This window comes from Streptomyces liangshanensis (genome assembly GCF_011694815.1).
Lineage (GTDB): Bacteria > Actinomycetota > Actinomycetes > Streptomycetales > Streptomycetaceae > Streptomyces > Streptomyces liangshanensis.
Window position 1 is genome coordinate 1,197,949 of record NZ_CP050177.1, and the last position, 56,744, is coordinate 1,254,692.

The window sequence follows — 56,744 nt, forward strand, 5'->3', positions numbered from 1 at the left end:
TTCGTCCAGGCCGACCGTCTCCAGCCGTACGCCCCGGCGCGCGCACTCGGCGGAGAAGGCGGGGGCGGAGGTGAACGCCCGGTCGAGCACCCGTTCGTTGGGGGCGACGAACACGTCGAGCAGGCCGGCCTCGACGTCGACCCACAGCCCGTGGTGGTCGGTGCGCAGCCCGTAGAGGAGGAGTTGGCGGGTGACGACGTACCCCTGGTCGGCCGCCCAGCGCGCGCACATCGCCTGCTGGCCGCGGGTGTCCACGAGGAAGGGGGTGCGGTCGAGTTCCTCCAGGGGGGTCAGGCTGGCGATCACGCCGACCCGTACCGCGCCCGTACCGGCTGTCCCGCCTGTACCGGCTGTGCCGCCCGTAGCCGCTGTCCCGCCCGTCCCGACTGCCCTGTCCGCCTCGGCCATGTCGTGTCCCCACCCCTTGTCCGGACGGCAGACCTTACCGCGCCCGCCCCGCCCGAGGGAGGCGTGAACCGGGCACGGGGGCGCGCGATCCGCGCCACCGGGGGCGCGCGGGGAGGGCACCCGGGAGGGGCCGGCGCCGGGTTCGCGGGCCCGTCCCGGGGTACCCCCCGTACGCTGAGTGCGGAGATCGTGCCCGGGGCGGGCTCACCGGCGCCCGGGCGGACGGAGTTGAGGTCGGGTTGGGAACTGTCATCACCTGGTGGGGTCACGCCACCTGCACGGTCGAGGACTCCGGGGTACGGGTGCTGACGGACCCCCTCTTCGTCCGCAGGCTCGCCCACCTGCGCCGCCGGCTGGGCGCCGTCCCCACCCCCGAGGCCGCGATCGCGGACGCCGTGCTCGTCTCGCACCTGCACTCCGACCACCTCCACCCCCGGTCGCTGGCCAAGCTGGCGCCCGGGACCCGGCTGATCGTGCCGCGCGGCGCCGAGCGGTCCGTCCCGGCGCTCCGGCGGCTCGACGCCCGCCGGAACCGCGCCGGGCTACGGATCACGGAGGTCGGTGTCGGCGACGAGGTGGAGATCGGGGCGCTGCGGGTCAGGGCCGTGCCCGCGCGCCACGACGGGCGGCGGCTGCCGGTCGGGCCGCAGCGCTCGCCCGCCCTCGGCTATGTGATCAGCGGTGAGTCGCGGACGTACTTCGCCGGGGACACCGGCCTCTTCGACACGATGGCGGACACGGTGGGCCCGGTGGACGTGGCGCTGCTGCCGGTCGGCGGCTGGGGCCCGCACCTGGGTCCCGAGCACCTGGACGCCGCGCGGGCGGCCGAGGCGCTGGCGGAGCTGTCGCCCGCCGCCGCCGTACCGGTGCACTACGGCACGTACTGGCCGATCGGGCTGGACGGGGTGCGGCCCCACGAGTTCTTCTCGCCGGGCGAGGACTTCGTACGCCACGCGGCGCGGCTCGCTCCCAAGGTCGCCGTGCACCTGCTGCGGCACGGCGAGAGCGTCCGGCCGGAGGCGCGCCGGTGATAGATCAGCTCATGAGCCAGCTGCCCACGGAGTCGACCCAGCAGGCCGTCGGCTACCCGTCGGTGTTCCTGCTGGTGACGCTGGGCGCCCTGGTGCCGGTGGTGCCGACGGGCGCCGTGGTGAGTTCGGCGGCGGTGGTGGCGTTCCACCAGACGGCGCCGCTCTCGATGCTCTACGTCTTCCTGGTGGCGTCGTTCGGCGCGTTCCTCGGTGACATGGCCCTGTACTGGCTGGGCCGGCGCGGCGTCGGGTCGAAGAACGGCTCGCGCTGGCTGGCGAAGATAAAGGACCACGCCCCGCCGGACCGGCTGGAGCAGGCGCAGGAGAAGTTGCGGGAGCACGGGGTGACGGTGCTCGTGCTGTCCCGGCTGGTGCCGGCCGGGCGGATCCCGGTCATGCTGGCGTGCCTGCTCGCGGAGTGGCCCTCGCGGCGGTTCGCGCGGGGGGACGTGCCGGCCTGCCTGGCCTGGGCGGCGACGTACCAGCTGATCGGCATCCTCGGCGGTTCGCTCTTCGCCGAGCCGTGGCAGGGGGTGCTGGCGGCGGTGGTCCTCACGGTGGTGGTGGCCGCGGCTCCGGCGCTGTGGCACCGGGTACGGGGAGCGGGCGGCGGCCGGGGCGCGCCGGACGGCGGCGCTCCGGGACACGGCACGCCCGGCTCCGGGGGTCAGGAGACGTGACGGCCTCAGGGGGTCCGGAGGCCTGACGGCCTCAGGGGGTCAGGAGACGTGAGGCGCCGACCGGGAGGTCCCAGAGCTGGGAGCGCGGCCGGCCGGTGTTCTCCCAGGCGGCCCTGACCCGGGTGAGGGGTTCGAGGACCGGTTCGGCGGAGAGGACGAACGTCGCCCAGTGCATCGGTGCCATGTTCCGGGCGCCGAGGTCCTGGCAGGCCCGGACGGCCTCCTCCGGGTCGGTGTGCACGTCGCGCAGCCACCAGCGCGGGGCGTAGGCCCCGATGGGGAGCAGCGCGAGGTCGATGCCGGGATGGCGGCGGCCGATCTCGCCGAACCAGTGGCCGTACCCGGTGTCCCCCGCGAAGTACACCCGCTGCCCGTGGCCGTCGCTGAGCACCCAGCCGCCCCACAGCGTCCGGCAGGTGTCGGTGAGGGTCCGCCGGGACCAGTGGTGGGCCGGTACGAAGTCGAAGCGCACGGACCTGCCGTCGGCGCCCGGCAGTTCGGCGGCCTCCCACCAGTCCAGCTCGGTGACCCGGCTGAACCCGCGCCGCCGGCACCAGGCGGCGAGGCCGGCGGGGACGAAGAGCGGGGTGGTGCGGGGCAGCCGCTTGAGGGTGGGGGCGTCCAGGTGGTCGTAGTGGTTGTGGCTGATGACCACGGCGTCGACCGGGGGCAGATCGTCCCAGCGCACGCCGACGGGGGTGATCCTGGCCGGGGTGCCGAGGATGCGGCGGGACCAGACGGGGTCGGTGAGGACGGTGAGGCCGCCGATGCGCACCACCCAGCTGGCGTGGCCCGCCCAGGTGACGGCGACGGTGGCGGTGTCGACGGACGGCAGCGGGCCGGGGGCGAACGGCAGCAGGGGGACGTCCCGCAGGCCGTCCGCGCCGGGGCGCGCCGCCCCCTCCCGGGCGAGCCGGGTCACGGCCCGTACGCCGGGGAGGGGTGCGGTCAGCCGGCCCGCGAAGGACTTGGGCCACCTGCGGAGTTCACCGAGCGGGCGCGGCGGTCCGGCGGCGCGTGACGAGGGGCCGCGGTGGCTCTGTCCGTCCCGTTTCGTCTCTTCCGTCACTGGGGCTCCGTTCCACACGGTCGTCTCGGCGCGGTTGTCCTGAGCGGTGCTCTTCGGTGGTCGTCCTGGCGGGGTCGCGGTGGTGCGTGGTCGTCCTGGCGGTCGTCGTCGGGCGTGGTCGTCGTCGGGCGGGGTCGTCGTCGGGCGTGGTCGTCCTGGCGGGGGCAGCGGCGCGGGGCGTGCGCGGGCGGTCAGGGCGGGGCGGCCCGGGCCGGTCCTCCGAGGGCGGCGCCGAGACGGTCGAGTGCCCGCGCGACGTGGGGCAGCGCGAGGGGGTCCGGCGCGGCGAGGGATGCGGTGCGCTGCTCCGGGGTCGCCCCGAGCAGGGGGCCCGTCGACAGGCGGACGCGCAGGGTGTCCGGTGCCTCGCCGAACCGGTGGCCGCCGGGGACGGGCGTGCCCAGCCGGCGGCTCAGGTGGTCCTCCAGCTCCAGGGAGTCGGTCACGCCCAGCGCGGCCAGGCGTCCCCGCAGCGGGCCCAGGTCGGCGTAGAGGTGCCGGCCCGCCTCGGGCGGCAGGGACAGCGCGCCGCACGCGAGCACCACCCGGTGCGCGGCGACCGCCACGCGCGCGTGCAGGGCGGTGGCGGTACGGACGCGGTCCGCGACGGGCCCCGGCTCGCCGAGCGCGTGGGCCGCCGCGGCGCCGACGGGCCCGGCGACGAGGGCGCCGAGCGCGGTGAGGAGGTCGAGGGTGTCGGTGCGACGGGCGGCGCCCGCCGCCGTGGCGGGGAAGCGCGCGACGGCGGCCGGCCAGGCCGCGGGCAGGAGGGCGCCGACGGTGTCGTACAGGACGGTGACCTGGTCGGGCCAGCGCTCGGCGGGGCTGAACAGGACCGTCCCGTGCGGTGCGTGGAGGGTGTCGCACCAGGTCTCGTCGCTGACGACGTGCAGGCCCTCGGCGATCGCCGCCTCGCACGCCTCGCCGACCGCTTCGGGCGCCGCGACGGTGCCGGTCGGGTCGTCGGCGGGCGACAGCAGCAGGACGCGCGGGTCGCCGCCCTCGGCCCGTACCCGGCGCACGGTCTCCAGCAGGGCGAACGGATCCGGTACGCCGCCGCACTCGGCCGGGGTTGGTACGGAGTACGCGGCCCGGCCGAGGAGCCGGACCTGCGGGATCCACCAGGCGGGGCACGGGCGCGGCATCAGGACGTCACCGCCGAGCGCGGCGAGCAGCGCGAGCAGCAGCGGGGGCGCGCCGGGCGCGGCGACGACGTCCTCGGCGGCGACGGCCGCCCCGCGCCGCGCCCAGTAGCCGCGCGCGGCCTCGCGCAGGGCCGCGCCGCCGCCGGGCGGTTCCGGTGAGGTCCGGTCGGCGGCCGCGGCGCAAACCCGCGCGAGGTCGGGCAGGACGGGCAGGCCTGCCTCGGGCGCGGAGGGGCCGAAGCGGACGGGGCCGCGGCCCCGGGCCGGGTGGCCCCCGGCGGCCGGGCGGGCGGGCGCGTGATCGCCGGTGCCGCGTCCGGAGGTCCGGCCGCCGGGCGTCGTCCGCCGCATGTCGCCCCCTTCCACGGTCGCCGGGCGTGCGGGCCGGCCCGACGTGACGTACGGACCCACTGCCCTTTATACGGAGATTTGCCCCCGGGTGCCCCTTGGGTTCCGCCGCCGCCCGGATGCCGTACCGCCTGCTTGGGTGCCCGGTCCTCGGGGTACCCGCGTGGCATGTCAGACACCTCAGCGCGCTTCCGTCAGGCAACCCCGGGCGCCAGAGCCCGGATCTCGGGCCTCCTGGAGGCCTGGGACAAGCAGGTCTTCGACTCCGTCGCGACCCGGCACTGGCCTGGGGCGGGCCCGGTGCTCCCCCGGCTCAGCCAGGCCGCCAACCACGGCCTGCTGTGGTTCGGCGCGGCCGCCGGGATCGCCGCCGTGGGGCACGGACCACGCTCCCGGCGGGCCGCCGTGCGGGGCATCGCGTCGCTGGGCCTCGCCTCGGCCGCCATCAATACGGTGGGCAAGCGGGCCGTGCGCAGGCGGCGGCCGCTGCTCGACGCCGTGCCGGCGATACGGCAGCTGAAGCGGCAGCCGTTCACCACTTCCTTCCCGTCCGGGCACGCGGCCTCGGCCGCCGCCTTCGCGACGGGGGTGGCGCTGGAGTCGAAGGGGTGGGGCGCGGTGGTGATCCCGGTCGCGGCGGCCGTGGCCCTCTCGCGGGTCTACACCGGCGTGCACCATCCGAGCGACGTGCTGGTGGGCGCGGCGCTCGGGGTCGGGGCCGCCTACGCGATACGGGGTGTCGTGCCGACCCGCGACCAGTTGCCGCTGCCGGGCCGGCCGTACACGGAAGCGCCCGCGCTGCCGGGCGGCGAGGACCTGGTCGTGGTGGTGAACCGCGCGTCCGGCACCTCCGAGACCGCCCTCCTGGTACGGGACGCGCTGCCGTTCGCCGAGGTGGTGGAGTGCGAGCCCGGGGACGTCGAGGACGAGTTGGAGAAGGCGGCGGGGCGCTGCCGCGCGCTGGGCGTCGTGGGCGGCGACGGGACGATCAACCGGGCGGCGGTCGCCGCCGCGCGGCACGGTCTGCCGCTGGCCGTCTTCCCCGGCGGCACGCTCAACCACTTCGCGTACGACCTGGGCGTGGAGGACGTGCACGCCACGGTACGGGCGCTGGCGGAGGGCGACGCCGTACGGGTGGACCTGGGGCGCTTCACCCCGGGCCCCGAGGGACCCGGGTCGGTGGGGCACTTCGTCAACACGTTCAGCCTGGGCGTCTACCCGGAGCTGGTGCGGGTGCGGGAGCACTGGTCGCCCCGGATCGGCGGCTGGCCCGCGGGGGTGCTCGCGGCGGTCAAGGTGCTGCGGGCCGAGCACCAGTTGCACGCCACGTTCGACGGGCGGCGGCGCTCGCTGTGGCTGCTGTTCGCGGGCAACGGCATGTACCAGCGCATGGGGCCGACCCCCGGGCGGCGGCGCGATCTCGCCGACGGCCTGCTGGACGTACGGATCGTGCACGGCGGGCGCTTCCCGAGCCTGCGCCTGCTGGCCGCCGCGGCGGCGGGGCCGCTGAGCCGCTCGCCCGTCCACGCGGCGGAGCGGATGCGGCGGCTGCGGATCACGGACGTCGCGCCCGGGACCATGCTCGCCTTCGACGGCGAGGTCGCCCCGGCGCCGGGCGAGTTGACCGTGGACAAGGACGTCGAGGCGCTGACGGTGTACCGGCCGAAGGCGGTGTTCTAGGGCGCGTGGTGCCCGTACCGCACAAGCCCCGTATCCATATAACGAGATGGGTATCTCACTCCTCGACATACCGGCGTACCGTGACCGTACCGTTCACGAGTAGGGAGACCGGCCATGCCGAAGGAGACCGCCGTCTACACCCACGGGCACCACGAGTCGGTGCTGCGCTCGCACCGCTGGCGGACCGCCGCCAACTCCGCCGCGTACCTCCTCCCCGAACTGCGGCCCGGCCAGGACCTGCTGGACGTGGGCTGCGGGCCGGGGACCATCACCGCGGACCTGGCCGCGCTCATCGCGCCGGGCACGGTGACGGCCGTCGACGCCGCGCCGGACGTCCTCGACGCGGCGGCGGACAGCGTGCGGGCGCGCGGCGTGGACAACGTCCGCTTCGCGGTCGCCGACGTCCACGCCCTGGACTTCCCGGACGACTCGTTCGACGTCGTCCACGCCCATCAGGTGCTCCAGCACGTCGGCGATCCGGTGGCGGCGCTGCGGGAGATGCGGCGGGTGTGCCGGCCCGGCGGGGTCGTGGCGGCGCGGGACGCGGACTACGGCGCGTTCACCTGGTTCCCCGAGGTGCCGGTGCTGGACGCGTGGCAGGACGTCTACCGCACGGTGGCCCGGGCCAACGGCGGGGAGCCGGACGCGGGGCGGCGGCTGGTGTCGTGGGCCCGCGCGGCGGGGTTCACCGACGTCACCGCGAGCGCCACGACGTGGTGCTTCGCCGCACCGGAGGACCGGGCGTGGTGGAGCGGGCTCTGGGCGGACCGTACGGTCGCGTCGGGGTACGCGGCCCTCGCGGTCGACGGCGGTCACGCGACGCGCGAACGCCTCGCGGAGTTCGGCGAGGCGTGGCGGAGCTGGGGGGCGCGGGAGGACGGGTGGTTCATGGTCCCGCACGGCGAGATCCTGTGCCGCGCGTGACGTGCCGCGTGTGAGTGCGGTCGGCGATGCGGGTGAGTCCGGTTGCCGTGTCGCCGGGGGTCACCGCCAACTAGGCTGACCGGTATGGAAATCCTGGGAACCACGTTGCGCATCTGCGTCGACGACCTGGAGACCTCGGTGACGTTCTACGAACACCTCACCGGAAGCCGCGCGCTCCGCTTCGAGCGCGACGGGGTCTCGGTCGCGGCCGTCGGCTGCTTCCTCCTGATGAGCGGTCCACCGGCGGAGATCGACATCCTGCGCAAGGTGACGGCGACGATCGCGGTGAAGGACCTCGACGAGGCGGTGATCCGGCTCACCGGGGTCGGCGCGAAGGTCCTGGTGGGCCCGGTGCCGACCCCCGTGGGCCGTAACCTCATCGCCGCGCATCCGGACGGCTCGGTCTTCGAGTACGTGGACCGCCGGGCGGTCTGACCGCCCGGCCCGGTCCCCGTCGCGACCCCCTACGGGCGCATCCGGTACTCGTACGCGTCCGGCAGGGGGTCGTCCGTCAGCTCCGCCCACAGGTCGTTGAGCGTCTCGGCGCCCTCCCGGAGGTCCGCGACCTCGAACCCCGCGTCGAAGAGGGCGCGGGCCTCCGCCTTCCGCCCCTCGGCGGCCAGCAGCCGGGCCTCCGCCAGGACGAAGGCGCCGCGCTCCCGCACGGCCCGCGGCAGCCGGTCCTGTACGGCGCGGGCCTCGGCGGTACGGCCGGCCGCCAGCAGCGCCGCGACCGCCTCGCGGCCCAGCGCCGCGCACACCGCCGTCCGGGCCTCGTCACCCCCGTCCCCACCGTCCCCGGCGTCCGCCGCGCGTTCCGCGCACAGGGCGCCGAAGGCCTCCTCGTACCGGTCGGCCGCCCGCTCCCGGTGGCCGCCGAGCCGGTCGGCGACGGCCAGGCAGCGCAGCAACGGCCAGCGCGAGGAGGCCGGTTCGAGCCCGCGCTCCCAACTGCGCACGGCCTGGGCCAGATCGCCCGCGTGCCACTGCGCCACCCCGAGGTGGTACTCGGTGTGCGGGTCGGCCGGGGCGGTCTCCAGCATGTCCCGCCAGTGCCGCGCGACCAGGGTGGGCCCCGGCGCCGCGTCCCCGTCCGGCGCCGGCAGCGCCCCGTTGGTCAGCAACTCCACCCAGGGCGCCTGCTCCTCGCCGAGCGTGTCCTCGTCGAAGGGCGTGCCCGGCAGCTTGTGTCCCGCCCGCAGCACCTCCAGCGCCCCCCACCCGGACCCGGTGGCCAGCCGCTCCCCCGGCCGTACGTCCGCGCAGGACAGCCACGCCTCGTACGCGGCGTCGACGTCGGCGCGCGGCAGGGCCGCCTCCAGCCGGTCCGTGACCTCCGCGCGGGCCGCGCCCCAGTCGGCGCCGTGCACCGCCCCGGGGTCGGCGGCGAGCGGTCCGTACGCCTCCAGCCAGCTGAACTCCCCGCCGCCTTCGAGCGGTACGTGCTCCAGCTGCGTCCTGGCCAGGCCCGCCTGGATCTCCGCGTACCCGGGCGTGCCCGGCTCGGTGAGCCACCGCTGCCAGCGCCGGCCGCCCCGGCCCGCGCCCCACACGAAGAGCTTGCGGCCGCGCAGCGCGTCGGTCGACGTCTGGACGAGTCCCTGCCCGGCGCCGTCGAGGGAGGCGATCCATTTCCGTTCCCCGGCGGGCACCTCGTAGAAGTAGTCGGCCGGGAAGACGCTGCGCGGCGGGTACGTGACGTCGTTGCCGGCGACCTCGGGCACCGGGACGCGGCGCAGGTCGCGTTCGTACCCGAAGTGCCACGCCTCCGTCGCCGGGGCCAGGACGCGGGTGCGCTCGTCCTCCTCGACGGCGATGTTGGACCACCAGTAGACGGGCGCGGTCCGCTCGTGCGGATTGCGGATCCGTACCCCGACGTAGAGGAAGTCGGAGTCCTCGGGCAGCCACAGGTCCACCTGGAACGGCAGGTCGCGCAGCCGCTCCCACTCCCAGAGCCGCAGCATCTCGCCGCCGTCGGGGGCGGGCACGACGGCGGCGTGCACCGGGGCGCAGGAGAGGGTGGTGTGGCCGGTGGCGCCGATGTTCCACTCGATGCCGCCGGAGAACCAGGCGCCGTTGAGCGCGAAGCACGCGGGCTGCAACACCGGGTTGCGGTAGACCAGTTCACGGCCCGTCGGCTTGTGGTGGAGCGAGTGGACCCGCCCGCCGAGACCGGGCAGGACGGTGACGCGCAGCCGGTCGTTCTCCAGGACGAGGGCGTCGAGGTCGGCGGGGGTCCGCTCGCGCCCGTACCCGTCGAGGATCCGGACGGGGAGGACGGTGCGCAGGGGCGCGTACCCGACCTGGCGGGCCATGTCCCGGGGCATGCCGCGTCTCGCGCGTTCGTCGACCGTGTGGGTCTCGTCCGGCGCGCTCAGCGCGGGCAGCGGGTTCTCCGGCCCCAACGGGGCGGCGGGCAGGGTCAGTACGGCACGTCGCACGCTCGTGGCCACGGCAACCTCGCTTCGTCCGGGGGCCGCGCGCTCTTCCGTGCCGGGCCCGATGACCATGGAACACGCTCGGTGGCCCGCTGACCAGGTGTCGACACGTACGGAGGACGCGCCGCGCCCCTCGCGGCTCACACCGGGGCGGGTACGGGCCCCTCGGCCCCGTCGTCCCCGGCGTCCCGTCGTCCCCGGCGTCGCCCTACTCGCCCTCGTCCCCCTCGTCGCGGAACGCCCCGACGACCAGGTCCGCGAGCAGCGCGCCGGCCGTTCCCTCCGGGTCGAGGTCCGGGTCGTAGATCGTGACGTTGAGGCCCACGCAGTGCTCGGAGCGGACCAGCGTCCGCAGGAGCACGGCGAGTTCGCCGGGCAGCAGGCCGCCGGGGTCGGGGCTGTCGACGGCGGACATCACAGTCGGGTCGAGGACGTCCGCGTCCAGGTGGACCCAGAAGCCGTCGGTGACCGGGGTCTCCAGGGTGCTCAGGACCGCCTCCGCGAGGGCGGCGGCGCCCCACTCGCGCAGCTCGCCGACGGTCACGGTGGGGATCCGGAGGCGGGCCAGCTCGTCGCGGTCGTCGTCGTAGTCCCTGATCCCGAAGAGCCGTACGTCCTCGTCCCGCAGGTAGGGCCGCAGCCCTTCCAGGTCGGTGAGGTCCCGCTGGCCGCGTCCGGTGCTCAGCGCCAGCTCCTCGCCGCCCGCCGCGCCGACGGACGAGGAGTTGCCCGGGTGCCGGAAGTCCGCCGAGCCGTCGATCGCGGCGAGCGCGTACCGGCCAAGCCTGCGCAGCGCCAGCGCGGCGCCGAGCTGGATCGAGCAGTCGCCGCCGAGGACGACCGGGAAGTCCCCGGCGCGGACGTGGTGTTCGATCCGGTCGGCGAGGCGCGGGGTGTACGCGGCGATCGCGGCGGCGTTGAAGACCCCGTCGCCCTCCCGCCATTCGCCCCGGTCGTAGCGCGGCGGTACGACGACCCCGCCCTCGAACGCCCCGAGCCGCTGGACGATCCGCTGCTCGCGCAGGGCCCCGGCGAGCTTGTAGCAGCCGGGGACGGTGCCGGGCGCGGGCGGGCGCAGGCCCAGGTTGGAAGGGGCGTCGACGACCACGATATTCCGCATGCGGGTCATCCTCCGCGTCGTAAGGTGCGGCTTCAAGGGTGACGAAGAGAAGACCGGACGACGAGAGGACAGGCGGCACCATGGCGACGCAGCACACCTACCGGGTGATCGTGCGAGGGGTGTGGGACGGGCTGACGGACGAGGCGCGGACCCGGCTGCTCGCGGAGGTGGCCGACCACGGCCTGGACCAACTGCGCTTCACCCCGGAGGGCGCCCTCTCCTACGACCGCGCCCTCAAGCGCTTCACGTACCGCTTCGTGGTCCTCTCCGACGCCGAGGACGGCGAGGAGATGGCCGTGGCCCTCGCGGAGGACCGCGCGGAGACGGCCCTGCGGGCGCTCGGGTGCGGCCACCGCGACCTGCGCTCGACGGCCACCGACATGGACGCGATGAAGATCAACAGAAAGGGCCGCTGACGGCACGGCGGGCCGCGCCGCGGCGGCGGCGCGTCAGCTCTGCGGGGTGGTGTCGCCCGTCTGCCCGGCGTCGTCGGTCGCGCCCGCCTTCTCGCGCATCTTGCGCACCAGCTCCGCCTTCTGGTCGGCGGCGCCCTGGCGGTCGAGGTTGCGGTGCGGGCCATTGTTCTGCCGTTCGGTGCGGGACAGCCGCTTGCGCTGGCCGCCGCCCATGCCGACGGGGTTGTTGATGTTCTTGCTCACGGTCACGGGGTCTCCTGGTCATGGGTGTGGTGCTCTGCGGACTCTGCGGACTCTGCGGTGATCGCCCAGCGTTCGTGGTCGCGCCATGCCCCGTCGATGTGGAGGAAGTCCGGGGAGAAGCCCTCCAGGCGGAAGCCCGCGCGCCGTACGAGAGCGAGGGAAGCTGCGTTCGCCGGCTGGATGTTGGCCTCCAGCCGGTGCAGGCGCATGGGGCCGAAGGCGTGCCGGATCACCTGGCCCAGCCCCTCGGAGAGCAGGCCGCGGCCGGCCGCGTGGGCGAAGGCGCCGTAGCCGAGGGCCCCGCTCAGGAACGCCCCCTGCACGATGTTGTTGATGTTGATGAAGCCCGCGATGCGGTGGTCGTCCCACGTCCTGACGAGGAATCCCGTGCGGGTGGGGTCCTCGACGAGGCGGCGCGCGTACGGCGTGTAGTCCTCGGGGGTGGTGGGCGGGAAGAGCCAGGGGTGGTGCAGTTCCCGGCTCTCCCGGGCGAGCGCGGTGAACTCCTCGGAGTCCTCCTGGCGGTACGGGCTCAGGTAGGTGCGGGGGCCTTCGGCCAGGTCGGAGCTCTCGGGCATCCGCTCAGCCTACTGCCGCCCCGGGGCGGCCCGCTCCGCCCGTACCCCCGCTCCTCACACCAGCGCCGGTACGTCCAGGGTCAGCGTCCCGCGCTCCGCGTCGAGCGTCGCCGGCACCCCCAGGGGCACCGTGAGGTTCGTCGGGCCGTGGCCGAAGCCCATCTCCTCCGCGACCGGGACGCCGAGCCCGCCCAGCCGGTCCCGCAGCACCGCCCGCACCTCGTCGTACGGGCCGCACTCCGCCCAGGAGCCGAGGCCGATCCCCGCCACCCCGTCCAGCGCCCCGGAGCGCAGCAGCTGGGTGAGAATCCGGTCCAGGCGGTACGGCTCCTCGCCGGTGTCCTCGATCAGCAGCAGCCCGCCGGCCGCCGAGCGCCGCGCGTACGGCGTGCCGAGGTCGGCCGCGAGCAGGCTGACACAGCCGCCGAGGGTGACGCCCCCCGCCCGGCCGGGGACGAGCGCCCCGGCCGCGGGCCCGCCGCCGAGGGTCATCACCGACTCGGGCTCGAAGAGCGTGGCCCGCAGCGACTCCTGGGTGTCCGGGTCCTTGAGGAAGGTCGCGGCGGCCACCATCGGGCCGTGCAGCGTGGCCAGGCCCATCCGTACGGCGAAGGCCTCGTGCAGCGCGGTGATGTCGCTGTAGCCGACGAAGACCTTGGGGCCGGCGGCGCGCAGGGCGGTCCAGTCGAGCAGGTCCACCATGCGCTGGACGCCGTACCCGCCGCGCGCGCAGAGCACCGCGGACACCGACGGGTCGCACCACGCGTCCTGGAAGTCGCGGGCGCGGTCGTCGTCCGTGCCCGCGAGGTACCGGAACCCGTCGTGCCGGTCGAGGACGTGGGGCGAGACGACCGGGTCGAGGTCCCAGCCGCGCAGCAGGTCGAGGCCCGCCTCCAGCCGTTCTGCGGGCAGGGGGCCGCTGGGCGCCACGACAGCGACCTTCGCGCCGGGGCGCAGCCGTGCGGGACGGGTCAGGGGGGTGGCGTTCACCGGGTGAGCTCCAGCTTCGGGACGTCGGGCCTGGCGAACCCGAACGTCTGTGCGTACAGGGACAGTTCGGCCTCCAGCGCGGTGACCATCGTGGCCGCCTTGCGGAAGCCGTGGCCCTCGCCCTCGAAGGTGAGGTAGGCGTGCGGGATGCCGCGCCCGGCCATGCGGGCGAGGAACCTCTCGCACTGCGCGGGCGGGCAGATGACGTCATCGAGTCCCTGGAGCAGGAGGAACGGCGCGTGGATCCGGTCGACCTGGTTGACGGGCGAGCGGTCGCGGTAGCGGTCGGGTACCTCGGAGCGGGGCCCGATCAGGGATTCCAGGTACTGGGACTCGAAGTCGTGCGTCCCGTCGGCGGCCCAGCCCTCCAGGTCGAGGATGGGGTAGCTGATGGTGCCGCAGCCGTAGACGCCGGTGGTGGCGAGGGAGGCCGCCGCGGTCCAGCCGCCGGCGCTGCCGCCCCGTACCGCCAGCCGCGCGCCGTCGGCGGTGCCCTCGGCGGCCAGCGCCCTGGCGACGGCCGCGCAGTCCTCGACGTCGACCACGCCCCACTGCTCGCGCAGCCGGTCCCGGTACTCCCTGCCGTATCCGGTGGACCCGCCGTAGTTGACCTCCACGACGCCGATGCCCCGCGTGGTGAAGTAGGCGATCTCCAGGTCGAGGACGAGCGGGACCCGGCTGGTGGGGCCGCCGTGCGCCCACACCACGTAGGGTGGCAGCTCGCCGTCGGGCGCCGCCGTGTCGGGGCTGTACGGCGGGTAGACGTGGGCGTGGACGTCGCGGCCGCCCGGTCCGGCGAAGGTGCGGATCCGCGGCTCGGGGTAGTACGCGGGGTCCACGGCGTCCCGGTGCGCCGCGCCGACCACGCGGGCGCGGCCGGTGGCGGTGTCGAGTTCGACGATCTCGTACCCGGAGCGGGGTCCTGCGGCGACGCCGAACACCCGGTCGCCGTGGACGGCGAGGTCGGCGGCCCATTCGGTCCACGGCCCCGCCATGTCGACGATGTCGCCGGTCTCCGGGTCCAGTATCCCCAGCGCGTTGGCGCCCTTTCCGTGGATGACCGCGATCATGCCGTTGTCGAGGGGGTGGAACCAGCGGAGGCCGATCTTCCAGAGCGGTCCGCCGAACTCCTCGCGGCGGCCGGGGCACAGCGGGGTGGCCGCCGGGCGGGTGGCGGCCACCCCGCCGCCCGGCGCGGGGACGGGGCCGGTCAGCGCGGTGTCGAGGTCGAGGCGCTGGATCTCCCACCAGTTGCCGATGTCCGAGACGAGGAGCAGGGCGCCGTCCGGGGACCAGTCGACCTGGGCGACCGATTCGCCGACCCCTCCGGCGACGGTCCTGACGCCGGTGAAGGGGCCGGTCGGGCCGGCGTCGGCGGGGGCCACCGCGCCGAGCCGTACGACCGTGCCGTCCCAGGGCATCCGGGGGTGGTCCCAGGCGATCCAGGCGGCGTGGGCGCCGTCGGGCGAGAGCCGGGGTCCGGTGACGAAGCGGTGGCTGTCGTCGGACAGTTCCCGTACGGCGGTACGGTCCCCGGCGGCGGAGCCGTCGAGCGGGACGGCGGCGATCACCCGCCGTACGTCGGTGGGGGCCTCGCCGGTGAACTCCTCCAGGACGCACCAGACCTCGCCGCGCTCCGCCTCGATCCGCGGGTCCGCCCAGCGCAGGCCGCCGCCGGTGGCGGAGAGCGGGGTGAGGGGCCTCGGTTCACCGCCGGCGTCCGGCTCGTACGCGTACAGCCGCTGGTCCGGGAAGTGGACGAAGACGATCAGCGGTCCGGCGCCGGGGCGTTCGGCGCCGGCCCAGGGGACCCCGCCGTACTCGATGACCCGGCTGCGGACGTTCCACGGCGGGGGCAGCACGGACTCCTCGCGGCCGTCGGGGTACCGGCGCACGAGCGCGCGCCGGCCGTCCTCGGCGGGCCGCGGCGCGGTCCACCACAGCTCGCCGCCGACCGTCCCGACGTACTCGGGGCGGCCGTCGTGCGAGGCGGCGAGGGTGGCGTCGATCGGTGACGGCCACGTTCCGTAGGCCCCCTTGGGCACCATGGACAACTCTCCTCAACGGACCGAAGGTGGGGTCCCTAGGCGGACTGAAGGTAGTGGTCGAGGACGCGGACGCCGAAGTGGAGCGCCGGGACGGGGACCCGCTCGTCGACGCCGTGGAAGAGCGCCTGGTAGTCGAAGCCGGGCGGCAGCTTCAGGGGCGAGAAGCCGTAGCCGGTGATGCCGAGGCGGGAGAACTGCTTGGCGTCCGTGCCGCCCGACATGCAGTACGGCACGACGTGGCCGGCCGGGTCGAACCGCTCGACGGCCGCCCGCATCCTGGCGAACGCCGTGGAGTCCACGGGGGCCTGGAGGGCGGTCTCCCGGTGGTGGAACTCCCACTCGACGTCGGGTCCGGTGAGCAGGTCCAGGGTGGCGCTGAACTCCTCCTCGCCGCCGGGCACCATGCGCCCGTCGACCAGCGCGGTGGCCTGTCCGGGGATCACGTTGACCTTGTAACCGGCCTCCAGGACCGTCGGGTTGGCGCTGTTGCGGAGCGTCGGCTCGACCAGCGCGGCGGCCGGGCCGAGCTTGCCGAGGAGGTCGTCGGGGTCGAAGCCGGGGGCGTCGACGTCGGTCTCCACGCCGTGGAGCAGGGCCAGTTCGCGCAGGGCGGCCCGGACGGTCGGGGTGAGCCGCACCGGCCACTCGTGCTCGCCGATCCTGGCGATGGCGGCGGCGAGCCTGCTGACGGCGTTGGCGCGGTTGACCTTGGAGCCGTGGCCCGCCTTGCCGTGGGCGGTGAGCTTGAGCCATCCCGTGCCGCGTTCGCCGGCGGCGATGGGGTAGAGCGCGAGGCCGGGGCCCGCGTGGAAGGTGAAGGCCCCGGACTCGCCGATGGCCTCCGTACAGCCCTCGAAGAGCTCCGGGTGGTGGTCGGCGAGGAAGCCGGAGCCGTCGACGGCGCTGGCCTCCTCGTCGGCGGTGTAGGCGATCACGATGTCGCGGCGCGGCCGGACGCCGGACCTGGCCCAGGCGCGGACGACGGAGAGCACCATCGCGTCCATGTTCTTCATGTCGATCGCGCCCCGGCCCCAGACGACGTCGTCCCTGACCTCCCCGGAGAACGGGTGGACGGTCCAGTCGGCGGGTTCGGCGGGCACCACGTCCAGGTGTCCGTGGACGAGGAGGGCCTCGGCCGAGGGGTCCGTGCCCTCGATCCTGGCGACGACGTTGGTGCGGCCCGGGGTCCGTTCGAGGAGTGTCGGTTCGAGCCCCGCGTCGGCGAGCCGCTCGGCGACGTACTCGGCCGCCGGGCGCTCGCGGCAGTCGCCGCTCCCCCGGTTGGTGGTGTCGATGCGGATCAGGTCGGAGGTGAAGGTGACCACCTCGTCCAGCGCCGCGGCGTCGAGTGCGCCGCTCGTGCCGCTGGGCGTCGTGTCGCTGGGCGTCATGTCAGCCATACTGCTCCTCCACCGCGGCCGAGACGATCGTGGTGACCGCCTTGAAGGTGCGAATGCCGTCGTACATCGTCCCGCTGGTGTACACGACGCGGCGCTCGCCGGTGGCGGCGACCCCCGGTACGACGGTGGCGGCCGAGGCGAGATGGGCGGCGTCGAACTCCACCTCGACGGTGAAGGGGCCGGCCGGGGCCGGTTCGTACCGTACGGCCAGTGCGGTGGCCTCCTTCGCGGCGGCGCGGATGTCGGCGGCGGTACGGGCCGGGGTACGGCACACCGCCGCGTACCGCGAGACGTGGTCCTTCACCGCGACCTTGCGGGCCGCCGGCGCGTAGCCCTCGGCGTCCGCGCAGGTCAGGTCGTCGCCGGTGACGAGGATCACGGGGACGCCGTGCTCGGCGACGACGGCCGCGTTCAGCACCCCCTCGCTGGCGCGGGTGCCGTTCAGCCATACGCCGGTGATCGAGTTGGCGAGGTAGGTGTGGGCGAGGACCCCTTCCGTACCCGCGCCGGTGTGGTAGCCGACGAACGCGATGCCGTCGACGTCGCCGTGCTGCACGCCTTCGACCATGGAGAGTGCCTTGTGACGTCCTGTCAGCAGCCGCACGCGCTCGTCCAGCCGCTCCAGGAGGAGGTTGCGCATGGTCCAGTGCGCCTCGTTGACGAGGACGTCGTCGGCGCCGCCGTCGAGGAAGCCGAGCACGGCGGCGTTCACGTCGGAGGTGAACAGGGCGCGGCAGCGCTCCCACTGCGGCGTTCCCGGCAGGACGTCGGCCGGCCAGGTCACGCCGGTCGCGCCCTCCATGTCGGCGCTGATGAGGATCTTTACCATGCGCCAGTCCTACCCCAGGTCGGCCGTGACGGCGCAGGGGCGTACCCGGTCCAGCACTCCGGCGGCGTCGGGATGCGCCTGGAGGCCGGTCAGCAGCAGCAGCCACAGGTCGCGGAGCCGGTCCTCGATGTACTCCCGGCCGTCCAGCGCGTCGGACACGGTGTGCAGGCCGAAGAAGGCGTAGACGACGCCGTGTGCGGCCACGCCGGGGTCGAGGGCCGGGTTGAGCTCCCCGCCGGCCCTGGCCTGTTCGAGGAGCGTGGTGACGGTGGCGAGCCAGCCGACGAACGGGGCGGGCAGCGGGGCGTCGATCCCGGCGCGTTCGGCCCAGAGGCGGGCGCCGGCCCGGACGACGACGTCGTCGCGGAACGCCTTCGCCACGTCGAAGCTCAGTCCGACGAGCCGTTCCAGGGCCGGGCGGTCGGCGGTGAGGTGGTCGCCGACCAGCTCGGGCCAGGTCGCGAAATGCGCCTCCACGACCGCGAGGGCGAGTTTCTCCTTGCTGACGTAATGGAAGTAGATGGCCCCGCTGGTACGGCCGGACGCCGCGCTGATGTCGCTGATACTGGTGCCGGCGTATCCCCGCTCGTCGAACAGGCGTGCTGCCGCTTCCAGAAGAAACCTACGCGTGTTTTTCGCCCTAGCCTGCACGTGCACTCCGAGTCCCGATTCCGCTGCTGACATCACGCAATGTAGTGCTTTCCGCCAATGCCCCGACAAGGCTGGCGTGCAGATCCCGGGAAATTGGGATTGTTTTATTTCATGATGGATTTGTTCGATGAACTCGGCGGTGACACCGGCCCGCTGAGCTGGTCGCGCACCGTCCCCCGTGAGACGGTCCACCGGGCGTCGGTGGCGGAGGTGCTCCTGACCGACGTACGGCGGGTGGGGGACGGCCGCTTCGAGGCCGCCGCGTGCTGGCCCCGGTCCCATCCGACCTTCCCCCGGGGCGGCGGCACGGACCTCCACAGCCCCCTGATGATCGTGGAGACCCTGCGGCAGCTCGGGATCTACCTGCCCCTGCGCCACTACGGCGTCGCGGCGGACGCCCGGCTGCTGATCACCGACCTCTTCTTCCGGCTGGACCCGGCGGCCGAGCCCCGGGCCGCCTTCGGCGCCACCGAGGTCACCTGCCTGGCCACGGTCGGCGGGGTGCGGCGGGGGCCGGACGGGGCGGTGACGGGACTGCGCCTGGAGGTGGAGTTCCTGGCCGGCGGGCGGGCGTTCGCCCTGGCCGGCGGGGGTGCGCGCTTCCTCGACGCGGGGCAGTACGCGGCGGTACGGGCGGACCGCGCCGGGGCCGTCGCACCGGGGGCGGCGGGGGCCGGGCGGCGCCGCCCGGACGCCGGGACGGTGGGGGCGCACGCCCCGCACGACGTCGTGGTCGCGCACGGCGCGGGGGCGGACGGGGCGGGGCCGGACGGGGCGGGCACGGGGCCGGACGGGGCCGGCGGGCCGCGTCCGCACGACGTCCTACTGGTGGAGCCCGCCGACCCCCGGCATCCGTTCTTCTTCGACCACGCGTCCGACCACGTGCCCGGCATGGTCCTGCTGGAGGCGGCGCGGCAGGCGGCCGCGCGGCAGAGCGGCGGAACGTTGCTTCGCCCTACCGCCGGACGGCTGAAAGCCGCGCGATTCACCGAATTCGATCCGCCCGCGCGCATTCTCTGCGTGCCACACCACTCGACCTGCGTCTTCCGGGTCCTGCAAGGGGGCGAACAGAAAGCATTCGGCACCCTGCACTACCGGTGAGCACCCCCGTGACGATCCGTGCCTCCTTGACTACGCCGAGTCGCCGTCCTTAGCGTAGCGATCGTTATGTTTTCGGCGGGCGCCGGATGAACACACTCCGCGCGCCCGCCACTCAAGGCCGCCCACGCAGGCGCCACTCCCCCGAACGGACAAGAAATCGAATGACGGCTTCTCGCATCCTTTCCTGGACCCCCGCGGCGATTGTCTTCGACTGCGACGGCACCCTGATGGACACCGAACGGCATTGGCAGGACGCGCGTGACCTCGTCCTCGACGGGTACGGATTCGCTCCCGCGCCGGGATTCGCGGAACGCGCCAAAGGCCTGCACTACACCGAGTGCGGCACCCTCATGGCGGTGGAGTCCGGCCGCCCCGACCTGGCCGAGGACATGACGTCCCAGCTGCTCACCGAGTTCCGGACCCTCGTCGCCGAGGAGCCCATGACCATGCCCGGCGCCCGGGAACTGGTCCACGACGTACGGCGGTTCGCACCGCTCGCCGTCGCCAGCAACTGCCCGGCCGAGGTGGTCGAGTCCTGCCTCGACACGGCGGGGCTGCTGGAGTGCTTCGACCACATCGTGGTCCCCGACGACACCATCAGGCCCAAGCCGCACCCGGACGTCTACCTCACGGCCGCCCGGCTGTGCGGGGTCGACCCGGCCGACACCCTGGCCGTCGAGGACTCGCACTGCGGCGTCCAGGCGGCCGTGGGGGCCGGCATGCGGGTCCTGGGCGCGGGCTCCTGGCCGAGCCCGGAGACCGTGGCCCTGGTGGACCTGTGGGTCCGCGCCCTGGACAACCCCGAGGTCCGCCTGTGGGCCTGCGACCGCGTCCCGAGCCAGACGACCGGGAACGTCCCGGCCACGTAGCACCCCGTTCCGGGCCAGGTGCGGGACCGCAAGGGAGCCAGCCCCGCACGGCCTGCCGGAACGACCGCGACACCCGTCACCGCCTGGCCGTCAGCACCGCTGCGTGGCCGTCAGCACGGGTCGCCGGGTGGGCACTCACCGTCCAGGTTCAGGAAGATCAGAAGAAGAAGAGCGATCACCGCCAGGGACACCGCGCCCATGACGGCGAAGCGGCGGGCACCCGGCCGACGCCCGGCGAGGGCCACGACGAGTCCGGCGACAGGAGCGACGAACGCGCCACCGAGGGCCGTCGCCGACAACGCCCACGTGAGCCCGGTCTCCCACGAGGTCCGGTCCGACGGATCGGTCAGCGAGAACCAGAACGCGGCGGGCGACGCCATCCACCACACGGACAGGCCGGTGATCACCCGGTCGACACGGGTCGGGGCGGGAGGCGGCGCGCCGGTGACCGGGGTGGCACTGTCGGAAGACATGCGCGAATCGTACCGAGCGCCGCGGCCGGTTCGCGAAGATCATCCGGACCCAAGTGCCGTGAGATCCAGGAGCGTTGGTCCCGACACCCCTACCGCGCCACCGCCGTGGGTTCCGCCAGGTGGGGGGCGAGGGACGTGACGCTCTCCGCGGACGACGAGAACAGCAGGGCGATGCCCACCGCGCCCGGGTCCGGGACGCCCGAGGCCCGTTCGCCCACGTAGCTGGCGCGGCCCCGGCGGGCGCGCAGGCCCGCGGTGTTCCGTACGCCCTCCCAGGAGGCGAGGGCGGCGCGCGCCAGGGCCACCCGCGGGTCCCCCTTCCGGTCGCACGACCGCAGGGCGCCGCAGGCCGGTGCCAGCGCGTCGACCAGCGTCTTGTCGCCCGGGGCCGCCTCGCCGACCCGCCGGATCGCGGACAGGCCGCCGCCCGCCCCGGCCGCGAGCGCGCTCACGGTCAGCTCGGCGCCCGCGTCCGCCGCGGCCACCGCCAACTCGTGGAAGAGCAGCCCGAACAGCGGTCCGCTCGTCCCTCCCACCTCGTCGAGGAAGGCCGTGGCGGCGGCGCGCAGGGGGGCCGCCGGGTCCGAGGGGCCGGTGGGCGGGTCGCCGAGGAAGCGGAGGGTGGCGTCCAGGCCGGCCGTGAGGTTGGTGCCGAAGTCGCCGTCGCCGGCGGCCTGGTCGAGTGCGGTCAGCTCGGTCTCGGTGGCGGAGACGGACGCCGCGAAGCGCCGCATCCAGCCGTCGGTGAACATTCCGTCCACGTACATGGCGTCCTGCCTCTCTACGGGCCGGCGGCGCCGCCGGCCGGGTCGACGGGCGATCCGGCGGCTCAGCGGGGCCAGGCGGCGGTACGGGCCGGGGCGTCGAAGAGCTTGACCGTCTCGGCGTCCGAGACCATCAGGGACAGCGAGAAGCCCCGCATGTCCAGCGCGGTGACCAAGTCGCCCACGAGCACCCGCTCGGTGGTGATGCCGCGCGCGTCGAGCACCCGGGCCGCGTCCTCCAGCACCCCGTACAGCTCCAGTCGGGTGAGGGAGCCGAGCCCGTTGACGAGGAGGATCACGGAGGCCCCCTTGCCGAGCCCCAGGGAGCGTTCCAGCGCGCCCGCCATCTCCCCGACCAGCTCACGGACCGGCCGCCGCGGGACCGTGTGGTCCGCGCGCTCGCCGTGGATCCCGACGCCGTACTCCATTCGGTCGAACGGCAGCTCGAAGGCGGGCAGGCCCGTGGTGGGCGCGGTGTGCGCCGCGGAGGCCACGGCGAGGCTCCGGCAGCGGGACACCAGGTCCGTCCCGAGGTCCGTCAGGTCGCGCAGTCCCAGCCCGGTGTCGGCGGCGGCCCCGAGGACCTTCTCGACCAGTACGGTGGCGCCCGTGCCGCGGCGGCCCGCCGCGATCTCCTCGGACTCCGACGCGAGGTCGTCGTCGATCAGCACCCGGGAGCAGGCGATGCCCTCGTGGACGAGGCGCTCCGCCGCGATGCCGAAGTTGATGCGGTCGCCGGTGTAGTTCTTCACCAGATGGAGTACGCCGTCCTCGCGGGCGACCGCCCGGGACGCCGTGAAGACCTGGCGGTTGTGCGGCGAGGCGAAGACCCGGCCGGGACAGGCCGCGTCGAGCATCCCCAGGCCGACGAATCCCGTGTGCAGGGGCTCGTGCCCCGAGCCGCCGCCGGACACCAGGCCCACCCGCCTGGCGGGTGACGTGTGCAGCGCCCGGACGAAGCCCTGTTCGACGTCGTGCGCCACCAGGTCGGCGTGGGCCCGCGCGAAGCCGGCCAGCGCGTCGGCGACCAAAGAATCCGAAGTGTTCCCGAAGTACAAGGCCATGTGGGCTCCCCAGAAATCACCCGCCGCTGGCGGACCACCGGAACGCCATCGTGTGCCACGACACGCCGGGCGGCAACTCACACGGGCCCGGCAGCCGAAGCACACTCACCGCGCGTGAGCGCCCCCCGCACGCCCTCCCGACCCCGGTCACGCCGTGTCCCCGCCCCCGTTCGCACCACTCGGGTTGCGAAACGGGGGCGGGCCCGCTCACTCCCGCCCGCTCACTGGCGCCCGCTCACTCCGGCGCTAGCACGAACCAGCGCGCCGGCAGGTCGATCCTCGTCCCGTCCGGCAGGTGCTCCGTCTGCGGGAGCGCGGTGTCGCCGGAGTCCAGGATGGTCAGGCCGGCGGCCCGCAGCAGCTCGGGCACCTCCTCGTCGGCGGCCCCGGCCGGCCTCAGCCCGTGGTCGAAGACCCGCTGGAGCTTCGCGGGCGTGCCCGCCGCCACGGCCTGCTGGAACACCGCCTTGGAGGCGGAGGTCAGTTCCACGACGAACGCCCGCCCGCGGGCCCCGAGGAGCCGCGCGACCGCCCCGGCGACCGCGGCCCGGTCCTGGGGCTCGCTCTGGTGGATGACGGCGCGCATGTAGACGTTGGTGTCGCCGAGTCGCTCCCCGAGGGCCGCCACGGCGTCCGCGTCGACCAGGTTGAGCTGTTCGTACGTGGCGGCCTTCGCGGTGTCCGCGCGCCGCGCGTGCTCGACGGCCGCCAGCGACAGGTCAACCCCGACGGCGCGCGCGAAGAGCGTCGCCAGGTAGCGCGTCTGGGTGCCGCTGCCGCAGCCGAGGTCGACCACGGGCAGTGACACGTCGGCGTACGGCAGCAGCAGCTCGCTGTGCGGTACGGAGCTGAGGGAGGCGTCGGAGTCCCAGATGGCCTCCCCCGGGGCGTCGGAGGTCTCCCGCCAGTACCCTTCCCACGCGTCCCGGTAGCGCTGCGACACATCCATGTGCGTCTCCCCAAGTCCGGCCGTCAGAAGCAGAGTTCAGAAGCAGAGTGTGCAGGTCCGGACTACCGGTCCGACCCCGCGCCCGGCAAGGGGTCGGGACCGTCTTTCACCGGGCCGCCCCGCGCGCCCGCCCCTTCCGGCCGAGGGCCTGCTCGAACCACACCGTCTTGCCGTGCGGGGTGCTGCTCGTCCCCCACTCCCGGGCGAGCGCGCTCACCACGCGTAATCCGCGCCCGAACTCGTCCTCGCGGCCCGCGCTCAGCAGCGTCGCGGGGGCCGGCTCGTCGTCCTGGACCTCGCACAGCAGGGCGTCGGTGCGCACCAGCCGCAGCCCAACGTGGTGGGAGCGCGCGTGATGGACGGCGTTGGTGACCAGCTCACTGACCATCAGTTCGGCGGTCTCCACGGCCTCCGGCAGGCCCCAGTCGAGCAGCCGCCCCTGCACGAGGCGCCTGGCACGTGCCACCTCCCGTGGATCGAGGGCCAGTTGCCATTCGGCGACGTCCCCGTCCGGGATCCCGTTCAGCCGGGCCATCAGGAGCGCCACGTCGTCCTTGCGGCCGCCCCGGGTGTTCAGCGCGCGGATGATCGTGTCGCAGGCGTCGTTCATCGACGCGGCGGGATGGGCGGCGGACTCGCAGAGCGCGGCCAGGCCGTCCCCGATGTCCGCGCCGCGTACCTCCACCAGGCCGTCGGTGCACAGCACCAGCCGGTCGCCGGGCGCGACGCGGACGACCGCCGTCTCGAAGGCCACCCCGCCGACCCCGACGGGCGCGCCGGTCGGCAGGTCGAGCACCTCGGCCCGGCCGTCGGCGGCCCGGACCAGGACGGGCGGGATGTGCCCGGCGTTGGCGATCTGGAGCTCGGAGTGGATCGGGTCGTACACCGCGTACAGGCAGGTCGCGAGGTAGTTCTCGCCGAGCCGCTGCGCCAGGTCGTCGAGATTGCGCAGGAGTTGGGCGGGCGGCATCTCCATCGTCGCCATCGTCTGCACGGCGGTGCGCAGTTGGCCCATCATCGCGGCGGACCGCAGCCCGTGGCCCATCACGTCGCCGACGACCAGCGCCGTACGGGACCCGGGCAGTTTCACGGCGTCGAACCAGTCGCCGCCGACCCGGCCGAGACGGGTGCCGGGCAGGTAGCGGGTGGCGGTGTCGCAGCCCGCCATCCGCGGGGCGACCGTCGGCAGCATGCTGTCCTGGAGGGTCTCGGCGACGTTCTCCTGGTACGTGTACATGCGGGCGTTGTCGAGGACGAGGCCCGCCCGGGCGGCCAGTTCGGCGCCGGTCGTCCGGTCCATGTCGTCGAACGGCTCCCGCTCGGGGCGGCGCATCAGGACCATGAAGCCGAGCACGACGTCACGCGCCTTGAGCGGCACCAGCAGCATGGACCGGTTGTTGATGAGCGGGCGCAGGTCGCGCTTCTCGAACTCGCCGGAGATGCGGTCGCCGTCCTCCTCGCTGAGCGTCGGGATGAGGACCGGCTCGCCGGTGACCATGCACTGGAAGAACGGGGTGTGCTCGGGGAACGAGATGGCCTCGCCGATCGGCACGGTGTCGTCCCAGCGGCCCGGTTCGTCGTTGTGCTCGACCCAGACCCGGTGCCAGACGGTGGTGACGTCGGGCGGTCCGTCCGGGAACCCCTCCCCCGCGAGCACGGCGGCCCGCAGGTGGGTCCCTGCGAAGTCGGTGAAGCGCGGGACGGCGGCGCTGGTGACCTCGCGGATGGTGCGCTCCAGGTCGAGGGAGGAGCCGATCCGGCCGCTCACCTCGTTCAGGAACTCCAGGCTCTCGCGCACCGCGGCGTATTCGAGGTCGAGTTCGGGGCGCGGCGCCCCGCGCCTGCTCCCGCCGTCCTCGCCGACGACGCTGAGCCTGCTCCGCCGGGCGGCGACCCGGCGCGGCACGCCCCAGTCGGGGGTGACGGGGACCCGGTCGTGGTGGCTGAACTCCAGCACGGGGTAGCCCAGTTCGAGCACCTGCGAGACGATGCGGCCGGATTCGGCGGGGCTCATGTTCGGCAGGATGTCCGGCAGCCGCCTGGCGAGCGCCTCGGCGTCCGGGAAGTCCGTGTGCAGGGCGAAGCCCGGCGCTATCCGCTGGACGTCGGCGGGGCCGGCCTCCCGGCCGCCGTTGCCGTTGCCGTTGTTGTCGTTGTTGTCGTCGTCGTAGCTGCCCTCGGCGCCGGCGCGGAACTGGGCGGCGTCGGCGGCGAGGACGAGATGGCGGCCGGGCCCGGGACCGACCAGCGGGTAGGCCCACCACAGCACGTCGAGCCGCTCGCGCCCGTCCTCGGAGAGCGTCGCGCGCCCCGACGTCGGGTACGAGCCGCGCGTGTGCAGGTCGGGCCCCAGTTCGTCGTGTCCGTCGAACGTCGCGCGGCTCTCACCGCCGTCCCCGTGCGCGAGACCCGGCTCGTCGGCGGCGAGTGCGCCGGCCACCGGCATCAGATCGCTGGCGGACCGGCCCACGGCCTCGTCCTTGGAATGGCCGAAAAGCCGCCCCGCACCGGACGACCAGTGCGACACCAGGCCGTCACGGTCCACGACGACCACGGCGAGCGGAATCCGGCCTGCCGTTGCGAGCGGCTGTTGCGGCGGCCCCGGCGGAACACCACTGTCCATGGCTGGAAGGCTCCTTCCCTGCCGCCAGGATCTGCGGCTCCGCCCACCACGGTACGGCCCCGCACACGGGATGCGCCGGGCAATGAACTAATAGGTGGTGCGCCCGCGCACGCCGTGGAATTGACTGAAATTCAGTCAGTCTTTCAACGGTCTTCCCCGGGGCCCGTCTCAGTCCTCGTGGCCCAGTTGGAGGTCGCGTTCGGTGCGCCCGCCGCCCGCGACCTGGAGCACGGTGGCGACCGGCGGATAACCCGCCGCGATCACCGTGTACTCGCCCGACGAGAGGTCCACGAAGCGGAACATTCCGTCGGCGCCGGTGGTGAGGGTGTCGACCACGTTGCCCGCCGCGTCGAGCAGCGTGACGCGGGCGTCCTCGACCGGACGGCCGCCCCCGGCCCGTACCGTACCGCGCAGCACCGCCCCGCCCGCCAGCTCGATGTCCTGCCGGGTCTCGCGGGAGGACTGCACACTGACCGGGAGCGCGGCCGGGCGGAAGGCGGGGGCGCTCGCGGCGAGTGTGTACTCCCCCGCCACCAGTTCGCCGATGACGTAGGCGCCCTCGCGCCCGCTGCGGGTGGACGCCACGACGTCGCCCCGTACGTCGGTGAGGGTCACGGCGGCGTCCCGCACCGGGGTGCCGTCCGCGGTGACGACCGCGCCGGCGAGGCGGCCGGCGCCGCCGAGGACCACGTCCAGCTCGACGGGGCGTTCGCCGACGGTGACGGTGACGGCCTGCGGCTGGTGGCCGCCGGCCGCGGCGATCATCACGTACGAGCCGGCGCCGGGCACGCTCAGCGCGTACCGCCCGTCCTCGCCGCTGGCCCCGCGCCCGATCTGTTGTCCCTGGACGTCGATGAGGGTGAGCGCGGCCCGGGGGACCGTACTGCCGTCGTAGTGCTGCACGGTGCCGCAGACGGCCACTCCCGAGACGTACGGGGACGGCGCGGCGAGCGGGGCGCCGTTCGCGGCGGCGCGCGCGGTGGGGACGGCGGAGGTCTCGGCGGCGGGGGCGTTGTGGGACACCAGCGGTTTCTCCTTGAGGAAGAAGGCGAGCACCGTGCCGAGGACGAGCACCGGCACGAGGTAGAGGAAGATCCGCGGCATCGCGTCGGCGTACGCCTGGATGTAGTGGTCCCGCGTCGCCGGCGGCAGCGCGTGGACCATCTGCGGGGTGATCGCGTGCGGGTTCGGCAGTCCGGCGCCCGCCGGGATCCGGTCGGCGAGCGCGTCGGTGAGCCGGTTGGCGAAGAGCGTGCCGAAGACGGCGGCGCCGACGCTGCCGCCGATCTGCCGGAAGTAGTTGTTGGCGCTGGTGGCGGTGCCGAGGTCGGAGGGCGGCACCGCGTTCTGCACGGCCAGGATGAGGACGGGCATCACCAGCCCGATGCCGAGGCCCAACACCGCCTGGGCGATGCCGCATTCGAGCCGGGAGGTGTCGGCCTCCAGCCGGGACAGCAGCCACATGCCGACGACCGAGATCGCGCCGCCGAGCAGCGGGTAGACCCGGTAGCGGCCGGTACGGCTGATGAGTTGCCCCGAGACGACGGAGGCGACGACGATGCCGCCCATCATCGGCAGCATCAGCAGTCCCGACTCGGTGGCGCTGGCGCCGTCGACCATCTGGAGGAAGGTCGGCAGGTAGCTGGCGGCGCCGAACAGCGCCACCCCGACCACCGCGCCGATCAGGCCGGTGAGGTTGAAGACGGAGTCGCGGAACAGCCGCAGCGGGATGATCGGTTCGGACGCGCGGCGCTCGACGAGCAGGAAGAGCGCGGCCGTTCCGACCGCGCCGGCGGCGAGTCCGACGATGACGCGGGAGCCCCACGCGTACTCCGTGCCGCCCCAACTGGTCAGCAGGACCAGGCAGGTCGAGGCGGCGGCGAGCATCAGCGCGCCGAGGATGTCGAGCCGGCCCCGGGTGGTGGGCTTGGGGAGCTTGAGGACGACGGACACCACGGCGAGGGTGACCAGGCCGAAGGGCACGTTGAAGTAGAAGCACCAGCGCCAGGACGCGTGGTCGGTGAAGAAGCCGCCGAGCAGCGGTCCCGCCACCGACGCGAGGCCGAACGCGCCGCCGATCAGCCCCATGAACCGGCCGCGCTGCCGGGGCGGCACGATGTCGGCGATGATCGCCTGGACACCGATCATCAGGCCGCCCGCGCCGATGCCCTGGACGGCCCGGAAGGCGATCAGCTCGTTCATCGTGCGCGACCAGCCGGCCAGGGCCGAGCCGATGACGAACACGACGATCGCGAACTGGAAGACGCCCTTGCGGCCGAAGAGGTCGCCGAGCTTGCCGTAGATCGGCAGGCCGATCGTGGAGGTCAGCAGGTACGCGGTGATCGCCCAGGACATCCGCTCCAGGCCGTGGAGTTCCCCCACGATCTTGGGCAGGGCGGTCGCCACGATCATCTGTTCCAGCGCGGCGAGCAGCAGGGCGAGCATCAGCCCGAAGAAGACGAGCCGGACCCGGCGGGGGCTCAGCGGCTCGGCCGGCGGCGCGCCGCCGGTGGCGGGGCCCGGGGGCGGCGGGCCGCCCGCCGCCCGGTCCCGGGCGGGCGCGGTGGCCTGCCCCGCGTCCTTCACCAGCGTGATCCCGCCCACGTACTGCTCCCCTCGTCGCACCTGCGCGGCGTCATTCTTCGCATTGCTCGCCAACCAGGAGCAAGCGGGAATCGCCGGGCCGAAGGGGCTTGGGACGAGGGCGGGTTGGGGGGAAAGGGGCGCACCGGGGCGCTCATCAGGGGCTTTCCCGTGAGGCGTCGCGCGGGGCGCGGGCAACGGCGTCGCGGGGAAATCCACTCGAACCGGTGACCCCGGGGCGGCCCCCGGGGTCGGGCGGTTCAGGCCGTTCAGGCCTTTCGGGCGGCCTACTTCTCGGTCTCGGCCGCGAGCTTGGCCAGGATCTCGTCGTAGATCCGGCCGAGGCCCTTGGGGGCGAAGGTCCGCTCGAAGAAGCCGCCGATGCCGCCGGCGCCGTCCCAGACAGTGGTGACGACGGCCTTGGAGCTGCCCTCGCCGGCCGGGGTGACGGTCCAGGTGGTGACCATCGAGGAGTTCCGGTCCTTCTCCACGAGCCGGCCGTCGCTGGGCTCGGTCACCTCCAGCAGGCAGTCGCGGACGCGCTTGCTGGTGGCCTGGAGCTTCCAGTGGACGAGGGTGCCCTCGCCGTCGCCGCCCTCCCTCACCTCGTACTCGCTGAAGTGCGCGGGCAGGAGCTTCGCCCGGGTGTCCTGGTAATCGGCCAGCGCGTCGAACACCGTGTCCGCTTTCGCCGCGATGATCCGCTCCGTCGTGGCCTCGACCTGCGCCATGGCGCTTCCTCCAGCACTCGGTTCTCGGTTGGGGTGCGGCCAGCCAACCACCCTCCGGTACACCCGCCCAAATCCGGGATCGATTCGACCATCCGTTCGACTATCGAGCGAACACGTGTTCTATTGTGGAGACAGCACTACCGAGGAGGTACTCCATGCGCTGGGACAATCTGGCCGAGGGGCCGTCCACCGCACGGCCCGCCGGGGACATCGCGCTCTTCGGTACGGACGCGGTCACCACCCGCACCTTCGACACCCCCGAGTTCCGCGGCATCACCTTCCACGAGGTCCGCGCGCGCTCGATCGTGAACCGGGTCCCGGGAGCTTCCCGCATGCCGTTCGAGTGGACGGTGAACCCGTACCGGGGCTGCACACACGCCTGCGTCTACTGCTTCGCCCGCAAGACCCACAGCTATCTGGACCTCGACACCGGCCTGGGCTTCGACTCCCAGATCGTCGTCAAGATCAACGCCCCGGAGCTGGTACGGCGCAAGCTGGCCTCACGCCAGTGGCAGGGCGCCCACATCGCGATGGGCACGAACGTCGACTGCTACCAGCGGGCGGAGGGCCGCTACCGGCTGATGCCCGGGATCATCACGGCCCTGAGTGAGCGGGCCAACCCCTTCTCCATCCTCACCAAGGGGACGCTGATCCTCCGCGACCTGGACCTGCTGCGCGAGGCGGCCTCGGTCACCGATGTCGGCGTCTCGGTCTCGGTGGGCTTCACCGACCAGGAGCTGTGGCGCACGGTCGAACCGGGCACCCCCTCCCCGGAGCGGCGGCTCGACGTCGTACGGGCCATGACGGACGCCGGGATCGGCTGCGGGGTGCTGATGGCTCCGGTGATCCCGTTCCTGGGCGACAGCCCCGAGCAGCTCCGTTCGACGGTACGGGCGATAGCGGCGTCCGGGGCGACCTCGGTGACCCCGCTGGTGCTGCACCTGCGGCCGGGGGCGCGCGAGTGGTTCATGGAGTGGCTGGGGCAGCACCACCCGCAGCTGGTGGGGCGGTACGAGCGGATGTACGCGGAGGGCGCGTACGCCCCGAAGTGGTACCAGCGGCGGATCACGCGCCAGGTCCACGAGTTGGCCGACTCGTTCGGCATCGGCCCCCGGGGCGCGGCCACGTCGATGGGGCTGACCAGGCCGGGCAACCACCGGGGGGCCGCGCCGCTGCCGGACCCGGAGCCGGAAGGCACCCAGCTGACGCTGCTGTGAGGGGACTCGCGCCCCGCCCGTGCGGGCCGTACCCCCTACCCGTCATACCTGGGAGCCACCCGCGAGGTGAGCTCCCCGGCGGGACGCGAACGACACGGTGTGATCCCTAACTTCGGTACCGGAAGCACGACACCACCCGGTACGGAAGGTCCTCTCCCATGGCGTCACGGCCCCGCACAGGCCTCTCCCCGCGCACGCTCCGCACCCTGCTCGCCGCGCTCGTCACCGCCTCGGTGGCGGTGCCGGTGTCGGGCGCGGCCCGCCCGGCGGCCGTCCCCGCGCCCGTCCCGGCCGCCCTCGCACCGCTGCGGGGCCACCTGACGCCCGCCGCCCTGGACGCGCGGTACGCCGTCAACCGGGCCGGGATCCGGGCCGCCGGGCGCGTGGCGGCCGGTCACGGCGATCACGTACGGGCCAGGGCGCTGCGTGTCCTGGCGGACCCCGCGCGGCACTTCCTCTCGTTCGACGGCCGCGACGGCGGCCGTACCGCCGAGGTGTACGGCGACCTCGCCCACGCCCGGCGGATCGCGGTGCTGGTGCCCGGCTCGGACACCGGCCTCGACCACTACGCGCGCTTCGGGGCCGGGGCGGCGGCGCTCCGGGCGGAGATGGGCGCGGGGGCCGCCGTGATCGCCTGGCTCGGCTACCGGACCCCGGCCACGGTGAGCACCGCCGTACTGACCACCGGCCGGGCCGACGAAGCGGCGCCCGGGCTGCGGTCGTTCGTCGGCGCGCTGGCCGCCGCCGCGCCCGCCGCGCGGCTGTCGCTGCTCTGCCATTCGTACGGCTCGGTCGTCTGCGCCCGCGCCGCGCCGGGCCTGCCGGTCGCCGACCTGGTGCTGTACGGGAGCCCCGGCACCGGCGTCGACCGGGCCGCCGCGCTGCGCACCCGGGCCACCGTCTGGGCGGGGCGGGGTTCCGCCGACCACATCGACCTGGTGCCCCACGGGCGGCTCCGACTGCCGTGCGTGACGGTCGGGTTCGGCGGGGATCCGGTGTCGGAGGCGTTCGGCGCCCGGGTGTTCGACGCGGGCGGGGCGGCCCACAGCGGCTATCTGCGGCCGGGGTCGGTGTCGCTGCGGAACCTGGCCCGGATAGCCGCCGGGCGGACGGCGGCGGACGCGTCCGGGGGGTCGGCGGCGGACGGCCCCGGGCGAACGACCGCGGCCGCGACCCACGCCGGGGAGGCCGGGCGTGCGTGACCTCGTGCGGCGGATCGAGGCCGCCACCCCGCCCGGCCGTGACCGGGCCACCGACGCCCTGCGCGCGCTCGCCATCCTCGGTGTGGTGCTCGGCCACTGGCTGGTGACCGCCCTGGTCACCGACAGCGGTACGGTGCGCGCCGCGAGCCCGCTGCGGGACATGCCCCGACTGGCCCCGGTCTCCTGGCTGTTCCAGACCCTCGCGGTCTTCTTCGTCGTCTGCGGCCGGGTGGCCGCGCCGGGTTACGCGTCGGCGCGCGCCCGGGGCACCACGTACGGGCAGTGGCTCGGCGCCAGGACCGCGCGGCTGTGGCGGCCGGTGACCGCCGTGCTGGGGGTGTGGACGGTGGCGGCGGCCGTGATGCTGGTCTCCGGGGTGAGCCCGCCGACCGTGTACGCGCTGCTGCGACTGGTGCTGTCCCCGCTGTGGTTCCTGCTGGTCCTGATGGCGTTGACGGCGGCGACCCCGCTGGTCGCGCGGCTGCACCCGCTGTGGCCGCTCGCCGTGGTCCTGCACGTCGACCTGGTCCGGTTCGCGCTCGGCGGGCCCGCGTGGCTCGGCTGGGTCAACCTGCCGGCGGCCTGGCTCGTCCCGTACTGCCTGGGCGCGGCCTGGTCCCGCGGCGAGCTGAACGGCCGCGTGGCCGCGCGGGTGCTGCTGGTGGGCGGTTGCGCGGCGACCGCGCTGCTCGTCCTGTGCGCCGGCTACCCGGCGTCCATGGTCGGTGTGCCGGGCGCCCCGGTCTCGAACCTCGACCCGCCGACCCTGGCGGCCGTGACCTTCGGGCTCGCGCAGTGCGGGGCGGCCCTGCTCCTCCTGGACCCGCTGCGGCGGGCGTGCGCGCGGCCGGCGCTCTGGGCGGCGGTGGCACTGGCCAATCTCTCCGCGATGACGCTGTTCCTGTGGCACCAGACGGCGCTGCTGGCCGTCACCGCGACCGGTCTGCTCGCGGGCCGCCCGCTGCCCGGCCTGCACACCGTGCCGGACGGTCCCGGCTGGGTACTGGCGCGGCTCGCGTGGCTCCCGGTGTTCGCGGCGGCGCTGCTGGTCTGTTGGATGGCGTTCCGCGGCCATGAACAGCGGGCGCGCGGCCGGACGGAAGTCGTCCGCGGGGGACGACGGGCCACCCGCCACCGGGCGGAGGCCGGACATGTCTAGGGAGAGGACACCCATGGGATCCGGGGGAAGAACGCCCGTGGGGCGGCTGGGGGCGGCGCTGCGCGCGGTCCCGCGTCACCTTCGTGAAGACCTCCTGGGGGCGCGGGCGTTCGCTCCCGGGCCGGGGGCGGAGCGGCCCGGGTGGCGGGACTGGCAGCCGGTGGTCGTGCTCGTGACGGTGATCTGCGCGGTGTTCGTCGGCGCGATGGGGGTCGAAGGCCTCATCTGGGGGTCGGGGCTCGACCCGGCGTACGGCACGCTCCTCGGCGTGCTCCAGGGGGCGGCGCTGGTGGCCGCCGTGTTCCGGCCCGTACCGGCGTGGTGGGTGGTGACGCTGGTCATGGTCGTCGTCGCGCTCACCACGGAGTCGGGCCTGGGCCGGGACGGGCTGTACCCCTGGACCGGGGAGGGGATGGCCCTCCAGGCCGGGGTGCTGTTCCTGCTGGCGCTGCGGTTGCGGCCCCGGGTCGCGTGCGAGGCGCTGGCGGTCAGCCTTCTGGCGGGCGCGGGCTGCGGGCTGTTCGTCAGCACGGCGCACAACGGGGACGTGACGCGGGCCGCCGCGGTCCTGACCGTCGCGGTGGTGGTGGGCGCCGCGCTGCGGGGCGGCCGGGTGGCCCGTACCGAACTGGTCGTCCAGGCCGGCCTCACCGCCGACGAACGGGCCCGGCGCACGCTCCTGGAGGAGCGCAACCGGATCGCGCGCGAGCTGCACGACGTGGTGGCCCATCACATGTCGGTCATCTCCATCCAGGCGCAGGTCGCGCCGCACCTGGTCGACCACCCGTCCGAGGAGCTGCGGGAGAACCTCGCCGGCATTCGGGCGAACGCGGTCGACGCGCTCACCGAACTGCGCCGGGTGCTGGGCGTGCTGCGCTCCGAGGACACGCTGTCGGAGCGTGCGCGGCACGCGCCGCAGCCCACGCTGGACCGGCTGGAGGAGCTGATCGGTACGGTACGGAGGGCCGGGCTCGCGGTCACGACGGCGATCACCGGCGAACGGCGGCGGCTGGCCCCCGGGGTCGGCCTCTCGGCGTACCGGATCGTGCAGGAGGCGCTGAGCAACGCGATGCGGCACGCGCCGGGGGCGGGGGTGCGGGTGGAGATCGGGTACCTGCCGTCCTGCGTCGTGGTGCGGGTCGTGAACGGCGCTCCCGCGCGGGCCGCCGCGCCGCCGGCCACGGACGCGGGGCACGGGCTGCTGGGGATGCGGGAGCGCACTGCGATGCTGGGCGGTGAACTGGTCACCGGGGCGACGCCGGCCGGCGGGTACGAGGTGACGGCGACGCTGCCGACGGAGGAGCCCGCGATCCGCACGGAGGAAACCACATGACATCACCACCGGCCGCGCCGGCGCCCATCCGCGTGCTCGTCGCGGACGACCAGGTCATGGTGCGTCAGGGCTTCACCGTGCTGCTGAACGCCGAGGACGGGATCGAGGTCGTGGGCCAGGCGGTGGACGGTCTCGACGCGCTGGCGAAGGTCGCCGAACTCGACCCGGACGTCGTCCTGATGGACATCCGGATGCCGGAACTGGGCGGCATAGAGGCGACCCGCCGCCTCACCGGCCCGGGCGGGCCGCCGCACGTGAAGGTGCTCGTCCTCACCACCTTCGACCTGGACGAGTACGTGTACGAGGCGCTGCGCGCGGGCGCGTCCGGGTTCCTCCTCAAGGACGCGTCGGCGGAGGAACTGGCACGGGCGGTACGGGTGGTGGCGGCCGGGGACGCGCTGCTCGCGCCGAACATCACCAAGCGGCTGATCGCCGAGTTCTCCCGGGTGACGGCGGCCCCGCGCGCGCCGCGCGGGGACCGGGTCGGCGCCCTGACGGAGCGGGAGACGGAGGTGCTGTCGCTGATCGCGCAGGGCCTGTCGAACGCGGAGATCGCGACGCGGCTCGTCGTGGCGGAGCAGACGGTGAAGACCCATGTGGGCCGGATCCTGGTCAAGTTGGGCCTGCGGGACCGGACGCAGGCGGCGGTGTTCGCGTACGAGACGGGTGTGGTGCGGCCGACCGGCTACTGAGCGGGGGGTGGTGGGAAACAATGGCCCCATGACTCCCGAAGCCCCCCTCACCCCCACGACACACCTCACCCACGTCACCGCCCCCGACGGGGTCGCCCCCGGCAACGGCTACAGCCACGTCGTCTGGGGCACCGGCCGCTTCGTCGCGGTCTCCGGCCAGTGCGCGTTCGACGAGGCCGGCGGGATCGTGGGCGTGGGCGACGCGGCGGCCCAGGCGCGCCAGGTGTTCGAGAACCTGCGCCGCTGCCTGGCGGCGGCGGGCGCCACGTTCGACGACGTCGTGAAGCTGACGTTCTTCGTGACGGACGTGGCCCACCTGCCGGCGGTCCGCGAGGCCCGCGACGCGGTGATCGCCCCGGAACGCCCCCCGGCCAGCTCGGCGTTCCAGGTCGCGGCCCTGATCCGCCCCGAACTCCTGGTGGAGATCGAGGCATTCGCCATCGTCCCCACCCCGGCGGACACCCCCCGGTAACCGCCACGGTCCGAGCGAGGACGAACGCCGACCGCGAGCGGCTACGGCAGGGACGTCAGCGCCGCCGTGGCCGCCGCCGTCAGGCGGGGGTGGGTGCGAGCCGCTTCCAGGGAGGGGCGGGCTCGGGGGTCGGCCAGGCGGTGCAGGCCCTCTACGCAGGCCAGGGCCACCCGCCAGTGCGGGTCGTCCGGGGCGGACAGCCGTTCCAGGGTGGCGATCAGCACGGGTACGGACTCGGGGGCGTCCAGCTCCGTGAGGAGGCGTACGGGGTGCAGGGCGTACGCGGTGCGCAGCGTGTTCGTCGCCAGGGCCGCCGCCGCGCGGGCCGTGCGCGGGTCGGCCAGCCGCGCCAGCGCGTACGACGCGCTCACGCAGCGCTCCGGATCGCGGTGGTTGAGCAGCAGCACCAGCGCCTCGAACGCCCGCCGGTCTCCCCCGCACCCCAGCCGGAACGCGGCGATCTCCCGCGCCCACAGCGGCCGTTCGCGCTCCACGAGCACCCCGGCCAGCTCCTCGTGGTCCCCGGTGGTCAGGAGCCGCTCGCACGCGGCGGACCCACCGGACTCGTCCCGCACCCGGTCCGCGAGCGAGCGGAAGTCCTCATCCATGGCGCTCATCCATGACGAAGAGGATAGGTCCTGAAGGCCCGCCCGGATCCGGTCCCCGCCCAGGTCTGGCGCGCTCGTTACCCGTCGGTTAACCTCAGATGAGCGGGAAACCCCCGCGACTCGCGTGGCCTGGTGACGCAGCCATCGCGAGTGCTGTCGGTTCCAGACACGGCGCGGCTCCGGAACAGAGCCCGCCGCCCCTCTCCGCGACCCGCATCCGCCGCGCGCGCCGCAGCGCGTCGGCCCCCGGCGGCCACCGAGCACCTGTACGTGCCGTGCCGCCACCCCAGTCGTCACCCCTTTCCCCTTGGAGTCCCTCATGGACATCCCCTCGGACACCCCGACGCCCCTGCCCCGCCCCCTCCTCCCCACCGTCGCCGTGGTCGGCCTCGGCACCATGGGCACCGGCATCGCCGAGACCCTCGCCCGGGCCGGCCGCGAGGTGATCGGCATCGACATCAGCGACGCGGCGGCCGGCCGGGCCGTGGCCGCGATCGAGGCGTCCACCGCGCGGGCCGTGGAGCGCGGCCGCCTCACGGACGAGGAGCGGCGCACGGTCCTCGCGCGCCTGCGCACCTTCTCCGACCTGCGCGCCGCCGCCGACGCCGCGCTCGTCATCGAGGTCGTGCCGGAGTCGTACGAGACCAAGCGGCAGGTGATCCGGGAGCTGGACGGGATCGTCACTCCCGGCACGATCCTCGCGACGGGCACGAACGCGCTGTCGGTGACACGCCTCGCCGCCGACTCCGCGCACCCGGAGCGCGTCCTCGGCCTGCACTTCTTCAACCCGGCGCCCGCGATGAAGCTGGTCGAGGTGGTGTCCTCGGTCCTCACCTCGCCCCGAGCGGTCGAGGCGGTCACCGCCCTCGCCCGCGACCTGGGCAAGGAGCCCGTCGCCGTGGGCGACCGCCCCGGCTTCGTCGCGGACGGCCTCCTCTTCGGCTACCTCAACCAGGCCGCCGCGATGTACGAGTCGGGCTACGCCTCCCGCGCCGACATCGACGCGGCCATGCGGCTGGGCTGCGGCCTGCCGATGGGCCCGCTCGCCCTGCTCGACCTGATCGGGATCGACACCGCGCGCACGGTCCTGGAGGCGATGTACAGCGCGTCCCACGACCGGCTGCACGCGCCCGCCCCCGTCCTCGGCCAGCTCGGCGCGGCGGGCCTGACGGGGCGCAAGGCGGGCCGCGGCTTCTACACGTACGCGGAGCCGGGCAGCGCCACGGCCGTCCCCGACGCCCTCACCCCGGCGGACGGCCCGGGCCCGGTCGCGGGCCGGGCCGTCGGGTCCGTCGGCGTCGCGGGCTCCGGCACGATGGCGAGCGGGATCGCGGAGGTCTTCGCGAAGGCCGGGTACGACGTCGTCCTGGCGGCCAGGAGCACCGAGAAGGCACGGGGTGCCAAGGACCGGGTCGCCGCGTCCCTGGCCCGCTCGGTCGCCAAGGGGCGGCTGACGGAGGAGGCGCGCGGGGAGGCCCTGGCGCGGATCCGCCCGGCCGGCACGCTCGACGCGTTCTCCGGGGTGGACCTCGCGGTCGAGGCCGTCGCCGAGGACCTGGAGGTGAAGCGGCAGCTCTTCGGCGTGCTCGACAAGGTCTGCCGCCCCGGCGCGGTCCTCGCCACGACCACCTCCTCGCTGCCGGTCATCGCCTGCGCCCGGGCGACCTCGCGCCCCCAGGACGTCGTCGGGCTGCACTTCTTCAACCCGGCGCCCGCGATGAAGCTGGTCGAGGTGGTCCGTACCGTCCTGACGGCCGACGACGTCCGCGCCACCGCCCATGAGGTGTGCGCGCGGCTGCGCAAGCACCCGGTGGACTGCGGCGACCGGGCCGGCTTCATCGTGAACGCCCTGCTGTTCCCGTACCTGAACAACGCCGTGAAGATGGTCCAGGAGCACTACGCGACCCCCGACGACATCGACACGGCGATGAAGCTCGGCGGGGGCTACCCGATGGGGCCCTTCGAGCTGCTGGACGTGGTCGGTCTCGACGTCTCGCTGGCGATCGAGCGGGTGCTGCACCGGGAGTTCCGCGATCCGGGCCTGGCTCCCGCGCCCCTGCTGGAGCACCTGGTGGCGGCCGGCTGCCTGGGCCGCAAGTCGGGCCGCGGCTTCCGCGCGCACGCCGCGCGCTGACCCGGAGCGGCGGGGCGCGCCCGCGGGCGCGCTCCCCCGCGTCGATGCAGTACGTTCACCTCATGTCGCCGTCCGCCGAGTCGTCCCGTAAGAACCCCAGGTCCGACGCTCCCGAGAGCGCCTCAGGGACCAAGGCGGCCGCGCAGCGGCTGAAGATGCGCCGCGAGCTGGCCGCCGCGGCCATGGAGCTGTTCGCGACCAAGGGGTACGAGGCGACGACGGTCGACGAGATCGCCGCCGCGGCCGGGGTGGCGCGCAGGACCTTCTTCCGGCACTTCCGGTCCAAGGAAGAGGCGATCTTCCCCGACCACGACGACACGCTCGTGCGGGCCGAGGCGGTCCTGAACGCGGCGCCGTCCCACGAGCACCCGCTCGACACGGTCTGCCGGGGCATCAAGGAAGTCATGCGGATGTACGCGGCGTCGCCCGCGGTCTCCGTGGAGCGCTACCGCCTCACCCGCGAGGTGCCGACCCTGCGGGAGCGGGAGATCGCCTCGGTGGCCCGCTACGAGCGGCTGTTCACGCGCTACCTGCTGGGTCACTTCGACGAGCTGGACCACACCGACGGCAACGACGACCCGCTGCTGGCGGAGGTGGCCGCGTCGGCGGTCGTCACCGCCCACAACCACGTGCTGCGGCGGTGGCTGCGGGCCGGCGGCCAGGGCGACGTGGAGGCGCAGCTCGACCACGCCTTCGCGATCGTCCGCGACACGTTCGGCCCGGGCATCGGCGCGGGCCTGTCGATGGGCGGCAGGACCGACCGCCCGGCGGTCACGGCCCGTGCCGGCGGGGACGTCCTGGTGACGGTGGCGCACACCGACGCGCCGCTGGACGAGGTCATGCGGACGATCAAGCGGGCACTGAAGGACGCGTAGCCGAGCGGGCGCCCCGTCGCGGGCGCCGCCGCCCGAAGGACCGTCCCCGCCACACGTTCGACCGCACATTCCCCTCACCCGGCTGATATTCACCGCATTCCGGGCGGTAGGTATGGCTCATGCGTGCCATGAGACCGACAGATGAGAGAAACACCTGGCACCCAGTGCCTTGCCAGGTGTCACACCGTGCCATACGTTGAAGGTGTCCGGCTGTTCCCGCAAGCCTTCTCGCTTGTGCGCCCGGACGCCTGCGTCACAGGCACCCCGCGCCCACCCGGCGCCGCTCAGCAGCACCCGCCACGTCCGGGGTCACACTCCGGCCGGCGGCGCGCCACCTCTGGAGCCGACGCCCCACCTCCACCCCAGACCGCCGCACGCGGCCCCGCACCTCACCACCCCCAGCTTCGCCGGAGGCACCACCGTGAAGGACATCCTGGACGCGATCCAGTCGCCGGACTCCACGCCCGCCGACTTCGCCGCACTGCCCCTCCCGGACTCGTACCGTGCCGTGACCGTGCACAAGGACGAGACGGAGATGTTCGCCGGCCTTCCCACCGCCGAGAAGGACCCGCGCGAGTCCCTGCACGTCGACGACGTTCCCGTGCCCGAACTCGGCCCCGGCGAGGCCCTCGTGGCCGTCATGGCCAGCTCGGTCAACTACAACTCCGTCTGGACCTCGATCTTCGAGCCGATGGCCACCTTCGGGTTCCTGGAGCGGTACGGACGGCTCAGCGACCTCGCCCGCCGCCACGACCTGCCGTACCACGTCATCGGCTCCGACCTGGCGGGCGTCGTGCTGCGCACCGGACCCGGCGTCAACTCCTGGCGCCCGGGCGACGAGGTGGTGGCCCACTGCCTCTCCGTCGAGCTGGAGAGCTCGGACGGGCACAACGACACCATGCTCGACCCCGAGCAGCGGATCTGGGGCTTCGAGACCAACTTCGGGGGCCTCGCCGAGATCGCGCTCGTCAAGTCCAACCAGCTGATGCCGAAGCCGCAGCACCTCAGCTGGGAGGAGGCGGCGGCGCCCGGACTCGTCAACTCCACCGCGTACCGCCAGCTCGTCTCGCGCAACGGCGCGGGCATGAAGCAGGGCGACAACGTGCTGATCTGGGGGGCGAGCGGCGGACTCGGCTCGTACGCCACCCAGTTCGCCCTGGCCGGCGGCGCCACCCCGATCTGTGTGGTCTCCAGCGACCGGAAGGCCGAGCTGTGCCGGCGGATGGGCGCCGAGGCGATCATCGACCGCTCCGCCGAGGGCTACACGTTCTGGACGGACGAGCACCACCAGGACCCCCGCGAGTGGAAGCGGTTCGGCAAGCGCATCCGCGAACTGACCGGCGGCGAGGACGTGGACATCGTCTTCGAGCACCCGGGGCGCGAGACGTTCGGCGCGAGTGTCTACGTCACCCGCAAGGGCGGCACGATCGTCACCTGCGCCTCCACCTCGGGCTTCACCCACGAGTACGACAACCGGTACCTGTGGATGTCGCTCAAGCGGATCGTCGGCTCGCACTTCGCCAACTACCGCGAGGCGTGGGAGGCCAACCGGCTGGTCGCCAAGGGGAGGATCCACCCCACGCTGTCGAAGGTGTACGCCCTGGAGGACACCGGCCAGGCCGCGTACGACGTCCACCGCAACCGTCACCAGGGCAAGGTCGGCGTGCTGGCCCTCGCCCCCGCCGAAGGCCTCGGGGTGCGCGACGAGGAGCTGCGCGCCCGCCACCTCGACGCGATCAACCTGTTCCGCGACGACGCGCGGGCGCAGCCGCTCGCCGCGCACGGCGGGGTCCACTGACATGGCGCGGCGCCCGAAGGACCGGCCCTGGCTCATGCGGACATACGCGGGGCACTCCACGGCCGAGGCGTCCAACGCGCTCTACCGCCGCAACCTCGCGAAGGGGCAGACGGGCCTCTCCGTCGCGTTCGACCTGCCCACCCAGACCGGCTACGACCCCGACCACGTCCTGGCGCGCGGCGAGGTGGGCCGGGTCGGGGTGCCCGTCTCGCACCTGGGCGACATGCGGCGGCTGTTCGAGGGCATCCCCCTGGAGCGCACGAACACCTCGATGACCATCAACGCCACCGCCATGTGGCTGCTGGCGCTCTACCAGGTGGTCGCCGAGGAGCAGGGCGCGGACGTCTCGCTGCTCCAGGGGACGACGCAGAACGACATCGTCAAGGAGTACCTCTCGCGCGGGACGCACGTCTTCCCGCCCGTGCCGAGCCTGCGCCTGACGACCGACATGATCACGTACACGGTCCACCACCTCCCCCGGTGGAACCCGATCAACATCTGCAGCTACCACCTCCAGGAGGCCGGGGCCACCCCCGTCCAGGAGATCGCCTACGCGATGTCCACCGCGATCGCCGTGCTGGACGCGGTGTTCGCGTCGGGGCGGGTCCCCGACGCCCGCAGGGGCGAGGTGGTCGCCCGCATCTCCTTCTTCGTGAACGCGGGCGTCCGCTTCGTCGAGGAGATGTGCAAGATGCGGGCCTTCTCGCGCATCTGGGACCGGGTCACCCGGGAGCGGTACGGGATCGAGGACGGCCGGCAGCGGCGCTTCCGCTACGGCGTGCAGGTCAACTCCCTCGGGCTGACCGAGGCGCAGCCGGAGAACAACGTCCAGCGGATCGTCCTGGAGATGCTGGCCGTCACGCTCTCCAAGGACGCGCGGGCCCGCGCCGTACAGCTGCCCGCCTGGAACGAGGCGCTGGGGCTGCCCCGGCCCTGGGACCAGCAGTGGTCGCTGCGCATCCAGCAGGTCCTGGCGGACGAGTCGGACCTGCTGGAGTACCCCGACCTGTTCGAGGGCTCGCACGTGGTGGAGGCCGAGGTGGCGTCCCTGGTGGCGGAGAGCCTCGCCGAGATGGACCGGATCGAGGCGATGGGCGGCGCGATGGCGGCCGTGGAGTCCGGCTACCTCAAGTCGGAGCTGGTCTCCTCGCACGCGGCCCGGCGCGCGCGGATCGAGTCGGGCGAGGAGCGGATCGTCGGGGTCAACTGCTACGAGTCGACGGAGCCGAGCCCGCTCACCGCCGACCTGGACACGGCGGTCATGACGGTCGACCCGGCGAACGAGGCGCGCGTGGCGGCGTCGCTGCGGGCCTGGCGGGAGGCGCGGGACGAGGAGCGGGCGACGGCCGCGGTCGCCGCGCTGGTCTCGGCCGCCGCCGGCACCGGCAACCTGATGGAGGCGACGGTGGCGTGCGCGCGTGCCGGGGTGACGACCGGCGAGTGGTCGGAGGCGCTGCGGGGCGTGTTCGGCGAGTTCCGCGCCCCGACCGGGGTGGGCGGCGCGCCGGTCGCGGGGGGCGCCGAGGAGGGCACCCCGCTGGCCGCCGTGCGCGCCAAGGTGTCCCGTACGGCCGCGGAACTGGGCTCGGGGCGGCTGCGGCTGCTGGTGGGCAAGCCGGGCCTGGACGGCCACTCCAACGGCGCCGAGCAGATCGCCGTACGCGCGCGGGACGCCGGCTTCGAGGTGGTCTACCAGGGCATCCGGCTGACCCCCGAGCAGATCGTGGACGCCGCGCTCGCCGAGGACGTGCACTGCGTGGGGCTGTCGATCCTGTCCGGCTCGCACGCGGCGCTGGTGCCCGACGTGCTCGTACGGCTGCGCGAGGCGGGCGCCGGGGACATCCCCGTCGTCGTCGGCGGGATCATCCCGGGCGCCGACGCGGCCGCGCTGAGGGCGGCCGGGGTGGCCGCCGTCTTCACCCCGAAGGACTTCGGGATCACCCGGATCATCGGCCGTATCGTCGACGAGATCCGCACGGCGAACAAGCTCGACCCGCTCGACCCGTCCGACCCCTTGGAGGTCTCCGCATGACAGCCCCAGCGATCCCCCCGACCGAGGTCCCCGTGAACCGGCTGCGCCCGCGCCGCTCGTGCCTCGCCGTACCGGGCTCGAACCCGCGGTTCCTGGAGAAGGCCCAGGGGCTGCCCGCCGACCAGGTCTTCCTGGACCTGGAGGACGCGTGCGCGCCGCTCGCCAAGGAGGGCGCCCGGCACACCATCGTCGACGCGCTCAACAAGGGCGACTGGACGGGCAAGATCCGGGTGGTCCGGGTCAACGACTGGACGACGCACTGGACGTACCGCGACGTCGTCACGGTCGTCGAGGGCGCGGGCCACAACCTCGACTGCCTGATGCTGCCGAAGGTCCAGGACGCGCAGCAGATCGTCGCCCTCGACCTGCTGCTCACCCAGATCGAGAAGACGATGGGCTTCGAGGTCGGGAGGATCGGCATCGAGGCACAGATCGAGAACGCCAAGGGCCTGGTGAACGTGGACGCGATCGCCGCGGCCTCGCCCCGCCTGGAGACCATCGTCTTCGGCCCGGCCGACTTCATGGCGTCGATCAGCATGAAGACGCTGGTGGTCGGGCAACAGCCGCCCGGCTACGGCGCGGACGCGTACCACTACATCCTGATGCGCATCCTGATGGCGGCCCGTACCCACGATCTCCAGGCGATCGACGGACCGTACCTCCAGATCCGTGACGTGGACGCGTTCCGCGAGGTGGCGGGGCGCGCCGCCGCGCTCGGCTACGACGGCAAGTGGGTGCTGCACCCGGGCCAGATCGACGCGGCCAACGAGATCTTCTCGCCCGCGCAGGAGGACTTCGACCACGCCGAACTGATCCTGGACGCGTACGACTACTACACGTCGGAGGCGGGTGGCAAGAAGGGCTCCGCGATGCTCGGCGACGAGATGATCGACGAGGCGAGCCGCAAGATGGCCCTGGTGATCGCGGGCAAGGGGCGGGCGGCCGGGATGCGCCGTACCACCGCGTTCGAGATCCCGGAGGCGTGAACGATGCGGTTCGGACGCACCTTTGAGGAGTTCGAGGTCGGCGCCGTCTACAAGCACTGGCCGGGCAAGACGGTCACCGAGTACGACGACCATCTCTTCTGCCTGCTCACCATGAACCACCATCCGCTGCACCTGGACGCCAACTACGCCGGGAAGACCACGGACTTCGGGAAGAACGTCGTGGTGGGGAACTACGTCTACTCGCTGCTGCTGGGGATGTCGGTGCCCGACGTCTCGGGGAAGGCGATCGCCAACCTGGAGGTCGAGTCGCTGCGGCACGTGGCCCCGACCTTCCACGGCGACACGCTGTACGGCGAGACGACGGTGCTGGCCACCACACCGTCCCGGTCGAAGAGCGACCGCGGGGTCGTGTACGTGGAGACGAAGGGGTACACGCAGGACGGCACGGTGGTGTGCGTGTTCCGCCGCAAGGTGATGGTGCCGACGAAGACCTACATCGACGAGCGCGGCGGCGAGCAGCCAGGCCGCCCGGAACCCCGGGAGACGTGACCCATGAGCAGACTCGCCCAGACGGCCGGGCTGACCGACGTCCAGCGGGAGATCCTGGCGACGGTCAGGGACTTCACCGACAAGGAGATCCTGCCGGTCGCCACCGAGCTGGAGCACCGCGACGAGTACCCGACGCGGATCGTCGAGGGCCTCAAGGAGCTCGGCCTGTTCGGGCTGATGATCCCCGAGGAGTACGGCGGCCTGGGTGAGTCCTTGCTCACGTACGCGCTGTGCGTGGAGGAGATCGCCCGGGGCTGGATGTCCGTGTCGGGCATCATCAACACCCACTTCATCGTGGCGTACCTGATCGAGCGGTACGGCACGGACGAGCAGAAGCAGGCCTTCCTGCCGAGGATGGCCGTCGGCGAGGTGCGCGGGGCGTTCTCGATGTCGGAGCCGGCGCTCGGCTCCGACGTGTCGGCCATCACGTCCAAGGGGGTCAGGGACGGCGACGAGTACGTCCTGAACGGCCAGAAGATGTGGCTCACCAACGGGGGTACGTCCACACTCGTCGCGGTGTTGTGCCGCAGCGACGAGGGGCAGCCGGAAAGCACACCGCCCCACCGGTCGATGACCACGTTCCTGGTGGAGAAGGAGCCCGGTTTCGGTGTGGTGCGCCCGGGTCTCACCATCCCCGGGAAGATCGACAAGATGGGGTACAAGGGCGTCGACACCACCGAGCTCATCATGGACGGATTGCGCATTCCGGCCAATCGGGTCCTCGGCGGCACCACCGGCCGTGGGTTTTACCAAATGATGGACGGCGTGGAGATCGGCCGGGTGAACGTGGCCGCGCGGGGCTGTGGCGTGGCACAGCGCGCCTTCGAGCTGGGTGTGTCGTACGCCCAGCAGCGCCACACCTTCGGCAAGCCGATCGCCCAGCACCAGGCCATCCAGTTCAAGCTGGCCGAAATGGCCACCAAGGTCGAAGCGGCCCATGCGATGATGGTCAACGCGGCACGCAAAAAGGACTCCGGGGAACGAAACGACCTGGAGGCAGGGATGGCGAAGTACCTCGCGTCCGAGTACTGCAAGGAAGTCGTCGAGGACGCCTTCCGCATCCACGGCGGTTACGGCTTCTCCAAGGAGTACGAGATCGAGCGCCTGTACCGCGAGGCGCCGATGCTGCTGATCGGCGAAGGTACCGCCGAGATCCAGAAAATGATCATTGGGCGCCGACTGCTGGAGGAGTATCAAATCCAGGGCTGATTGTCTCTTTTGAGTCGATTTTGCCGCGAAGAAGATCACACCGTGTTGTCCTCTGCCGCTGGCTTCAAGCCGCTCGACTCGACTGCTGGCTTGCTCAGTTGCTCCTCGCAACCGATACCATCGTTGTAAAGCCGCCGTCCCCCGTTGCCAGCGCGGCATCATCCGCTACGAAGGTCATCCATGCCCCACAGCCAAACCTCTGCACCACGCGGCCGGGTCCGCCTCGCGCGCGGAGCATCGCCGTGGCTTCTGCCGACCGTCGCCACCGCCGCGATCAGCCTGGTCAGGGCGCGCCACTCGCGGCGCGCCGCCGTTCTCGCCGTACCCGCCACCGCTCTCGCGGCGGGCATGCTGTGGTTCTTCCGCGACCCCGAGCGGGAGATCACCCAGGCCCGGGTCATCTCGCCGGCCGACGGAGTGGTGCAGAGCATCATGCCGTGGAAGGACGGGCGCACCCGGGTCGCCATCTTCATGAGCCCGCTGAACGTGCATGTGAACCGCGCCCCCCTCGCGGGCACGGTGACGTCGGTGGAGCACATCCCGGGCGGGTTCGTCCCGGCGTTCAACAAGGAGAGCGAGAACAACGAGCGCGTTGTCTGGCACTTCGACACCGAGCTGGGCGACATCGAGATGGTGCAGATCGCGGGCGCGGTGGCCCGCCGCATCGTCCCGTACCTCCCCCAGGGCACCAAGGTGGAACAGGGCGAGCGCATCGGCCTCATCCGCTTCGGCTCGCGCGTCGACATCTACCTTCCGGAAGGTGTCGATGTCGCCGTCGAGGTCGGTCAGACCACGACCGCAGGGGTGACTCGAATTGACCGTGATTGATCCCGAGACGCAGGCCGGCTGGGTCGCCGAGGCCCAGGCGGAGGACGACGCGGAGGACATGCCGCTGTCGATGAGACTGTCGATAGCGGACACCCTCACCCTCGGTAACGCCACGTGCGGTTTCATGGCGGTGTACTTCACGACCACCGGCATCCTGATCCCGCACCTCACGGGCAGCGACGAGAGCGGCATGGCGCGGCACTCCGCCGCCACGGCCGTGATCCTCATGCTCTGCGCGGCGATCTTCGACCTGTTCGACGGGCTGGTGGCGCGCAAGCTCCGCAGCTCGCCGATGGGCGCGGAGCTGGACAACCTCTCCGACCTGATCAGCTTCGGCCTCGCGCCGGCGTACTTCGTTCTCGTGTACGGCATGGTCGCGGACGACGCCCACCAGCGCGTCTCGGCCCTGGCGGCGATCGTGGTGCTGCTCGCGGTGGTGCTCAGGCTGGCCAGATTCTCCTGTGTGACGATCAGGGACGGCATGTTCCAGGGCATGCCGAGCCCGTTCGGCGCGCTGACGGTCATCTCGATCGTGCTGCTGGAGCTCCCCTTCGTCCCGACGCTCCTCGCGATCATCGGGGTGGCATGGCTGATGGTGAGCCGGGTCGAGTACCCGAAGCCGCGGGGCGTGCTCGCGGTGGCGATGCTCAGCTGGATCGTGGTCTCGATGGGGCTGCTGGCGGCCTGGGCGTTCGACGCGCCAGGGGGTCAGCTGCTGCTCCAGACGGGGTGCGCGCTCCAGGTGGTGACGGGCGCGGTCATTCCGCTCTTCGCCACGGCGCGGCGCGTGAACACGTTCCGTGACAACCGGCGTGAGGCGCGGGCGGCTCAGCTGCCTTAGCGGTACGTGGTCGGACACCGGTCCGGCACGAAGGGGCCCGGGTGCTTTCGCACCCGGGCCCCTTCGTGTGCGTGGCCTTCCACGCCTCCGCGGGCTCTGGAATGATCAGCGGATGGTAGGGGGATCGATACATCAGCTGTTCGAGGACCAGGTCCGCCGGGCGCCCGGGCACACGGCGGTGATCGCCGGGCCGGTCCGGCTCACCTACGCGGAGCTGGACTCCGCGGCCGCCCGGCTGGCGGCCCGGCTGGCGGCCCGTCTCGCGGCGGCCGGGGGGCTTCCGCCGCCGGGGGCGACCCTGGCCGTCATCACCGACCGGCTGCCCGACGCGCTGGTGGCGATGCTGGCGGTGCTCAAGGCGGGGTACGCGTACACCGTGATCGCGCCCGGTACCCCGCGCCGGGAGATCGCGCGGCGGCTGGGGGTCGTGCGGGCCGGGGCGGTCCTCACGCACCGGGAGCTGCTGGCGGCGACGGACGACGGCGAGGGGCGGCCCACGGTTCTCCTTGACGGGGAGGAGAACGACGGGGTCGGCGCGGGCAGCGTCGGGGGCGGGGCTGTGGCGGGCGGTGCGGGTGACGCGGCGACCGTGCTTTTCACGGCCGGGACCACCGGGGAGGCGAAGGCGGTCACGTGCGGGCACGGCCTGCTGCGCGCCGCGCAGGGCGCGTGGGCCGGGGTGTACGGGCTCACGCGGGAGGACCGGCTGCTGACCTTCGCGCGGCCGGAGACGACGGAGTTCACCGGCGCGTGGATACGGGCACTGTGCTCGGGCGCGGCGCTGGTGCTGGGGGTGGGCGCGGGGGCGCGCGCGGGCTCGGGTGCGGGCGTGGCCGCAGGGGCGGGCGCGGAGGCGGCTGCTCGGGCCGGCGAGGTGGCGGGAGCCGAGCGGGCCGACGGCGGGCGGGCGTCCGCCGGGTCCGCTGGCGCCGGGCAGGCCGACGCCGGCCGGGTCGGCGCCGGATCCGCCGGCGGCGGGGCGGTCGGCGGCGGGCGGGCCTCCGCCGGGTCCGCTGACGCCGGGTCGGCCGACGCCGGGCGGGTCGGCGCCGGATCCGCCTCCGCCGGGGCGGTTGGTGGCGGGTCGGTTGGCGGCGGGTCGGTCGGCGCCGGATCCGCCGGTGGCGGGGCGGTCGGTGGCGGGGCGGCGGGCGTCGGGGCGGTTGGTGGTGGGGTGGCTGGGGTTGTCGAGGGTGTCAGCGTTGCTGAGGTTGGTCCTGTGGGGGCCGCGTGGCTGGTGGCGGGTGGGGCGCGCAGCCTGCGGTTGGTGCTCGTCGGTGGTGAGCCGCTGCCCCTCGGCGAGCAGCTGCGGCTCCAGGGGCTCCTTCCGGTGCCGGGCGCCCGGGTGCTCGCGGTGTACGGGACCGCCGAGGTGGCCGGGTGCGGCACGTGGTTCGAGCCCGCGCAGCTGACCGGCCCGGTGGCCGACCCGGAGCGGGTGGCGTACCTCGGGGTGCCGTACCCGGGCGGGACGGCGGAGGTGCGCAAGGGCGAGATCGTGCTGACGCCGCCGGGCGGCGGGGACGCCGTCGCGACGGGGGACGCGGGGCGGCGGGAGGCGGGCGGGCCGCTGGAGTTCCGGGGGCGGCTGGCCGACCGCGTCACGATCGCGGGCCGGACGGTCGACACCTACCGGGTCGAGGCCGCGCTCACCGGTCACCCGGAGGTCGCGGCGGCCGTCGTCACGGGCGAGCGGGGCCGTACCGGACAGCGGCTCGTCGCCTTTGTCGTCCCGGCCGGGGACACCACCCCGACGGTCGCGTCCGTGAAGGCCCGGCTGTCGGGCCTCGTCCCGGCCGGCGACGTGCCCGACCTGGTGGTCCGGCTGCGGACGCTGCCCAGGAACGCGGCGGGGAAGGTCGACCGGGGCGCCCTGCCCCTGCCCCTGCCGGCCGGCGCCTCCCGGGCCGTCGGCAAGGGCGGGGACGGCGGGGAGCGGGTGCCGGGGCACCTCGTCGCGGGCGGCGTCGTGGGGGTGGTCGCCTGCTTCCTCACGTTCGCGTTGACCGACGTCTTCTGGCCGGGCGCCACGGACAGGACGGGGATCCCCGGGCCGTGGAGCGGGCTCTTCGGGCTGCTGTACGTCATCGAGGGCGTGGCGTTCGGCGTGGGCGCCGGGTTCCTGGTGGCCGGGCGGCGCGGGATGGTGCGGCGGGGCGGTCCCGGGGCGCTGACCACCTGGGCGCACCTGGCGGTCGTCTGGCTCCTGGTGGCGTGGTGGCCGCAGGACAACTTCTACCGGCTGGCCGCCAAACGCGACTGGGAGCGTCAGGCGGCGCTCGTGTACGCCTTCAACGTGCCGCTGATGCTGGCGGCGGCGCTCGTCGCGTTGTGGGCGGTGCGGCGGGCGCCGGGGGCCAGGGCCATGGAGAAGTAGGGGCGGCGCGCACGCGGGCTCCGGCGGCCCGTCCCGGCGAGGAGTCGGCCCGGACGCCACTCGGGCGTGCGGCCCGTAGCGCGACGTGCCTGCCGGCCACCGCGCGGCGGTTCGACGCCACGCCCCGGAGCCGGGCGGGCCGTTCGGCCCCGGAGCCTCACCCCTGATCGGTGAACATCCGGCCGAGATCCTGGGCCGCCGTACGGACCAGGGCCTCGGCCGCGTCGAGAGCGGCCGGCGTGCGGGCGGCCAGCAACACGCCGATCCAGGGCGCCGGTTCGAAGGCGGCGGTGGGGATCGAGGGGAGCAGGACCGCTCCGGTCTCGGTGCAACGGCCGTCAGGTCGCGCAGCCAGGCGATGAGTTCGGCGTCCGGGAGGCGGGCGCCCAGGGGGATCTGATCGAGGGAACGCACCACGTGGGCGCCGCCCCGGGTCTCGTCCAGGCGGGCCTTCACCATGAAAGCAACCGAGGGGCCGGTGAGCCTGAGGTTGATCTCCGTGGGGGCGAGCCGGCCGCCCGGCGCGGCGACGAAGTCGACGTCGTACCAGCCCCGGTAGCCGCTCGCGGCCAGCTCCCGGCCGACGGCCTCGCCGAAGGCCCGTGCGGTCGCCTCCGCCCGGTCGGGCACGGTGCCCGGGCCCACGGTCACGCCCTGGTAGGCCGTGCCGTGCACGTCCATCGCGCCGACACCGACGGTGTGCACCGCGCCCGCCACGTCCACGACCCCGTCGTACGTGGGATCGCTGGGCGGCTCCGTGCCGGTCAGGTACTCCTCCACGAGCAGCGGTCCGCGCGGCAGCGCGCGCAGCGCGGGCACCAGGTGGCGCGGGGAGGTGACCACGCGAGTGCCCGAACCACCCACGCCGTGCTCGGTCTTGACGACGCTGCCCGCTCCGGTGAGCGCCCGCGCGGCGACGCGGCGTGCGGCGGCGGCGCGGCCGGGGGCGTGCCACTGCGCGGGGACGGTGAGGTGCGGGTGGGCGGGGGCCAGGGCGGTGAAGAGGGCGTGGGAGGCGTGCTTGGACTCGTGGCGCAGGGCGCCCGGCGGGAGCGGGGCGCCGGACAGTTCCGCGGAGGCGGTGGTGTGGCCCCAGGCGACGAAGGGGGCGTCCAGGGCGCGCAGCCGGGCGGCGAGGGCGGGGCGGGCGAGGACGGCGGCGGCCGGGTCGTCGCCGAGGTCGTCGTACATCTCGACGTGTTCCCAGGCCAGTTGGCGGGCGAGCAGGCCGACCCAGCTGGCCGGGACGGTCCGGGGCAGCACCACGGCGGCCGGGTGCGGGCCGATCAGCGCGGCGAGGCACGCGTAGTGCCCGGCCGCCCGCAGTCCGGCCGGGGTCACCGGGCCGAACTGGCCCTGGAACGCGGCGATGTTGCCGAGGTGCACGGTCCGCCGTCCCCCGGTCCAGGCGTGCAGCCACCCGGCGCGGGCGGGCAGCTCCACCCGGAGCCGGGGCAGGGCGCCGCCGCCGGGGACGGGCCGGGCGCCGAGGGCGCGGTAGAAGCCGACGGCGTGCGGGTCGGCGTGGACGGTCAGCCGGGTGAAGCCGGCCGCGCGGGCCGTATCGAGGAGGTGCGCGTACAGCGTCCTGCCGATGCCGCGCCCGATCAGGGCGGGCTCCACGAAGAGCAGCCCGAGGGTGCCGTCCGGGGCCTCGCCCTCCAGCGAGGCGACCCCGACGGGCTCACCGGGCCGCGCGTCCTCCGCGACCACGACCCGCCGGGCCGCCATCTCGTGCGCGGTGAGGGTCAGTTCGTCCCGGCAGGCCGCCAGGAAGGCCGCGTCGTAGCCCCAGTGCGCCTTGGAGCGCAGCATCAGCGCGCTGAGGGCCCCGGCCTCGTCGGGGCGGGCGTTCCGTATCCGCACGCCCCGACAGTAGACCGTGTGGTGCGTGGACCGTGTGGTGCGTGGACCGTGTGCGAGGGGCCCGGTCAGCCGCCCACCTGGAAGGACTCGGCCGCCGGGGAGACCGTGGCGGGGCGGACCACGCGCAGGCCGCCGGGGACCTTGTCGTCCGGCTTCATGATCACGGACTCGCGGGTGGAGGGCGCGGCCGGGTCGGAGAAGTTGTGCGTGATGCCGAAGCCGCTGCGGTATGCGGTCACGGTGAGCAGCGCCTTGCCGACGCCCTCCCGGGTGAGGTCCTTGGCGGCGCAGGCCTTCTTGAGGACGTCGCCGTAGACCTGCGCGGCGGTGTATCCGGCGACGACCCCGTTGTCGAGGACGTCCTCGGGGTAGGCCGCCGCGTACTCCTTCGCGAGCTTCGCCGGCGCCGCCTCGGTGGAGCCGATGGGGAGGGTGGAGGAGGCGACGTAGTAGTCCTTCATCAGGGCGGGTCCGGCCGGGGTGGCGAGGAGTTGGGGCGCGAAGGCGGAGTTGTTGCCGATGACGGGGACCTGGAAGCCGGTGGCCGCGGCGACGCCGACGAGGGAGGCGGCCTGGCGGGGGCCCGCGCTGACGACCACCGCCTTGACGCCGGCCCGCTTGAGCGCGGCGACCTGCGCCGACATGTCGTTGTCCGTCGGCTTGATCTTCTGCTCGACGACGGTCAACCCGGCCTGCTGGGCGGCGTACTTGGAGCCTTCCAGCGCGTTCTCGCCGTAGTCGCCCTCGAAGTAGACGTGGCCGAGCTTGTCGCCCTTGGCGAGGCGCTTCTCCGCGAGGAGGTAGTCGACGGCGTTGATGGTCTCGACGTCGTAGGTCGCGCCGATCACCCGGACGTACGGGCTGCCGAGGAGTGAGGCCGACCACGCCTGCGGCAGGACCAGTCCCTTGTCCTGGCCGTCGATGCGGGGTTCGACGGCGGCGACGAACGGGGAGCCGATGAACTGGGCGAAGCCGAGGACGCCCGGGGCGAGTTCGTTGTACGCGGCGACGGCCTTCTGCGGGTCGTAGCCGTGGTCGCGGACGGTCAGCTCGATCGTACGGCCGCAGATCCCGCCGGCCGCGTTGGTCTGCTTCGCCCACAACTGCTGGGCCTGGGTGACGCTCTTGCCGAGGGACGCGTACACCCCGGTCATGTCGGTGAGCACGCCGAGCTTGACGGTCTTCGCGGTGACGCCCACGCCGGTCCGTACTCCCCCGGCGTCCTCGCTCTTCGTGTCCTTCTCGGTGGCCTTGCCGCTGCATCCGGTGAGGGCGAGGGCCAGGGCGGCCAGGAGCGCGGCGCCGCCCTTCAGGGTGGGGCGGGCTGATGGGGTCATGTCTTCTCCCGTGAGGACCGTGCGGACCGTGCGGACAGAGTCGGGCGGGTGAGACCGCCGGGCAGGAACAGGACCACCGCGACGATCGCGGCGCCGTACAGGTAGCGGGAGGCCTCGCCGGGGGCGAGGCCTCCGGTGCCGGGGTCGGAGACCAGCGGCAGGCTGTCGCTGTAGTGGGTGAGGAGTTGGGGCAGCAGGGACACGAAGGCGGCGCCGACGACGGCGCCCGCGACGGTCCCCAGGCCTCCGATGACGATCATCGCGAGGTATTCGAGCGCCAGGACCATGCCGAAGTAGTCGGGCACGGTGCGCTGGAAGAGGAGGGCGAGCAGGACTCCGGCGAGGCCCGCGTACATCGAGGACAGGACGAAGACGGCGGCGCGGTAGCGGGCCACCGGCACGCCCATCACGCCGGCGGCGACGCGGTGGTCCCGGACGGCGTTCATGGCCCGCCCCGGCCGGCCGCGCAGCACGCCGCGGGCGAAGAGGCCGCCCGCGAGGAGGGCGGCGAGGCCCGCGTACCAGAGCTTCTCCGAGGAGTGGAAGGGGACGGCGGCCACGACGGTCTCGGTGTCGTCGAAGGTGATGCCGAAGACGGACAGCGGGGGGACGGCGCGACCGTTGAACCCCCCGGTCAGGTCACCGGCGTTGAACAGGAGGTGCTGGCCGATGAAGATCAGGGCGAGGGTGGCGATGCCCAGGTACGCGCCGCGCAGCCGCCCGGCGATGGGGCTGAACAGACCGCCGGCCAGGCCCGCGAGGAGGACGGCGAGGACGGCGGCGAGCCAGGTGGGCAGGCCGAGGCCGACGAGCCGGTGGCCGTTCTCGGCGCGGCCGTCACCGGCGAGGACGCAGTAGCCGTAGGCGCCGACGGCGAGGAAGAAGGCGTGCCCCATGGAGAGTTGGCCGGTGGCGCCGGTGAGGAGGTTGAGGCCGATGGCGCCGATCGCGGCGGCCATCGCGAACAGTCCCGCCTGGAGCCAGAAGCGGTCGGCGTAGAAGGGCAGGGCGAGCAGGACGACGGTGGCGGCGGCCCAGAGGTAGGGGCGGGGGCCGGAGGGCACCCGGAGGAGCCCGGATCGCCTTCCTCTGAGGGTCTTTGACGTGACGTCAGATGACCGGATGTCAGACACGGGCCGGCTCCTTCGTGCCGAAGAGCCCGGCGGGCCGGACGAGGAGGACGGCCACCATCACCAGGTAGGGCGCGAGATCGCCGATCCCCCGGCCCAGGAAGGCCAGATCGCTCTGGTAGCCGGTGGCGAGCGATTCGGTGACCCCGACGATCAGCCCGCCCGCCAGGGCGCCCGTGGTCGAGTCGAGCCCGCCGAGGATCGCGGCGGGGAAGGCCTTGAGGGCGGCGAGGGAGGTGGCCCGTTCGAGGCCGGGGGTCGGGAAGACGGTGAGGAACAGCGCGGCGACGGCGGCCAGCGCGCCCGCGACCGCCCACGCGGAGAGCGACACCCGGCCGAGCCGAACGCCCATCAGCGCGGCGGTGGTCGGGTTCTCGGCCGCCGCGCGCATGGCCACCCCCCAGCTGGTGTGGCGGAAGGCCAGCAGGAACGCGGTGATGAGCAGGGCGGCGGCGACGAACGCGGCCACCCGTGTCTGGGCGAGGGTGACCCCGCCGAAGGTGAGGACGCGGTCGCCCCAGGGGTCGCCGAGGGCGAGCACGTCCGTGCCGAGGCGGCGGGTGAGTTCGGTGGTCAGCAGGATGTCGACGCCGATGGTGACGATGGCGAGGACGCTGTGGTCGGAGCCCCGGTAGCGGCGCATCACCAGGAACTCGACGGCGGAGCCGACCACCGCCGCGCCCGCGATGCCGGCGGCGAGGGCGGGCCAGAAGCCGAGGTCGTCGTGGAGGACGGCGGTCACGTAACCGCCCGCCAGCAGGAGGGAGGCGTGGGCGAAGTTGACGACCTCGGTGGCCTTGAAGATGACCACGAAGCCGAGGGCGATCAGGGCGTAGACGGAGCCGATGGAGAGGCCGCCGAGGAGGAGTTCGATGAAGGTGGTCACGGCGTCGGCTCCTGGTCGGCGGGGTCGGGCGCGGCGTCCGCGCCGAGGTAGGCACGGACGACGGCGGGGTCGTTCTGGACACGCGCGGGCGGGCCGCTCGCGATAAGGCGGCCGAAGTCGAGGACGGTCACCGTGTCGGCGAGCCGCATCACCACCCCCATGTCGTGTTCGACCAGCACGATCGAAATGCCGAGGCTGTCGCGCACCCCGGAGACGACGGCGGCCGTACGGCGGCGTTCGTCGGCGGTCATCCCGGCGACGGGCTCGTCCAGGAGGAGCACGCGGGGCTCCATGCAGAGGGCGCGGCCCAGCTCGACGAGCTTCTGCTTTCCGTACGGGAGGGTCCCGGCCGGCCGGTCGAGGTCACCGGCGAGGCCGACGAACTCGGCGATCTCGGCGACCCTGGCCCGGTGCCGGCGCGCCTCCCCGGCGGCGGAGGGCAGCCCGAGCCCGGAGGCGAGGAACCCGGCGCGGGTGAGCCGGTGGCGGCCGAGCAGCATGCTGTCGGCGACGGTCGCGTGCGGGGGCAGGGCGAGGTTCTGGAACGTACGGGCGACGCCGAGGGCGGCGATCCGGTGCGGGGCGAGGCCGGTCAGCTCGGTGTCGCCGAGGCGGACGCTGCCCGCGGTGGCCCGGTAGACGCCGGACAGGACGTTGAAGCAGGTGGACTTGCCGGCCCCGTTGGGCCCGATGACGGCGTGCACGCTGCCGGGTTCGACGGTGAAGGACACCCCGTCGAGCGCGGTGAGCCCGGCGAAGCGGACGGTGAGGCCGGAAAGGGTGAGCGCGGGGAGGCGGGGCGGGGACGCGGAGGGCGGACCACCGTCGCCGGGCGGCGCGGTGCCCGGGGGCCGGGCGGTGTTACGGGGCGGGTCGTCGGTCATGTCGTCCACCGCCTCAGGGCCGGGGCCGCCTCGGGCGCGTCGGCCGCCGCCGTCTCGTCGACCACGCCCAGGTAGCGGCGCCGCACCTCGTCCGACGCGGCCAGCTCGGCCGCGTCCCCTTCGAGGGTGACCTCACCGACCTCCAGGACGTACGCCGTCGAGGCGAGGCGCAGGGCGATCGCCGCGTTCTGCTCCACCAACAGGACGGACGTACCGGTGGAGTTGATCTCCTGGACCGTCTCCGCGATCCGCGCCGCCATCAGCGGGGCCAGCCCGAGCGACGGCTCGTCCAGCAGCAGCAGCTTCGGCCGGGCCATCAACGCCCGCCCCAGCGCCAGCATCTGCTGCTCGCCACCGGACAGGAGCCCCGCCCGCTGGTGCGCCCGGTCGGCGAGGACGGGGAACAACTCCCGTACCCGTGCCAGCGTCCCCGCGGCCTCCTTGCGGCCGCCCCGCGCCCCTAGGGCGCCCGCCCGGAGGTTGTCCGCGACCGTCATCCGGGCGAACACCTGCCGCCCCTCGGGCACCTGGACCAACCCGGCGGCCACCACCCGGGCCGGCGCGAGCCCGTCCAGCGGGCGCCCGTCGAACCGGACGGTGCCCGTGCCCGCCCTCCCCCGGTGGAAGCCCAGGGTGCGTGAAATGGCGCGCAGCAGCGTGGACTTGCCCGCGCCGTTGCCGCCGAGCACGGCGACGATCCGCCCGGGCGGCACGTCGAGGGAGACCTCGCGCAGCGCCCGCACCGGACCGTAACCGACCGACAGCGCGCGCACTTCGAGCGCGGTCATCCCTGGGCCTCCGTTCCTCCGGGCCGCCCGAGGGGGCGGCCGTCCGTGCGGAGCCACACCACAACACCGGGCACGGGCACCGTCCACGACACCGCGCACAATCGCTGCCGATGACCAGCGGCGTACCGCCCCCGTTGTGCACGCGCACAACGCCGGACGACCGTTCGGAAGGTCTTCGGCGCGAAGGCTGTCCCGGGCGGGCCGTCGATGGCATCCTCACCAGCCATGGGTGGCCACAGAGCGCGTACGGATCGCGAGTGGTCGGTTCTGGAGAGCGCCTCGCGCGCGCTGCTGGACCGCGTACCACGCCTCACCGACCAGCTGATCGAGGAACTGCGCGCGCATTCCCTGCAGTTCGACCTGGCCGTACCGCGCGACGAGCACTGGCAGCAGATCGACCGGGCCATGCGGTACGGCATCGAGGC

The 56,744-nt window shown here is 73.9% G+C and carries 50 protein-coding genes and 1 pseudogene (2 of these 51 only partly in view); 25 read left to right on the top strand and 26 right to left on the bottom strand.

Translation table 11 applies throughout. The features are described from left to right. A protein-coding gene (locus HA039_RS05235; protein ID WP_243869173.1) for a hypothetical protein crosses the window boundary here: on the bottom strand, positions 1-408 show its 5' portion. It extends 78 nt beyond the left edge of the window; the window shows 408 of its 486 coding nt (coding positions 1-408); it begins with the start codon at positions 406-408; its stop codon lies beyond the left edge, outside the window. A gap of 239 nt (positions 409-647) precedes the next feature. On the opposite strand from HA039_RS05235, the gene HA039_RS05240 reads away from it, so the two are divergent. Both HA039_RS05240 and HA039_RS05245 read left to right on the top strand, forming a co-directional pair. Beyond that, positions 648-1,439, top strand: a complete 792-nt coding sequence (locus HA039_RS05240; RefSeq protein WP_167024452.1) for an MBL fold metallo-hydrolase — start codon at positions 648-650, stop codon at positions 1,437-1,439. A gap of 11 nt (positions 1,440-1,450) precedes the next feature. Then, positions 1,451-2,119, top strand: a complete 669-nt coding sequence (locus HA039_RS05245; RefSeq protein WP_208298544.1) for a DedA family protein — start codon at positions 1,451-1,453, stop codon at positions 2,117-2,119. A 31-nt stretch (positions 2,120-2,150) separates the two neighbouring features. Here HA039_RS05245 and HA039_RS05250 read toward each other — a convergent pair whose 3' ends face one another. Beyond that, positions 2,151-3,188, bottom strand: coding sequence for an MBL fold metallo-hydrolase (locus tag HA039_RS05250; protein ID WP_167024458.1), 1,038 nt, complete (start codon positions 3,186-3,188; stop codon positions 2,151-2,153). A 191-nt stretch (positions 3,189-3,379) separates the two neighbouring features. Further along, positions 3,380-4,684 carry an aminotransferase class I/II-fold pyridoxal phosphate-dependent enzyme gene (locus tag HA039_RS05255; protein ID WP_243869176.1) on the bottom strand — a complete coding sequence of 435 codons (1,305 nt, stop codon included), beginning with the start codon at positions 4,682-4,684 and terminating at the stop codon, positions 3,380-3,382. A gap of 165 nt (positions 4,685-4,849) precedes the next feature. Between HA039_RS05255 and HA039_RS05260 the strand changes: the two genes are divergently transcribed. The 3 genes from HA039_RS05260 (at position 4,850) to HA039_RS05270 (ending at position 7,720) form a co-directional block, all read left to right on the top strand. Then, positions 4,850-6,361, top strand: a complete 1,512-nt coding sequence (locus tag HA039_RS05260; protein WP_167024460.1) for a bifunctional phosphatase PAP2/diacylglycerol kinase family protein — start codon at positions 4,850-4,852, stop codon at positions 6,359-6,361. A gap of 114 nt (positions 6,362-6,475) precedes the next feature. Continuing rightward, positions 6,476-7,285 (top strand): class I SAM-dependent methyltransferase, encoded by an 810-nt coding sequence (locus HA039_RS05265; RefSeq protein ID WP_167024464.1) that lies wholly within the window; start codon positions 6,476-6,478, stop codon positions 7,283-7,285. An 84-nt stretch (positions 7,286-7,369) separates the two neighbouring features. Beyond that, positions 7,370-7,720, top strand: coding sequence for a VOC family protein (locus tag HA039_RS05270; protein WP_167024467.1), 351 nt, complete (start codon positions 7,370-7,372; stop codon positions 7,718-7,720). 29 nt (positions 7,721-7,749) lie between these two features. Here HA039_RS05270 and HA039_RS05275 read toward each other — a convergent pair whose 3' ends face one another. Together HA039_RS05275 and HA039_RS05280 are read right to left on the bottom strand one after the other, a co-directional pair. Then, positions 7,750-9,738, bottom strand: coding sequence for a DUF5107 domain-containing protein (locus HA039_RS05275; protein WP_167024470.1), 1,989 nt, complete (start codon positions 9,736-9,738; stop codon positions 7,750-7,752). A 193-nt stretch (positions 9,739-9,931) separates the two neighbouring features. Beyond that, complete coding sequence (locus tag HA039_RS05280; protein ID WP_167024473.1) at positions 9,932-10,843, bottom strand: arginase family protein; 912 nt, start codon at positions 10,841-10,843, stop codon at positions 9,932-9,934. Positions 10,844-10,923: 80 nt separating this feature from the next. On the opposite strand from HA039_RS05280, the gene HA039_RS05285 reads away from it, so the two are divergent. Continuing rightward, positions 10,924-11,259 (top strand): DUF6204 family protein, encoded by a 336-nt coding sequence (locus HA039_RS05285; protein WP_167036247.1) that lies wholly within the window; start codon positions 10,924-10,926, stop codon positions 11,257-11,259. A 33-nt stretch (positions 11,260-11,292) separates the two neighbouring features. Here the strand turns inward: HA039_RS05285 and HA039_RS05290 are convergent, their stop codons facing one another. Genes HA039_RS05290 through HA039_RS05320 form a run of 7 tightly spaced genes read right to left on the bottom strand, consistent with a single transcriptional unit; the run spans position 11,293 to position 18,031 of the window. After that, positions 11,293-11,508, bottom strand: a complete 216-nt coding sequence (locus HA039_RS05290) for a DUF6243 family protein (RefSeq protein WP_208298545.1) — start codon at positions 11,506-11,508, stop codon at positions 11,293-11,295. Continuing rightward, positions 11,505-12,080: a GNAT family N-acetyltransferase gene (locus tag HA039_RS05295; RefSeq protein ID WP_167024476.1), complete on the bottom strand. Its 576-nt coding sequence runs from the start codon at positions 12,078-12,080 to the stop codon at positions 11,505-11,507. Before HA039_RS05295 ends, HA039_RS05290 begins: the two co-directional genes overlap by 4 nt. Before the next feature lie 54 nt (positions 12,081-12,134). After that, positions 12,135-13,070, bottom strand: a complete 936-nt coding sequence (locus HA039_RS05300; RefSeq protein ID WP_167024479.1) for a S66 peptidase family protein — start codon at positions 13,068-13,070, stop codon at positions 12,135-12,137. Then, positions 13,067-15,118 carry a prolyl oligopeptidase family serine peptidase gene (locus tag HA039_RS05305; protein ID WP_167024482.1) on the bottom strand — a complete coding sequence of 684 codons (2,052 nt, stop codon included), beginning with the start codon at positions 15,116-15,118 and terminating at the stop codon, positions 13,067-13,069. Before HA039_RS05305 ends, HA039_RS05300 begins: the two co-directional genes overlap by 4 nt. A gap of 35 nt (positions 15,119-15,153) precedes the next feature. Further along, a complete protein-coding gene (locus HA039_RS05310) occupies positions 15,154-16,518 on the bottom strand; it encodes a M20/M25/M40 family metallo-hydrolase (RefSeq protein WP_167024485.1) in 1,365 nt (454 codons plus the stop codon). Further along, positions 16,511-17,347, bottom strand: a complete 837-nt coding sequence (locus tag HA039_RS05315; protein WP_167024488.1) for a M55 family metallopeptidase — start codon at positions 17,345-17,347, stop codon at positions 16,511-16,513. Before HA039_RS05315 ends, HA039_RS05310 begins: the two co-directional genes overlap by 8 nt. 9 nt (positions 17,348-17,356) lie before the next feature. After that, positions 17,357-18,031 carry a ScbR family autoregulator-binding transcription factor gene (locus HA039_RS05320; RefSeq protein WP_167024491.1) on the bottom strand — a complete coding sequence of 225 codons (675 nt, stop codon included), beginning with the start codon at positions 18,029-18,031 and terminating at the stop codon, positions 17,357-17,359. A 78-nt stretch (positions 18,032-18,109) separates the two neighbouring features. On the opposite strand from HA039_RS05320, the gene HA039_RS05325 reads away from it, so the two are divergent. Together HA039_RS05325 and HA039_RS05330 are read left to right on the top strand one after the other, a co-directional pair. Next, positions 18,110-19,099 (top strand): ScbA/BarX family gamma-butyrolactone biosynthesis protein, encoded by a 990-nt coding sequence (locus tag HA039_RS05325; protein WP_167024494.1) that lies wholly within the window; start codon positions 18,110-18,112, stop codon positions 19,097-19,099. A 161-nt stretch (positions 19,100-19,260) separates the two neighbouring features. Continuing rightward, a complete protein-coding gene (locus tag HA039_RS05330) occupies positions 19,261-19,968 on the top strand; it encodes an HAD family hydrolase (RefSeq protein WP_167024497.1) in 708 nt (235 codons plus the stop codon). Positions 19,969-20,078: 110 nt separating this feature from the next. On the opposite strand, the gene HA039_RS05335 is transcribed toward HA039_RS05330, so the two are convergent. The 7 genes from HA039_RS05335 to HA039_RS05365 all read right to left on the bottom strand — a co-directional run bounded on the left by HA039_RS05335 (position 20,079) and on the right by HA039_RS05365 (position 29,155). Further along, complete coding sequence (locus HA039_RS05335) at positions 20,079-20,441, bottom strand: hypothetical protein (protein WP_167024501.1); 363 nt, start codon at positions 20,439-20,441, stop codon at positions 20,079-20,081. A gap of 89 nt (positions 20,442-20,530) precedes the next feature. After that, on the bottom strand, positions 20,531-21,208 hold the full coding sequence (gene dhaL, locus HA039_RS05340; RefSeq protein WP_167024504.1) for a dihydroxyacetone kinase subunit DhaL: 678 nt from the start codon (positions 21,206-21,208) through the stop codon (positions 20,531-20,533). A 62-nt stretch (positions 21,209-21,270) separates the two neighbouring features. Next, on the bottom strand, positions 21,271-22,269 hold the full coding sequence (locus HA039_RS05345; RefSeq protein WP_167024507.1) for a dihydroxyacetone kinase subunit DhaK: 999 nt from the start codon (positions 22,267-22,269) through the stop codon (positions 21,271-21,273). 235 nt (positions 22,270-22,504) lie between these two features. Next, complete coding sequence (locus tag HA039_RS05350) at positions 22,505-23,218, bottom strand: class I SAM-dependent methyltransferase (RefSeq protein WP_167024510.1); 714 nt, start codon at positions 23,216-23,218, stop codon at positions 22,505-22,507. Positions 23,219-23,324: 106 nt separating this feature from the next. Continuing rightward, positions 23,325-25,841 carry an ATP-binding SpoIIE family protein phosphatase gene (locus HA039_RS05355; RefSeq protein ID WP_167024513.1) on the bottom strand — a complete coding sequence of 839 codons (2,517 nt, stop codon included), beginning with the start codon at positions 25,839-25,841 and terminating at the stop codon, positions 23,325-23,327. Between the two features lie 168 nt (positions 25,842-26,009). Beyond that, entirely contained in the window at positions 26,010-28,445 is a 2,436-nt protein-coding gene (locus HA039_RS05360; protein ID WP_208298546.1) for an MFS transporter, read from the bottom strand. 266 nt (positions 28,446-28,711) lie between these two features. Continuing rightward, a complete protein-coding gene (locus HA039_RS05365) occupies positions 28,712-29,155 on the bottom strand; it encodes an SRPBCC family protein (RefSeq protein WP_167024516.1) in 444 nt (147 codons plus the stop codon). A gap of 155 nt (positions 29,156-29,310) precedes the next feature. Between HA039_RS05365 and HA039_RS05370 the strand changes: the two genes are divergently transcribed. From HA039_RS05370 to HA039_RS05395, 6 genes are all read left to right on the top strand, one after another. After that, a complete protein-coding gene (locus tag HA039_RS05370) occupies positions 29,311-30,372 on the top strand; it encodes an Rv2578c family radical SAM protein (RefSeq protein WP_167024519.1) in 1,062 nt (353 codons plus the stop codon). Positions 30,373-30,530: 158 nt separating this feature from the next. Further along, entirely contained in the window at positions 30,531-31,574 is a 1,044-nt protein-coding gene (locus HA039_RS05375; RefSeq protein ID WP_167024522.1) for an alpha/beta hydrolase, read from the top strand. Next, on the top strand, positions 31,567-32,733 hold the full coding sequence (locus HA039_RS05380) for an acyltransferase family protein (RefSeq protein ID WP_167024525.1): 1,167 nt from the start codon (positions 31,567-31,569) through the stop codon (positions 32,731-32,733). The genes HA039_RS05375 and HA039_RS05380 overlap by 8 nt, the downstream gene beginning before the upstream one ends. A 13-nt stretch (positions 32,734-32,746) precedes the next feature. Beyond that, a complete protein-coding gene (locus HA039_RS05385; protein ID WP_167024528.1) occupies positions 32,747-34,066 on the top strand; it encodes a sensor histidine kinase in 1,320 nt (439 codons plus the stop codon). Further along, entirely contained in the window at positions 34,063-34,758 is a 696-nt protein-coding gene (locus tag HA039_RS05390) for a response regulator (protein WP_167024531.1), read from the top strand. The genes HA039_RS05385 and HA039_RS05390 overlap by 4 nt, the downstream gene beginning before the upstream one ends. Before the next feature lie 28 nt (positions 34,759-34,786). Next, on the top strand, positions 34,787-35,230 hold the full coding sequence (locus tag HA039_RS05395) for a RidA family protein (RefSeq protein ID WP_167024534.1): 444 nt from the start codon (positions 34,787-34,789) through the stop codon (positions 35,228-35,230). Positions 35,231-35,271: 41 nt separating this feature from the next. On the opposite strand, the gene HA039_RS05400 is transcribed toward HA039_RS05395, so the two are convergent. Continuing rightward, on the bottom strand, positions 35,272-35,838 hold the full coding sequence (locus HA039_RS05400; RefSeq protein ID WP_167036256.1) for a HEAT repeat domain-containing protein: 567 nt from the start codon (positions 35,836-35,838) through the stop codon (positions 35,272-35,274). Between the two features lie 319 nt (positions 35,839-36,157). Here HA039_RS05400 and HA039_RS05405 point away from each other — a divergent pair, with 319 nt between their 5' ends. The 10 genes from HA039_RS05405 (at position 36,158) to HA039_RS05450 (ending at position 49,428) form a co-directional block, all read left to right on the top strand. Beyond that, on the top strand, positions 36,158-37,972 hold the full coding sequence (locus tag HA039_RS05405) for a 3-hydroxyacyl-CoA dehydrogenase family protein (RefSeq protein ID WP_167024537.1): 1,815 nt from the start codon (positions 36,158-36,160) through the stop codon (positions 37,970-37,972). 44 nt (positions 37,973-38,016) lie between these two features. Beyond that, positions 38,017-38,847, top strand: a complete 831-nt coding sequence (locus HA039_RS05410) for a TetR family transcriptional regulator (RefSeq protein WP_167024540.1) — start codon at positions 38,017-38,019, stop codon at positions 38,845-38,847. 421 nt (positions 38,848-39,268) lie between these two features. Beyond that, on the top strand, positions 39,269-40,645 hold the full coding sequence (gene ccrA / locus HA039_RS05415) for a crotonyl-CoA carboxylase/reductase (protein WP_167024543.1): 1,377 nt from the start codon (positions 39,269-39,271) through the stop codon (positions 40,643-40,645). 1 nt (position 40,646) lies between these two features. Beyond that, on the top strand, positions 40,647-42,677 hold the full coding sequence (locus tag HA039_RS05420; protein WP_167024548.1) for a protein meaA: 2,031 nt from the start codon (positions 40,647-40,649) through the stop codon (positions 42,675-42,677). Next, positions 42,674-43,663, top strand: a complete 990-nt coding sequence (locus tag HA039_RS05425) for an HpcH/HpaI aldolase/citrate lyase family protein (RefSeq protein ID WP_167024551.1) — start codon at positions 42,674-42,676, stop codon at positions 43,661-43,663. The genes HA039_RS05420 and HA039_RS05425 overlap by 4 nt, the downstream gene beginning before the upstream one ends. 3 nt (positions 43,664-43,666) lie before the next feature. Next, positions 43,667-44,173 carry a MaoC family dehydratase gene (locus HA039_RS05430; protein WP_167024554.1) on the top strand — a complete coding sequence of 169 codons (507 nt, stop codon included), beginning with the start codon at positions 43,667-43,669 and terminating at the stop codon, positions 44,171-44,173. A gap of 3 nt (positions 44,174-44,176) precedes the next feature. Continuing rightward, on the top strand, positions 44,177-45,382 hold the full coding sequence (locus tag HA039_RS05435) for an acyl-CoA dehydrogenase family protein (RefSeq protein ID WP_167024557.1): 1,206 nt from the start codon (positions 44,177-44,179) through the stop codon (positions 45,380-45,382). 180 nt (positions 45,383-45,562) lie between these two features. Further along, the gene (locus tag HA039_RS05440; RefSeq protein ID WP_161309119.1) at positions 45,563-46,210 is read left to right on the top strand and encodes a phosphatidylserine decarboxylase; all 648 of its coding nucleotides are present in this window, start codon (positions 45,563-45,565) and stop codon (positions 46,208-46,210) included. Next, complete coding sequence (gene pssA, locus HA039_RS05445; protein WP_208298547.1) at positions 46,197-47,051, top strand: CDP-diacylglycerol--serine O-phosphatidyltransferase; 855 nt, start codon at positions 46,197-46,199, stop codon at positions 47,049-47,051. Before HA039_RS05440 ends, pssA begins: the two co-directional genes overlap by 14 nt. 112 nt (positions 47,052-47,163) lie before the next feature. Beyond that, on the top strand, positions 47,164-49,428 hold the full coding sequence (locus tag HA039_RS05450) for an AMP-binding protein (protein WP_167024560.1): 2,265 nt from the start codon (positions 47,164-47,166) through the stop codon (positions 49,426-49,428). Between the two features lie 1,497 nt (positions 49,429-50,925). Here HA039_RS05450 and HA039_RS33810 read toward each other — a convergent pair. The 6 genes and pseudogenes from HA039_RS33810 to HA039_RS05480 form a co-directional block, all read right to left on the bottom strand. Continuing rightward, a pseudogene (locus tag HA039_RS33810) lies at positions 50,926-51,243 on the bottom strand (GNAT family N-acetyltransferase); the annotation flags it as partial. 116 nt (positions 51,244-51,359) lie between these two features. Beyond that, positions 51,360-52,631, bottom strand: a complete 1,272-nt coding sequence (locus tag HA039_RS05460) for an ABC transporter substrate-binding protein (RefSeq protein ID WP_167024563.1) — start codon at positions 52,629-52,631, stop codon at positions 51,360-51,362. Then, on the bottom strand, positions 52,628-53,695 hold the full coding sequence (locus HA039_RS05465) for a branched-chain amino acid ABC transporter permease (protein ID WP_243869179.1): 1,068 nt from the start codon (positions 53,693-53,695) through the stop codon (positions 52,628-52,630). The genes HA039_RS05460 and HA039_RS05465 overlap by 4 nt, the downstream gene beginning before the upstream one ends. A 61-nt stretch (positions 53,696-53,756) precedes the next feature. Further along, complete coding sequence (locus HA039_RS05470; RefSeq protein WP_167024566.1) at positions 53,757-54,647, bottom strand: branched-chain amino acid ABC transporter permease; 891 nt, start codon at positions 54,645-54,647, stop codon at positions 53,757-53,759. Beyond that, positions 54,644-55,531 carry an ABC transporter ATP-binding protein gene (locus tag HA039_RS05475; RefSeq protein WP_167024569.1) on the bottom strand — a complete coding sequence of 296 codons (888 nt, stop codon included), beginning with the start codon at positions 55,529-55,531 and terminating at the stop codon, positions 54,644-54,646. Before HA039_RS05475 ends, HA039_RS05470 begins: the two co-directional genes overlap by 4 nt. After that, a complete protein-coding gene (locus HA039_RS05480; RefSeq protein WP_167024572.1) occupies positions 55,528-56,319 on the bottom strand; it encodes an ABC transporter ATP-binding protein in 792 nt (263 codons plus the stop codon). Before HA039_RS05480 ends, HA039_RS05475 begins: the two co-directional genes overlap by 4 nt. Before the next feature lie 225 nt (positions 56,320-56,544). Between HA039_RS05480 and HA039_RS05485 the strand changes: the two genes are divergently transcribed. Beyond that, positions 56,545-56,744, top strand: partial view of a PucR family transcriptional regulator gene (locus HA039_RS05485; protein ID WP_167024575.1) — the 5' portion only. It continues 1,000 nt past the right edge of the window; 200 of the gene's 1,200 nt are visible here — the first part of the coding sequence; it begins with the start codon at positions 56,545-56,547; the stop codon falls past the right edge of the window.

Bases quoted from the DNA above. Each gene is read 5' to 3' on its own strand.
- HA039_RS05370 (WP_167024519.1), top strand. From the start codon at position 29,311: ATGCGCTGGGACAATCTGGCCGAGGGGCCGTCCACCGCACGGCCCGCC.
- HA039_RS05330 (WP_167024497.1), top strand. From the start codon at position 19,261: ATGACGGCTTCTCGCATCCTTTCCTGGACCCCCGCGGCGATTGTCTTC.
- HA039_RS05295 (WP_167024476.1), bottom strand. From the start codon at position 12,080: ATGCCCGAGAGCTCCGACCTGGCCGAAGGCCCCCGCACCTACCTGAGC.
- HA039_RS05345 (WP_167024507.1), bottom strand. From the start codon at position 22,269: ATGGCCTTGTACTTCGGGAACACTTCGGATTCTTTGGTCGCCGACGCG.
- HA039_RS05460 (WP_167024563.1), bottom strand. From the start codon at position 52,631: ATGACCCCATCAGCCCGCCCCACCCTGAAGGGCGGCGCCGCGCTCCTG.
- HA039_RS05395 (WP_167024534.1), top strand. From the start codon at position 34,787: ATGACTCCCGAAGCCCCCCTCACCCCCACGACACACCTCACCCACGTC.
- HA039_RS05270 (WP_167024467.1), top strand. From the start codon at position 7,370: ATGGAAATCCTGGGAACCACGTTGCGCATCTGCGTCGACGACCTGGAG.
- HA039_RS05310 (WP_167024485.1), bottom strand. From the start codon at position 16,518: ATGGCTGACATGACGCCCAGCGACACGACGCCCAGCGGCACGAGCGGC.
- HA039_RS05475 (WP_167024569.1), bottom strand. From the start codon at position 55,531: ATGACCGACGACCCGCCCCGTAACACCGCCCGGCCCCCGGGCACCGCG.
- HA039_RS05425 (WP_167024551.1), top strand. From the start codon at position 42,674: ATGACAGCCCCAGCGATCCCCCCGACCGAGGTCCCCGTGAACCGGCTG.
- HA039_RS05280 (WP_167024473.1), bottom strand. From the start codon at position 10,843: ATGCGGAATATCGTGGTCGTCGACGCCCCTTCCAACCTGGGCCTGCGC.
- HA039_RS05315 (WP_167024488.1), bottom strand. From the start codon at position 17,347: ATGGTAAAGATCCTCATCAGCGCCGACATGGAGGGCGCGACCGGCGTG.
- HA039_RS05410 (WP_167024540.1), top strand. From the start codon at position 38,017: ATGCAGTACGTTCACCTCATGTCGCCGTCCGCCGAGTCGTCCCGTAAG.
- HA039_RS05255 (WP_243869176.1), bottom strand. From the start codon at position 4,684: ATGCGGCGGACGACGCCCGGCGGCCGGACCTCCGGACGCGGCACCGGC.
- HA039_RS05305 (WP_167024482.1), bottom strand. From the start codon at position 15,118: ATGGTGCCCAAGGGGGCCTACGGAACGTGGCCGTCACCGATCGACGCC.
- HA039_RS05430 (WP_167024554.1), top strand. From the start codon at position 43,667: ATGCGGTTCGGACGCACCTTTGAGGAGTTCGAGGTCGGCGCCGTCTAC.
- HA039_RS05265 (WP_167024464.1), top strand. From the start codon at position 6,476: ATGCCGAAGGAGACCGCCGTCTACACCCACGGGCACCACGAGTCGGTG.
- HA039_RS05420 (WP_167024548.1), top strand. From the start codon at position 40,647: ATGGCGCGGCGCCCGAAGGACCGGCCCTGGCTCATGCGGACATACGCG.
- HA039_RS05325 (WP_167024494.1), top strand. From the start codon at position 18,110: ATGATGGATTTGTTCGATGAACTCGGCGGTGACACCGGCCCGCTGAGC.
- HA039_RS05245 (WP_208298544.1), top strand. From the start codon at position 1,451: ATGAGCCAGCTGCCCACGGAGTCGACCCAGCAGGCCGTCGGCTACCCG.
- HA039_RS05375 (WP_167024522.1), top strand. From the start codon at position 30,531: ATGGCGTCACGGCCCCGCACAGGCCTCTCCCCGCGCACGCTCCGCACC.
- HA039_RS05390 (WP_167024531.1), top strand. From the start codon at position 34,063: ATGACATCACCACCGGCCGCGCCGGCGCCCATCCGCGTGCTCGTCGCG.
- HA039_RS05335 (WP_167024501.1), bottom strand. From the start codon at position 20,441: ATGTCTTCCGACAGTGCCACCCCGGTCACCGGCGCGCCGCCTCCCGCC.
- HA039_RS05365 (WP_167024516.1), bottom strand. From the start codon at position 29,155: ATGGCGCAGGTCGAGGCCACGACGGAGCGGATCATCGCGGCGAAAGCG.
- HA039_RS05435 (WP_167024557.1), top strand. From the start codon at position 44,177: ATGAGCAGACTCGCCCAGACGGCCGGGCTGACCGACGTCCAGCGGGAG.
- HA039_RS05320 (WP_167024491.1), bottom strand. From the start codon at position 18,031: ATGTCAGCAGCGGAATCGGGACTCGGAGTGCACGTGCAGGCTAGGGCG.
- HA039_RS05480 (WP_167024572.1), bottom strand. From the start codon at position 56,319: ATGACCGCGCTCGAAGTGCGCGCGCTGTCGGTCGGTTACGGTCCGGTG.
- HA039_RS05400 (WP_167036256.1), bottom strand. From the start codon at position 35,838: ATGGATGAGGACTTCCGCTCGCTCGCGGACCGGGTGCGGGACGAGTCC.
- HA039_RS05440 (WP_161309119.1), top strand. From the start codon at position 45,563: ATGCCCCACAGCCAAACCTCTGCACCACGCGGCCGGGTCCGCCTCGCG.
- HA039_RS05350 (WP_167024510.1), bottom strand. From the start codon at position 23,218: ATGGATGTGTCGCAGCGCTACCGGGACGCGTGGGAAGGGTACTGGCGG.
- HA039_RS05260 (WP_167024460.1), top strand. From the start codon at position 4,850: ATGTCAGACACCTCAGCGCGCTTCCGTCAGGCAACCCCGGGCGCCAGA.
- HA039_RS05405 (WP_167024537.1), top strand. From the start codon at position 36,158: ATGGACATCCCCTCGGACACCCCGACGCCCCTGCCCCGCCCCCTCCTC.
- HA039_RS05450 (WP_167024560.1), top strand. From the start codon at position 47,164: ATGGTAGGGGGATCGATACATCAGCTGTTCGAGGACCAGGTCCGCCGG.
- HA039_RS05285 (WP_167036247.1), top strand. From the start codon at position 10,924: ATGGCGACGCAGCACACCTACCGGGTGATCGTGCGAGGGGTGTGGGAC.
- dhaL (WP_167024504.1), bottom strand. From the start codon at position 21,208: ATGTACGTGGACGGAATGTTCACCGACGGCTGGATGCGGCGCTTCGCG.
- HA039_RS05385 (WP_167024528.1), top strand. From the start codon at position 32,747: ATGGGATCCGGGGGAAGAACGCCCGTGGGGCGGCTGGGGGCGGCGCTG.
- HA039_RS05355 (WP_167024513.1), bottom strand. From the start codon at position 25,841: ATGGACAGTGGTGTTCCGCCGGGGCCGCCGCAACAGCCGCTCGCAACG.